This is a genomic window from Burkholderia sp. RF7-non_BP4 (assembly GCF_001521935.1).
Lineage (GTDB): Bacteria > Pseudomonadota > Gammaproteobacteria > Burkholderiales > Burkholderiaceae > Burkholderia > Burkholderia diffusa.
Genome location: NZ_LOTA01000078.1, coordinates 114,380 through 171,199, shown reverse-complemented (window position 1 = coordinate 171,199; position 56,820 = coordinate 114,380). Strand labels below are relative to the sequence as shown.

Sequence of the window (56,820 nt, the reverse complement as noted above, 5' to 3'; positions counted from 1 at the left end):
ATACAGATCGTCGATGATGAACGCGCCCGGCGCAACGGTCGTTTCGTACAGCTTCACGCCGTTCTGCATGACGGTCACCTTCGCGTTGGTGTTGGCGACACCCCGCACGACCGGTGCATAACCGCGCTGCGACTCCGGCAGCATACGGTCGTCCGTATAGACGCGCACGCCGCGAAACGACGTCGAATCGAACAGATCGCCCGACGTGTACGATTCGCCGATCACCAGTTGCGACATCCATGACGTCAGGTCGCGCTGCGCATAGGTCGAGACCGCTTCGTAACGCGTCCGACCGCGGTTGTCCACGTTCATCGAGCCGCTGTGACGAAAATGCCAGCGCTGGAAATTGAAGCCGCCGTCAAGACCCACGTAGCCCTGCGTGTTGCTTGCTGCGCCCTTGACGTGCGAATTGTAGACGTTGACGTTGTACCCCAGCATCGCGACCGGCGCGCCGGCGCTCCACTGGTCCGGATTCACCGCGTCACGCGCGTGCCGCCGCAGCGACGCTTGCGGGATACTCAGATCGACGCGCTGGTTGCCGAAGTCGAATTCAACCGATGCCTCCGGAAGCGCTTCGCCGACGCGCATGCATGCGCCGGGCCGGCCGAGCGTCGTCCGGACCTCCTCGGACAGTTGCTCGACGTCGATGCCGATCGTCTCGAGCATCGACTGATCGAAGCACGGTTGCGCATCGGCGACGCCGGGCGCCGACTTGAACGTCAATTCGAACCGCCCGATCCAACGGCCGTCGACATACACGTCCGGAATGTACTTTCCGGCACGCACGACGTTGCCGCGCGCGTAGCGCGATACATCGATCCCGCCGCTCGCGTTGTTCAGGAATCCCCCCTGAAACTCAACCTGGGCAAATTCCGTTTGCGCGAGTTGTTGCGTCGTCGCATATGCAGACTCTGCCTGCCATCCCGCCATCGCAATCAGGCACGCCGCGCAAATCGATTTCAGCTTGGGCCGATTCTCTTGCGGCAAACTGGTACGCCGACGCACTATGATTTCCCTCTCTGAAGAGCATCGCTTTTCTTTTTTCACGCCGACATCGTCGGTGCGGCGCCTGCGGTCCTTCTTCTCCCGACGTCAGTGCGCGACAGCCGCCTCATGCGCACGACCGCTTCCCCAGTCGTCGACACTGCTGTACGTCACGGTCGCATCGCCAACGTCACGGGTGCCGAGCCCCTTGACCGGGAACGTTGCCGTCTCGCCCGGAAGGATGTGGCCGATTCCTGCCGTGAACGGCTTGCCGCGCACATTCAGCGTGACGCTGCCCAGATTGACGACGTAGGACGTCGGGTTTTCCGCCTTCAGAACGATCTGTTGCTTGTCGTCGCGGACGAGGCTCCATCTGAGGGCCTTCGGCGCCTCGGCAGAATCCCCGGACAGACCGGCCGGCCGGTACATCAGCTTGATGCGCGACCGAAAGGCGACCTGCAATACGTTTCGGTCTTCAGTAGCCGCCGCCTTCGGCGGCACGTCGAGCACGTTCAGCCAGAACAACGACTCCTTGTCGGCCGGCAAGGGTTCACCGCTGTAAATGATCCGCAGCGCCTGGCCCTTCCCGGGCTCCACGCGGAACACGGTCGGTGTCACCACAAACGGAACGTCGATTTCATCGACCGACGCACGCATGTCGCCATCGTCGATCCATGCCTGCACGAGCGACGGGTGTTTCCCTTCGTTCACCAGTTGAATCGTGGCTTCCTTGTCCTTGGCCTCGAAGACAATCCGCGTAGCGGAGAGCACCACGCTGGCGGACGCTTCGGTCAACGGCAACATCAGCGTCAGAATCGCCAGCGTGCCGAATACCATCATCGAAAACGCTTTTTTGTATGGATTCCTCAATTTCACTCTGCCTATCCTCTGGGAATTGTTCCGATGCGCGGCCAAACTGACAGCCTGTCGATCCGAACCTCGGCTGGCCACTGCGGAGGATGGCCAGCCGCCAATTCAGCTCATTTCCGAATCAGGGGTACACGAGCGAATACGTGACATAGGTGCTCGCGTCACCGGCCGTCGCCACGCCAGTCGCCACGTACTCCGCTGCGTATTGCAGCGTCGCGCCGCCGTCGACGATCTTCACTACCTGCGAGCTCTGATCCTCGAAAGCCGCACCGACCTTGATCGGCTGATACGTGTCGTTCAGCAGCCCAATTTCGACATTGGCCGCCGGATTCGCCATACCGGTCGGCTTCAGCCGGCCCGTTGCCAGGTTCACGGCAGGACCGGGCTCGAACGCAACCGCGACTTGCGTCGGCGCATAAGCCGCCGTGCTGCACCCCGTCAACTGGAAGCTGAACGGTGTGCGGCCTGCGGTCTTGCCCGCCGCGGAAAGCTGCGCGGTGCCGACATTGGGCAGCATGACCGTGACATTGCCGTTGGCTGCGACGTTGCTGATCTTGCACGTCGAGGCAATGACCGCGCCCTGGAAAAGGACCGAGCCGTCCGATGCGTGTGCGACATTCGCGCCGAACGCGGCTGCCAGGCCGACAGCGGACATCAACATGGTGATTTTTTTCATTTGAGATTCCCTCAGGTTACACAAACAAACGAATAAAAAATCCAGACTTACCTCCCACAGCGCCGATAAAGTCCAATCGATTTATTTATCCGGATAAGCGCCCACATTTACAAAAATCTTTTTTATCAATGGAGCGCGACGCCTATGCCACTACACAATCCTGGCCGGCCGGCCATTCCAGAGCGAATCGCGCCGATATACATCTTTCGGGTTTCGTTACAAGTCAATAACTAAGTCAACGACTTACCGATACACCCGCAAGACAACAGCATCCGCCCCAAACCCGCGTCGATCTCGGCGCCTGCAGGAAAGCGCCCCGGGCCCACCGCCCGGAAAACCGGCAAAAGATGTGTTGAGCCGATGCCCGAACTGCGCGCTTGATCAGTTCGAGATCGCGCTTCACGCCGGTTTTTATCGGCCCGGCCTTCTGCGCATTGCACGCTTGCCTTTGCTCGGATACCCGGCGGCCTCTGTTGACAGACGAGCCGAACGGGTGTGGAAGCGCAACCGCGTTCTCTCTCGACGCTCATCCCAGCCGGCATCTGCCCTTATTATTTTTCTTGACGGCCGCGCTGCCGGCAGCGGCTTGACCGTGGGCGACAGGTATTCGCCATTGCAATACGCGGATTGCATTGCGATGACGATCTGGTTATCGGCGCTTGGCACACCTCGCGTAAATTCGATCAAACGCCGGCGAATTCAGAATTACCCCATCGCAAACAACCGACCAAGGCAACCCTTCATACTTCCATTTTCTTGCAGTGCGCAGCAGTAAAATTTCCCGTCGGCAACTAAACTATTTAAATGATACTTTTCTGGAATCCGCACACGATATAAGAATCATCCTAATTTCATCCCATAAAATTTGGGATAAGCGCGGTTTGACAATGATTAACGGTTGGGGAGAGCGGATCGCTCCCAGAGCTGGCGGGGATGTTGAGCACGCATAATCCGAAGGGGAAACGCGCTCACTGATATGAATGGCCCGGCGGCACGCGATCGGGCCGCAAATGACCGGCCGGGCGATGGATTGCGACTGTTCCTGACGTCGGTGTCGCGCGGACAGTACCGAGTACCGCCGGCTCGTTGCAGGCCGGCGGCATCCAGCATCAACCGCCGAGATACGCCTGCTTGATCCGGTCGTTCGCGAGCAGGTTCGCGCCCGTATCGGCGAGCACCACGCGCCCCGTTTCGAGCACGTAGCCGCGATCGGCCACGCCGAGTGCCTTGTTCGCGTTCTGCTCGACGAGAAACACCGTGACGCCCTCGTCACGAATCGTCCGGATGATGTCGAAGATCTGCGCGATCACGAGCGGCGCGAGACCGAGCGTCGGCTCATCGAGCAGCAGCAGGCGCGGCTTGCTCATCAGCGCGCGGCCGATCGCGAGCATCTGCTGCTCGCCGCCCGACATCGTGCCGGCCCGCTGCGCCGCGCGCTCCTTCAGGCGCGGAAACAGCTTGAAGACGTGCTCGATGCCGTCGTCGATCTCGTGACGGCTCGCGAAGAACCCGCCGATCTTAAGGTTTTCGAGCACCGTCAGGCTCGGGAACACGCGCCGTCCTTCCGGCGAGATCGCCATCCCCTGCCGCATGATCTGGTGCGTCGACATCGCGGTGATGTCGTTGCCCTCGAACAGCACGCGGCCCGACGATGCGCGCGGCGTGCCGCACACGGTCATCATCAGCGTCGTCTTGCCGGCGCCGTTGCTGCCGATCAGCGTGACGATCTCGCCCTTGTTCACCTCGATCGACACGCCCGCGAGCGCCTCGACCGCGCCGTAGTGCGTATGGACCTGTTCCAGCTTCAGCATCACTCTTCCCCCAGATACGCCTTGATCACGCGCGGGTCGTTGCGAACCGCTTCCGGCGTGCCGATCACGATCGGCCGGCCGTGCTCCATCACGAGGATGCGGTCGGACACGCCCATCACGAGGCTCATGTCGTGTTCGATCAGCAGCACCGATACGCCGAACTCGCGGCGCAGCTTGTCGATCAGGTGCTGCAGTTCGATCTTCTCCTGCGGGTTGAGACCGGCCGCCGGCTCGTCCAGCATCAACAGGCGCGGCTCGGTGATCATGCAGCGCGCGATCTCCAGGCGCCGCTGGTGCCCGTACGACAGCGTGCCGGCCTGCCGGTTGGCGACCGCCGTCAGCCCCATCCGGTCGAGCCATACGGCCGCGCGTTCGAGCGCTTCCTTCTCCGCGCGCCGATACGCGGGCGTCGCGAACAGGCCGTGCAGCATCCCCGACTTCACCTTGCGATGCTGCGCGACGAGCAGGTTCTCGACGACCGTCAACGACTTGAACAGGCGGATGTTCTGGAACGTGCGCACGAGACCCTTCAGCGCGATCTTGTGGCTCGGCAGCCCGGCGATCGCGTGGCCGTCGAGCACGACGTCGCCGCCGGTCGGCTTGTAGAAGCCGCCGACGCAGTTGAACACCGTGGTCTTGCCCGCGCCGTTCGGCCCGATGATCGCGAACACCTCGTTGCGGCGCACGTCGAAATCGATGCCGTCCACCGCGAGCAACCCGCCGAAGCGCATCTGCAGCCCGGCGACCTTCAACAGTTCCGTATTCGCGCTCATTGCGGCAGCTCCACGTGGGGACGGCTCGCGGGCAGCAGGCCCTGCGGACGCCACATCATCATCAACACCATCACCAGACCGAAGATCAGCATCCGGTACTCGGCGAAGCCGCGCGCGACTTCCGGCAGCACTGTCAGCAGGATCGCCGCGAGAATCACGCCGAGCTGCGAACCCATCCCGCCGAGCACGACGATCGCGAGGATCAGCGCCGATTCGATGAAGGTGAACGATTCAGGATTCACGAGGCCCTGACGCGCGGCGAAGAACGCGCCGCCGATGCCCGCGAACGCCGCGCCGAGCGTGAACGCCGACAGCTTGATGCGCGTCGGGTTCAGGCCCAGCGAACGGCAGGCGATCTCGTCGTCGCGCAGCGCTTCCCACGCACGGCCCATCGGCATGCGGATCAGGCGGCTCGTCACGAACAGCGTGAAGCCGACCAGCACCAGCGCGATCAGGTACAGGAAGATCACCATGTGCTCGCCGCTGTATTCCAGCCCGATCAGTTCATGGAAGGTCTTCGCGCCCTCGACGCTCGCCGAGCGCGCCATCTCGAAGCCGAACACCGTCGGCTTCGGAATGCTCGAGATGCCGTCCGGTCCCCCCGTCAGGCTCGTCAGGTTGTTGGCGAGCAGGCGGATGATTTCGCCGAAGCCGAGCGTGACGATCGCGAGATAGTCGCCGCGCAGACGCAACACCGGGAAGCCGAGCAGGAAGCCGAACGTCGCCGAGGCGATCGCCGCGATCGGCAGGCACTCCCAGAACGACAGCCCGAAATACTGGTTCAGCATCGCGTACGTATAGCCGCCGACCGCGTAGAACCCGACATAGCCGAGATCGAGCAGCCCCGCGAAACCGACCACGATGTTTAGCCCGAGGCCGAGGATCACGTAGATCAGCGCGAGCGTCGCGACGTCCACGGCGCCGCGCGAACCGAAGAACGGCCACACGAGGCCGACCGCGAGCAGCACCCAGATGATCGCGCGCTGCTGCTGCGCGCCCATCGCGGGCATCGCCGGCAGCTTCACTGCGGATTTCGCGCGCACGAGCCACGGCTTGAACAACTGGAACAGGAACACGGCCGCGACCGCGATCCACACCGGGCGCCAGTGCGGCGTCAGCACGACCTGATAGCCGTCGAGCTTCAACTGCAGGCCGAGCACCGGAATCGTGAGGATCGCCGTCAGCAGCGCGGCGGCCGCGGCATTCTTCAGCGCCTGGCCGACCGAAGCGTCGGCGGCCGGGCGGCGAACGGAAATGACTTGACTCATCTGCGTCTCCCTCAAACCTTTTCGATGTCCGACTTGCCGAGCAGGCCGGTCGGGCGGAAGAGCAGGATCAGCACGAGCAGGCCGAACGCGACGACGTCCTTGTACTCGGCCGGCATGTAGCCTGCGGCGAAGGTTTCGGCGAGGCCCAGCAGCACGCCGCCGAGCATCGCGCCCGGGATGCTGCCGATCCCGCCCAGCACCGCGGCGGTGAACGCCTTGATGCCCGCGACGAAGCCGATGTACGGATTCAGCTTGCCGATCGTCAGCCCGATCAGCACGCCGCCGACGGCCGCCAGCATCGCGCCGAGCACGAACGTGAACGAGATCACGCGGTTCGTGTCGATGCCGAGCAGGTTCGCCATCTTCATGTCTTCAGCGCATGCGCGGCAGGCACGGCCCATCCGCGAATGCGAGATGAACAGCGTCAGCGCGATCATCAGCACGATCGTCACGCAGACGATCAACAGACGCGCATACGGAATCGTCACGTCGTAGTCGCCGCCGAGGTGGATGTCGAATGCGCCGGAGATCAGCACCGGCACGGACACGTCGCGCGCGCCCTGGCCAATCTGCACGTAGTTCTGCAGGAAGATCGACATGCCGATCGCGGAGATCAGCGGCACGAGGCGCGGGCCGCCGCGCAGCGGGCGATACGCGACGTGCTCGACCGCGAAGCCGTACAGGCCGGTGACGATCACCGACACGATCAGCGCGGCACCGAGCACGAGCGGCAGCGGATAGCCGGCGGAGATGCCGATGGCGGTGAGGGTCACGAGGCCCACGTACGCGCCGATCATGTAGATCTCGCCGTGGGCGAAGTTGATCATGCCGATGATGCCGTAGACCATCGAATAGCCGATGGCGATCAGCGCATAGATCGCACCCAGCGTCAGGCCGTTGACCAGCTGCTGGGCGAATTGAGGAAAGAAGTCAGTCATGTGCGGGAAGCTCCCGTTGGCGCTGGGTCGCATGCCGTCGCCGGATCACGGCGTTCGGCCGTGCGCAACGCACGGTGTCGTCTCGGGCCACCCGTCGGCCGCGGAACGGCCAAATGCGCACGCGCTCCGCCCGGGTTACGGGCAGAGCGGGCGCGCGGGCGGATACTCCGTTGTTACTTGGCGGCGGTCTTCGTCGCGTCCTTGTGCCACGTGTAGACGACGAACTTGAACGCCTTCAGGTCGCCCTGGGCGTCATACGCGACCTTGCCGATCGGCGTGTCGAACGTCGTCTTGTGCATGTACGCGGCGACCTTCGTCGGGTCGGTCGTCTTCGCGCCGGCGATCGCGTCGGCGATGATCTTCACCGCTGCGTACGACGGCATCTGGAACGGGCCGTTCGGGTCGCGCTTCTTGTCCGCGAACGCCTTCACGAGCGCCGCGTTGGCCGGGTCGGCCGAGAAGTCGGCCGGCAGCGTGACCAGCATGCCTTCCGAAGCCGGGCCGGCGATTGCCGTCACGTCCTTGTTGCCCACGCCTTCAGGCCCCATGAACGTGGCCTTCACGCCCTGCTCGCGCGCCTGGCGCATCAGCAGACCCATTTCCGGGTGGTAGCCGCCGAAGTAGACGAAATCGACGCCTTGCGACTTCAGCTTCGTGATGATCGCGGAGTAGTCCGAATCGCCGGCGTTGATGCCTTCGAACAGCACGACCGGGATCTTCGCGGCTTCGAGGTCCTTCTTCACCGACGACGCGATGCCCTGGCCGTACGACTGCTTGTCGTGCAGGACCGCGACCTTCTTCGGCTTCACGTTGTTGATGATGTAGTGCGCGGCGGCCGGGCCTTGCTGGTCGTCGCGGCCGATCGTGCGGAAGATGAAGTGGCGCTTCTTGCCTTCCGTCAGCTGCGGCGCGGTGGCCGACGGCGTGACCATCACGATGCCTTCGTTTTCGTAGATGTCGGATGCGGGGATCGTCGAACCCGAGCACACGTGGCCGATCACGTACTTGATCTTCTGGCTGACGATCTTGTTGGCGACGGCGACGGCCTGCTTCGGTTCGCATGCGTCGTCCATCTGCACGACTTCGAACTTGTTGCCGCCCGCACCGCCGGCCGCGTTGATCTGTTCGATCGCGGTCAGCGCGCCGGCCTTCACCATGTCGCCGTATTGGGCGACCGAGCCGCTCATCGGACCAGCGATGGCGATCTTCACGGTTTCCGCTTGCGCGGCGGCGGCGCCGGCGGCGAACAGCACGGCGGCGGCGGAAATGGACGTAAGACGGGACAGCGTCATCTGGGAGCTCCTCGATGTTGTTTAGTCATACGGGCAAAGGCGGCATGACTTGCGCAATCGAACAGCACCCGGGGCGAGGACATGGGACACGCCCGAGACACATGAAGACGGACCTGCGGATGGATGTTGCGTAGCGGGGCCCGGCTCTTGCAGTCCCCCAAAGGGGACGTCTGGTTCGGAAAGACATCGTGATGCGTCTTGCATTGCGCAAGCGTTTCGCCTGCCCCGCTTGCCAACTGCTCGTCCGGAGGGATGGTCCGACAGCCGTTGGCAAGGCAGTCGAAATTATATGGGGGTTTTCAAATCGTCTGTCAAAAATGCCGCCTCCATGAGGGAAAACACGGAGAAACTTGACTCGCGCAAGGTGGCGATGCGGGAGCAACTGAGGCGGGCGGCGAACGTTTGCGGCGGGTGCAATTGGGTTGCGATTTTGGGTGGGCTTGTCGATGAATTCCTTGCCGGGTTTAGGTTTCGGCGATTTGTCGTCGTGCGTCGTGTGCACTTTTGGATGCTTAGGGTCCGATCGCCGACGATCAATCAACTGATGATTGTGTCGGCGTGCACCGTGTCGGAGCGATGCGACTGCGCCGCCAATCCTTCTGTTTGCCGACATTTACCCGTCGCGCGAAAGCTGTTTGTGATTTTTATGAAATAATGCGGCCTCGCTTCTGCAATCCAGCCAGCCTTCCTGTGAGTCGCCCCTTCCGCGATTCGCAGTCGCTTCAGGGCCGCTTCGACGCCCATACGTCGCCGAGCCGCCAGCCAGTGATCTGCCGTTTTTTCTCATTGCACATCACCTGGTTCGGATCCCGATGAATCATCCTCTCCGTTTTTCTTCCGCCGCCGCGCTCGCTTGTGCGCTTTCTGTTTCGACCGCCGACGCCTCGGGCCGCGATTCGCTGGTCGATCGTTCCGGCGGGGCCAATATGTTTCGCTCGGAACGCCGGGCTGTCGCCAGGGATGACGCGCGTGCCGCGCTAACGACGCGGCGCGCGAAGTACGCGGCGCGGGCTGAACGTAGTCCGTTCGATACGCCTGATACGCGGCCGTTGCGGGTTTCGGGCGATACGCTCGAGCCGCAGCCTTCGGTTGAACACAGGGCCGGCGATTCTGCATGGCCTTCGAATCGCGTTGCGCTCGGCGCGGGCGGCAGCGATAGCTTCGGTCGCGCGTTACCCCAATACGAACAGCGCGCGCAGAACTGGACTGATTATCTGAGGGCCAACGGGTCGCAAGCGCCTGGCGGCAGGATTTCGTATCCGCCCACGCGACCTTTCAATGCCGCGCGCGGTCCGCACGGTGCGCCGAATCCGTACGACCCATCGATGCCGCAGCCGGTGACGCGGACGTTCTACGACAACGGCGCGGGTTCGCATTGCACGGCTACCGGCGGTGCGGGAGCGTCGCGGTCGTCTTGCAATATCGCTTGGTGATGTCCCGTCGTGGCCGGTGACGATCGCCCTACCCGGCTGGCGCCCCCGCGCGGCGTAGTCACTTGCCGTGTTGGACTGCTTCGCGTTTTGCCGCGCCAACAGCACGGCCTAGCGAACCGCATCGTTGATGCAGCGTCGATCCGCTCGCTCTGCCGACGAGCGACTTCAGCGCACAGACGCGTCCGTCCGCGTCCAGCGCGCTCGAGAAGATCGCACTCAAGCCCAGCGCGGTCAATTATTCGAGCGCGCCCGTTGCGCCAGAAAAGTACCCAAACCCGACCTCGTCCAGCCCGACACGCTTCTGCAGAAACAGCATGCGGGCCCGCGATCCGGCTGTTCGGATCGGTTCGCGCGATGCTGCCGCTCTGGTCGAACGCAAGGAAATGCGATCCCGACCGCTGGATCGCCAATACCACAAGCGACCTTGGTTTCCACAATCCGAGCAAATCACGCTCGCGCTCACCAGCCGTGCTGGCATATCTCACCTGAACGATGGTATGCGCCGAAGCATCGACATCCGCCCCCGCGCACACCTTACATCTCCAGCTATGCAGAGCTGGCTGGCTGGCTGATGCCATCGATGTCGGGCGGATTAACACCCGAACCGTCCGGTGAGATAGTCAGCGTATTGGCGCTCCCCTTCACGAATCTGCCCGTTACCGTCACGCTCGCAATCTGCCCCCAGCCGCCTGTCGGCGGAAACGTCACCACCACGGGTGATGCGCCATCGATGCTTACCCGCGCAGTCAGCGGGGTCGTGCGCGCATTGCCGTAGCCGATCTGCAACGTGTACATGCCGTCGGCCGCCACTGCAATTCCATTGAACGTCAAACTGCCCATGTAACCGACACGCGTGCCGTTCGTGCAGTTCACGCAACCGGCCGTCTGGGAAATCGCGCCACCCGACAGCGAGTTGCCCGGCGCATTTGCAACATACGCAGCCTTGTACGCCACCGACGGATTTTTCAGAGCACCGCTCAACTGAATCGCGCCCGGCCCGAAGCCCAACGTCGCGAGGTTCGCGCCGACGGTCGAATACGGCACGACCGTGCCGCTCGCGTCGCGTTGCTGCCCGCTCCAATACACTTGGCCGGCCGCCGGCACCGCGTCTCTCAGCAACGCATGCACGTCGGTCTCATAGGTGTACGTCTTCGACGCACCGTTGTCGTTCCACACACACAGCTGCCCCCCGATCGACGGATACTGCGTCGAGTTCGTCTGCGGCTTCGTGAACCACTTGTCGTACACCGTTGTACCGGACAGGCCATTCGGATTGAAGTAGCTCGGTCCGAACGGCACGATGTACCAGTCGCCGTACGAATCAGTCCAGTCGTAACCCGCTTGCTTGTAGTTGATCGACGCTTCCGGCCCCCAGTTGATCCAGCGTTGAATCCACACCGACTTATCGAGCCCGGTTGTCAGTTGCGTGTTGTACGCGGTCAGATAGTTTTGATCGCCCCAAGTCTGCACGCTCTTGCCCTGGCGTTGCAGGAACGCACTCAGATTGTTGAGGTATGGCACGATCTGCGACGCGGAGAAGTCCGAGACCTCGTCGCCGCCGATGTGAATTCGGTTCGACTTGAACCACGGCAGGAACTGGTTGAAGACCGATTGGACGAACGTGAGCGTGCCCGGATTGGTCGGATCGAGAAAACCGGCCGCGTCGGCGAGATCCGGGCGAATCTTGCCGAACGCCTGCGAATGCCCCGGCGTGTCAAACTCGGGCACGATCGTGATGCCGTCCGCCGCCGCCTCTGCCTCCAGGTCAGCCCAGTCCTGCTGCGTGTAGTACAACCCATCGTCCGAGAGTGGCCCCTTGAAGGACGGGTCGCTGCTCTTGAGGCGGAACGACACCACCGTGTTGCCGCTCGCGTCTTTCGCAAAATCGTTCAGATGCAGGTGCAGCGTGTTGAGCTTGTACCAGCTCATAAATTTCATGTACTGAATCAGAAAATCCTTGGTCGCGAACTTGCGCGCAACGTCAAACATGATCGATCGTTCGCGGTAGGCGGGATAGTCGATCGCATAGCCTTCCGCGATGCTGACATGCTGGCCGGCGGGTCTTCCGTCGAGCATCAGCATCTGCAACAGCGTGCGTGTCGCATAGAACATGCCGTTCGCGGTCATCGCTCGCAACACGATGGACTGGTTCGCATAGAACGTGTTGCCTTCGGAGCCGATCGTGGTCGCGCTGGACGCATCGCACGACGACAAACTCAACACGATATCGCCGGCGTTCGCGGTATTTCCCGCAACGACTGGCAGACGCAATCCGGATACGCCAAGTAGATCTACGGCTAGTTTGTTGGCGACCGGCGTCAGCGTCGTGCTGTCAATCACGATCCTGCTGTTCGACGTGAGCGTCAGTACGCCCGTGCCGCCCTTCCACATGCGCAGTGTTGGCACCACCGCCGGCGCGGCATTCGTACCCACAATCGCGCCCGCCTGCTCAGTGGCCGAACACGCGAGAGCGCCTGCTGTGTCATTACCGGTTGACGGCTGCCCTGCTGGCGACGCCGGCGTAACGGGGGGCGACACCGTTGACGATCCGCTTGTTTCTCCAGGTGCCACGCCAGTACTGTTTGCCGGCGCGCTGCCGCCTACCGGCGCATCGTCGCCTCCGCACGCAGTCAGTACAACGGCCGTGCACACCCCTGCCAACAAACCTCGATTCAAGCTCCATCCGTTCATCGGTTTCCCTCACTTAAACAAACGCACGATCTACCCGTCGAGTCATTCGATGGGCCAGTCTTCCGGCAACGCATGGCTTTTCATCCACGCCTGGCCCGGAAAATACATTGATCTGGAATGCGAAGCATCCAGCATGCGCGAGAGGTGAATTGAGCAATGTGATGCGCTCAATTGAAGCTGATTTATTGATGATCCGGTCTTCGCCGGCGGATTATATATAGAACCAATCTAATACCTGCGTGGAACCACTTTAATGCCAATGTGCCAGGCTTGGATATCTGGGGTAAACGATGGGGCTCAGGTGAATGGGGCTGCCGACGAGCGAATATTCCGCAAATTCGGACGGCATTGTTACGTAGCTGTTTTTGAGAGGAATATCTCGATGACGAGATAGTTTTGACTGGATAATTTAATCAGCAAAACGAATCAATATGGAATCTCGCCCTGTAAACGCAATGCGATATTTCGGCCTCGTTTGGCATCAATCTCCGCGCGCAAGTGCGCGACGCCCCCCTCACCTCGGCGAAACCACGATCGCCGCCCGCCGATTCTGCATTCTCCCGGCCGGTGTCCGGTTATCGCCCACCGGATCGCTCTTCCCCTTCGGGACAACCGCAATCCGCTTCCCGTCGAGCCCCACGTCCACCAGCTCGATCGCCACCACCTCCGCCCGCCGCCGGGACAACTCGAGATCGTAGGCGGCCTCCCCTTCCTCATCGGAGTATCCATAAACCCGCACGCCGTTGATCCCCGCCGACCTCAACGTCCTGCCAATCCGCTCGACGATCCGTCTGACATCCGGCTTGAGGTTGTACCGATCGAAATCGAACAGAATCGGCCCCGTCGACCCGAACTCGAACCCCTGCTCGGTCTCCTGGAAGCCGGCCGACTTCAGCGCCGTGACCTGCGTCTGCGTGAGCCCCCGATGAAGCGGCGGCGTCTTGCATCCGCCGAGCAGCAGGCACAGAAGCACCGCGCTCGCGACGCACATCCTCCCAATGCTCACAGGCAACGAGTCATCCATGATCGACCCCTTCGTACGCGCCCGCTTCGCGCGCGCTTATTATCCCGCCGCCGCGGCCTCGCCCGCGGCGCGAAACGATAGACATCAAACCCGTCCCGCCATGCCCTCCGCCAGTTGCCACGACCCCGGCCGCGCACGCTTGGCGCGGTACATCGCGGCATCCGACGCGCGCAGCAAGCCGCTCGCGTCGGACGCATGATCGGGATACAGCGCAATACCGGCACTCATCATGGTGGCCACCATGCGTCCGTCGGGCAGTTCGATCGACGGCACCATGCCGGACAAGATCTCATCGGCGATCCGGCACACGCTGTCCGTATCGCGCACAGCCGTCAGCATCACCGCGAATTCATCGCCGCCCAGCCGGGCGACGAGATCGGTCTCGCGCACCTGCGCGCGCAACCGCGCCGCCACGCCGATCAGCACCGCGTCGCCGGCATCGTGGCCGAGGCCGTCGTTGATTTCCTTGAAGCGGTCGCAGTCGAGATACAGGATGGCGACCCGCTGCCCCGTCACGACGGCGTCGCAGAGTGCAAGCGACAGACGCGACTCGAACTGCACGCGGTTGGGCAGCCCCGTGAGCGCATCGTGCGTGGCCTTGTGTTCGAGCGACGCGTTTTCGTCGCGCAGCGTGTTCTGCCAGTCTTCGAATTCGTCGAGCAATGCATTGAAGTCGTCGCCGAGCTGATTCAGTTCGGCGATCGCCACGGGCTCGACGCGACGCGCGAACGCACGCTCGCGCCGCACGGCGTGCGCGACGCCGGCCAGCGCGCGAAGCGGGGCAACGATGTTGCGCAGCAAACGCTTCGAGCTGACATACGCGCCGAGCACGCTGACGGCCAGGCCGCCGAGAATGCCGCCGATGCCGCCGAGCAGGAATCCGAAGAACTGATGCCCGCGACCGCGCACGATGACCTGGCCGACGACGATGCCGTCGTGCGTCACCGGGGCGCTCACGGGCCCGGGCAGCGCCAGCGCGGCGACACCGCGCTCGAGCCGCGCGATCCGGCCTTCGGCGGGTAGCTTCCACGTCGCGAACAACTGGCCTTTGCCATCGGTGACCACCACCTGCGCGACGTCCTCGTCGGTGGCGATCATCGCGATCGCCTCGTTCGCCGCGACGCGGTCGCCGAACACGAGCGCCGCTTCGACCGTGTAACCGAGCGAGCGCGCCAGCAGGTTCAGGTTGTTGCCGGCGTACGCGCGCAGCGCGATCACGGCGACGACGATCAGCGACACGGCGGCCATCGCGACTGCGACGAACGCGAGGCGCAAATGCGCGCGGCGCAACACGCTTTGCAGCGTCGGGCGCGACACACGCGAAGGCGAAACGGAGGGTGCGGAACGTGTCATGGCGTCAGCGTCCGCCGCGCGAGATTGAGCACGTTCGGATGCACGCGCACGCCACTGCGCGCGACGGCGTCGAGATTGATGTCGAACGTGACGTGTTCGCCTTCGACCGCGAGACAGAACATGCTGCCCGCGGTGCATGACGGATCGTGTTCGGCGATGGTCAGCACCGGACGGCCGACCAGCGCGGTTCGCACCCGCTTTCGCTCGTCGCTTCCGAGCGCGCCGAGATACACCACGTCGCATGCGACACCGAGCGCGGGGTCGTCGAAGCGGACCCGCTGCACGTCGAGCACGGTCGAGCCGGCCTGCATCGAGTCGGTGAGGTCGCCCGCGTAGTCGGGCCTGCCCGTCACGCACAGATGCAGGCGAACGGGCGTCGTCGGCCAGCGCGTGAAACTGACGATGCCGAGCACGACCTGGCGTACGGCGGAGTCGTGTGACGAAAAGGCGGGACTCGTGGGATTGACGGGTGTCGTGGTGCCGACGAGCCGCACCGTGTCGTTCGGCTCGTCGGCATCGCCAGGCGCCCCGGCAAGAACGGCCGGGGCAACGCTCAGAACGCAAACGATTGCGATGAACGCGTGGCGCAATCCGGCGACTCGGCCCGACCGGCCGGACGCCGTCCGCGCGGCGATTGCCGCCGCGCCCGCTGGCGTCGATGCGGCCGCATGACCCGCGGCCGTCGCGCACACACTCGCATCCATGATGGAAACATCTGCTGCAGTCGTTCCCGGCCCTGCCTCCTGCCTGCCGTGCGCGCGCAGGCACCGTGTCGCGCGCACGAGTGCTTCCATCTTAGGTAAAAATCTGCATCCCGAACCAGTGGGAAACACCCGACAGTAACGTCATAAGGTACGCGGAAACGATGCCGTGCGCGACGATGCGCGTGGACCTGCATGCGGCAATCTCGTGCTCCGCGCGTGTCGGATCACCGCTTGTCGGCTTCCTCGACGAATATCTCGAACCACGCATTCATGACGGCCCAGAAATCCACCGGCTCGAGCTCGGTCGGATTCTCGTGCCACCAGAGCCGTCCTGCCGCGCTGCCGTCGCCGGCACTGTCGCGCAGATCCAGGCACAGATAGTCGCCGCTGCCGTTCTGAAATATCGTCCACACGAGATCGGGATTCACGCCGAGCTTGCGCGTCTCGTCGGGTGTCAGGTCGAGCTTGGCCGTCAGCGCGGTCTGGTCGCCGATCGGCATCGGTCCCATCGAGTTGGCGGGAAAGAAGGTCCAGCCGTTGTGCGTGAACTGATAGAAGCTGCGCAGATCGTCAGGCAGCGCACGCCACAGCGACATGTCGTCCGACACGAGATCACCGAGCGGCGGATGGCCGATGAAGAAGTTCAGGTCGTCGCCTTCGACCGTGTAGGGATAGAGCAGGCACAGGTCGCCGTTTTCCTTCTGGAACACGGCAGGTCGCCGCAGCTTCTCGGCGAAGAACGTCTCGACCGCGGGCAGGCGACCGATGACACCTGCCCACATCTTCGCGAGCCAGTTGCCGAGCGCGGCGTCGGACGTATCGAGCAGCGCGCGCCACGCGGTCGGCACCTGGACGTCGGCGGGAATCTCGTTCGACGCGAGCCAGACATGCCCTCGCAACCGGAAGCGTTGCAGTTCGGCGGTGTAAGTCTTCGCGGATAGCTCAATCATTGCCAGTCACCATTGAATTCGTCATCGGGAATTCTACTTCGGCTGATCGCCGAGCAACTCGTTGATCTGCTGCTGCAGCAGCGTCCGGTTGTCGGCTTCGCGCTGCATCATCTTCTGTCGGAACCCTTCGTCCACCTTGATGCCGCCCTTCTTGTATTCAGTCCACTCGGCATAGGACTTCGATCCCTTCGACGTATTGGCGGTCTCGCTGAGACCCACGAAATTGTCCGGGTTGTTGAGCACCTTGACCTGGTTATCGAAGGACAGATCCTTGAACCCGGGCATCTCGGTAATCTCCTTCATCGACACGATGTGATCCGCATGCAACGGCTTGTCGATCGTGAGGCCCGGCAGCGCGGGATCGTCCATGCCCGGCTCGAAATTCTCGTTGACCATCTTCTGGATCTTCGAACTCGGCGTCTTGGACCGCAACTGCTCGTAGAGCGTTCGCGGCACGCCCTTGGTCGTGACCCGAATGTTGCCGCCGTTCGAGCCGAGCGTGTTCGGCTCGATTTCCACCTTGGTCCGGTTCAACACGTCGACGGCGTTCTTCGCGGCTTCGGTGTCGGCACCCTTCGCCCCCAGCCCGAGCAACGCGAATCCCGCCACGCCGACCATGATGTCGCCGTAGCCGGGACCCAGCGATTCGCCCCACGAATGCAGCGCATTCAGGCCGACGTTGGCGCCGATCACGGTCCCCGCGAACAGCGCGGTGGCACCGGCGCCTGCCGCGAGTGCGCCCAGGCCGGCCGCGCCAAGCGCAACGAAGCCGAGCACCTCGAGGGCCGTCTCGACCATCGCCTCGGTATCGTGGATAGCCACGACGGTGACGGTCTCTCCGCCGACCGTCACGTTGTCGCTCGCGGTCTTGATGACGGCACCGCACTCCATCTTCATCGACAGACGTGCCATCGGCTTGCCGTTGACGGTCACGGTCCGCGAGCCCTGCGCCACGAGCAGTTTCGGCTTGGGGAAGTGATTGAACGGCAGGCCGTTGCATTCGTCGGCAAAATCGACGCCGGCACGCAGCGCGGTACGACTGTTGACCGTGACGTTCGACGATCCCGGATGAAGCATGCCGGTGGTTGGACCGGATATGTTGGCCGCCTTCTGTATGCCGCGCACGAGCGCGCCGCCGGCGAGGCCGCCGCCCGCCACGCAGCCCCCGACGATCGCGACGAGCGCGAGACCGCCCGTGGCCGCGGTCGCCGTCACGATGGCGGCGGCGACGACCGCGCCGACCACGGCGCCGGCGATCATCCCGAGCAGGCCGAAGCCATGCGCGATCTCGTCGCCCATGCGGGCGGCGCGCAGTGCCGCCTCGGCACCGCTCATGACGACGCGCCGTCCGCGCGCTGCAGCCGCAGATGCGCTTCGATGTCCCGCATCGTGAGCAGCGGCGGCACGCCTTCCACGACAGTCACCGCGTTGAGACGGCGCCGCAATTCGAGCCCCGAATAGCCGGGATCGGGACGCAGCTCGTAGCGCCCTTCCGCCTTGAACAGCCCGTGACGGCTACGCTGCACGATCGTCGGCGCAAGCGGCGAACCATCGCTCGCGAAAAACACCCAGTCGTGACTTTCGACTTCGCGCGCGCTGATGCGCTCGCATGCCGCGCGAAGATCCGGATAGACGCGCAGCACGCGCGTCTTCGCCGACAGCGCGAACACGTGCGGCAGGACTTCGCGCGGCGCGGCCTGCGCATCGCCGTCGTCCGGCGCGGGCGGCATAACGACGAACGACGACAGGATCGCCGTCCATGCGGGAATGTGCCGCTCGAAATCCTCGACACGCGCATTGAGCGTGAACACCAGCATCGCATCGTCGAGCCTGACCATTGCCTGCCGCTGCCGCAGCATCGTCTTGTCGCTGCGCCATTGATAGTCGAGCATGAGGCCAGGACGCCCGTCGATCGCGACGGTCTCGCGCGCGAGCGGCTTGTATGCGGGAAACTGACGCTTGAATGCCGTCTGCTGGGCATCCGCGTATGCGCCCACATCGTCGAGCGGCGTGTCGTAGTCGCGCGTGACCACGAACGCCACGTCCTTGCGGCCGGACGCGTCGGGCAAGTGGAACACGTTCATGGTCTGGTCTCGCCAGCCATCGGGCAAGACCATGCACCCCTCGTGCAATCGATAAACCGCCATTCCGTTCTTCCTTTCGTTGATCCGGACGCATGCGTCCCGGCGGCGCGTTACTTCGTCTTCTCGCCGAAGCCGACGCTCGACAGGCAATCGGGGTTGCGCTCCGCGAACCCGAACACGAGTTCGCCCCATGCGGTCTCCGAGCGGAATGTCGTTTCCTCGTTCGGCGAGCGCCCCGACGGCGCGCCGGCGATGCGCATCCCGGCAAAACGCCCCTTCACGTCGTCGCGGCGGATGCAACGGCCGGACAGCGTCAACGTGAGCGCCCCGCGCGCGTCGCCTTCGTTGCTCGTCCGCAGCACGATTCGCTCGATCCGCGTGCCGTCGTCGAGCGCGATCGGGACCCCGTCGCCGTTGCTCCAGAACGTGAAGTATTCGTTGCTCGATTCGGTACGGGCGAGCGTCGTGTGAAGCAGGTGCTCGACGGGCTCACGCCGGATCGGCTGATGGGCACCGAGCTGGTCGATCAATTGCCAGAGACTGAGTTGAACGGTTGTGTGCATCTTCTTCGATCCCTCCGAACAGGCCGGCGTCACGCCCAGCGACAGTGCGAGCAACAGCGGTGCGACGATCGCAGCGCCACGGCCGCGCTTAGTGGGACGGGTAGTTACGGTCATACCAGCTTCCGTAGTAGGTTTGATAATTGACATACTGGCCATTGACCGGCACGGACGCATATTCTCCGGTGCCGTAGACATGGCCGATCGCGGCGCGCGCCGCGCTTGCGTCGCCGTCATGCAGGAACCGGTTGTACGCTGCGTTGTAGGCCGGCGCATTGTCCGGATTGCCGGCGATACTGATGTTCGGGCCGCCGTGCGCAAGAATTTCGCGCTGCACCTTGATGTTGTTCATGGTGGCCGCGCCTTCATCCGCCAGTTCGCTATTGACGTAGCTGGTTCTGGATGAATAGTCCGGCGTGCCCTGATACAGCGCATGGCCGGTCTCATGCGCCAGCCCCTGGACCACGGCCTTCGGATTCTCGCGGTCGGCGCCGTCGATCACGATCGTCGGCGGATGTCCGCTCTTGTTCGTGGACGAGCCCTGATTCGCGGGGCCATACTCGATGTGCCAGCCGTCCTTCTGCAGTTTCGCGATGTCATGTTCGAGCGTAGGCGATTTCGCGGCGAGCTGGTCGACACCGGGGCCCAGCCCGGTCGTCACGGCCTTCTTCCCCGCGGCCTTTCCGTGCTTCTTCCCATGACGGGGCGCAGCCGCCGCGGCGCCACCACCGCCACCACCGCCGCCGCCTCCTCCGCCGGCCGCCGGCGCCGCGAGATCGGGCGTCGGCGCGCTCGGGTCGGTGACGGGCACGAGCGGCGGCGATGCCGGCCCGGTCGCACCGTCGGGATTCAGGTCGACGCTTTGCGAACCGAGCACGACGACGCGCGTGCCGTCGATCACGATCTGTCCGTCTGCCGACAGCGTGATCTTCGCCTTTCCGCATTCGAGGATGATCGATTGCGAGCCCTTCACATGCACGTGCTCGGTATCGGATTCGATCTGCACGGGGCCCTTCGCCTTGAGCGCCATGTGCTGTTCCTGCGCATGCAGGATCACGGCCGTCTTTGCGGTGTGCTGAATGTGCTCGTCCTGCGACTGCACGGAAATCGCCTTGCGCACGATGTTCGCGTGCTGGCCCTGCGAGACGATATTCGTCTGGTTCGGGCCGTTTACGACCGTCACGTGATTGTTCTGGACGGTCGTGGCCATATCCTTCTGACTATGGATATTGACCAGTTCGTCGCCCTTCCTGTCGTGGATCACGATCTCGCAGAACCCGCCTCCACCCGGCGTGGAATTGCTGTGGAAGCCCATCTGGTGCGCACCGTCGGGTAACGCATACGGCGGCGTCTGCTCGGCGTTGAACATGCGGCCGACGATGATCGGCCGATCCGGGTCGCCGTTCAGGAAGTCGACGATGACTTCCTGGTTCACGCGCGGAATCGCGACGGTTCCCCAGCCGCGTCCCGCCCACGGCTGCGACACGCGGATCCAGCAGGAACTCTCGTGGTCGTTCTTGCCGTAGCGGTCCCACGGAAACTGGACCTTGATGCGGCCCATCCCGTCGGTATGGATTTCCTGCCCCTTCGGGCCGACCACGATCGCGCTCTGCGGTCCGGGCATGATCGGCTTCTCATGCTGCCGCACCGGACGATACGGAATCTTGCTGCGGATCAGCGTGAGCGTGCTGCGGAAACTGCCCGGTTGCGTCGACGCATCGTCGAAATTGTTCTTGGCGTCGATCTCGATGCCGACGACGAGGAATTCGTTGTCGTCCTGCTTGGCCGGATCGAACCAGAAGTGCCCGTCGATCCTGAACTTGCGGCCGACGGTGAGCCCGCGGCATCCCGATTCGCCCCGGAACACCTTGGCCTGCCACTCGTATACCTCGAGCCGGCGCTTGGCTTCCGCCTCGCCCTCGCTGGCGTCCTTGTACGCGAATGCAGAATTCCCGTCGTATACCTCGAGCTTCGGCGCGTTGCCTTGGTCGGCCAGCGTCGGCAACTCGACGTATGGCCGACTCTTCGGGTGCTTGTAGTCGAAGGTATGCAGCGCGACCACGCCCGGCTGGGTTTCCCGGCTGGCCGACAGCGCGGTCAACCGGTCGGCCTGCTGCACGCCGCTCGCCGCGTTGTAGGTGACGACGGGATCGTGCGCCTGATCGGGGCACGACGTCGAGTCGTCGGCGATCACGAGCGTGTGACCGTCCTGCCGATATTCGAAGTAGTAGAACAGCCCGTGCCGCTCGAGCAGCCGGCTGACGAAATTCAGGTCGCTTTCCTGGAACTGGACGACGTAATCCTCGGACTTCAGTTCCTGCTTGATGTGCGTCTGGTAATCGACCAGCGCGCCGTAATCGGCGAAAACCTTGCGCAACACGTCGAGCACCGTGACCTGCTGATAGATGCGACTGTTGACCCGCTTGCCGAGATACCACAGCCACGGCACCAGCTCGCCGCGGTAATGCGCGATGCCGCCGTCGTTGCGTTCGAACCCGAAGCGCACCAGATAGCCGTGAATCTGCCGCTCCGATCCGTCCCGCAGCATGATATTGACGGCGACCGCCCGATTCAGCACCTCCTTCAGATCGATCGACGGATTTTGCGTGATCAGGTCCAGCGTGTAGCTTGGCATCTGCGACAGCGCTTCGCCCCCCTTGATCGCCGCGATCGAGAGCGCGCGGGAGCCGGTCAGCGACGACTGGAATCGAAGCAGACGGGTCGTCTCGCTGAACGGCAACGCCGATGCCGCGGCGGCGGACGGGCCGGGCGCCTGGCCCGGCATGAAGAATTGCGGCTCGGACGCGAGGTCGGAAAGCGGTTGCCCGGACAGCGGGTGATCGTCGGGCGGCGCGGCGGCGGCCATCGGCGACGGCGAGGCAAGCGCCGCCCCCATGCCGGACATCACGCCGGAAGCGAGTTGTCCCGCGAGCGGATTCAGCATGCCTGCCGCCGGGGCGGCCATCGACGCCGCAATCTGGGCCGGATTGCCGCCGGCGGCCAGCGCCTGCATGACGGCCGACGCGGTCGGCGCAATCTTGCCGACCACGGGATTCGCCGCCGACGCCATTTGCATCGCGCCGGATGTCAGCGCGCCCGCAAGCGGAGACGATCCCGCGGATTCGGCTACCCCGACGCTTCCTGGCATCTCTTTCATGGGCCCTCTCGCTTTCTTATTTCTGGTTACCGCGACGCATGCGGCGCGGCTTTACTGCATGTCGATCCGAAATAATCATTTCGAAACGGACGTTCGCCGGGATATGCTTCTTCGATTTTTCCGCGATCTCCGAAACAGCATTCGCCAATACAACGGCATCGGAGCAAACCGATATTTCCCGCTCGATATATGTCTCTTTTATGGCGGAGATTATCTATCTCTCCAGACAAGCGGCGCCATCATAACGGCACGACTCACACCCGTCCATACTTTCAATTAAGCTTCCCACTCGAATATTTCCGTGTTTTCTCGACGCGTAATTTTGACGTTTCCGCAATGCAGCACGGCACAATTTTCCGAACGCTGAAATGATCGCGCGCCAGCGATTCAGAAAACTCGCGACCCGCGAGAATCGCGCCAGCGCATCCGGGATTTCCGAAATCACGAGAAATCCAAAATCGCGGCACATGGCATCGACTGCATGAGCCGGCGATGAATTCGTCTCTCTGTAAACACACGATGCGATTTTCGCCGCCGAATATGTCGGGTAATCCAGCGATGCCCGGAAATTCAATTCGCCCGCACCGACGGCCATCACGCTCCGCGCCAGCGCGCACCACACGCGTCGTGTGCAACTGACGATCGTTGCGTCGCCCGCGCCCGCCGGAGGTATCCTTGGGTTCCGAACCGCATTCGCGTCAAAACGAAACGCGGCCCCCTTCGCCCAACCATTGCATCTCGGCATCCTCCATGGACTTCGACGTCATCGTTCTAGGCGCGGGCATCATCGGCGTCTCCGCCGCGCTGCACCTGCAGGATCGCGGCCGCAAGGTCGCCCTCGTCGACCGCGGCGCGCCCGGCGAAGGCACGAGCTTCGGCAACGCGGGGCTGATCGAGCGCTCGTCGATCGAACCGTATCCGTTCCCGCGCAGCCCGTTCACGCTGATGCGCTATGCGCTCAACCGCTCCACCGATCTCTATTGGCACAGCGCGTCGCTGCCCGCGTTCGCGCCGTGGCTCGCGCGCTTCTGGTGGGAATCGGCGCCGCTGCGTCACGCGGCAGCCTCGCGCGACATGCTGCCGCTGATCGAGCGCTGCATCGTCGAGCACGACGCGCTGATCGCGCGCGCCGGCGCCGGCGAACTGGTGCGCGCCAGCGGCTGGATGGAAGCGTTCCGCACGCCGGCCGCGTTCGAGCGCGCGGTCGCCGATGCGGGACTCACCGCGCGCCGCCACGGGCTCGGCATCACGCCGCTCGATGCCGCGGCGCTTCGCGCACAAGAACCGAGCCTCGCCGCGGGCTTCTGCGGCGCGCTGCACTGGCTCGATCCGAAAAGCGTCGTCGATCCGTCTGCGCTCGTCAAAACCTACGCGCAACTCTTCGTGCAAGGCGGCGGCACGCTGCTCACCGGCGATGCCGCGAGCCTCGACGCGCTGTCGCCCGGCTGGCAGGTCACGACGGACGACGGCAGGATCGCCGCGCCGGCCGTCGTCGTCGCGCTCGGCCCGTGGTCCGACACGGTGTTCGGCAAGTTCGGCTACAAGATTCCGCTGCGCGAGAAGCGCGGCTATCACATGCACTACGCGCCGTCCGAACGCGGCGCGCCGTCGGCGCCGATCGTCGATCGCGAATACGGCTACGTGATCGCGCCGATGCGGCGCGGATTGCGGTTGACCACCGGCGTCGAGATCGCCCGGCGCGGCCTGCCGCCGACGGGCGTGCAGCTCGATCGCGCGGAACGCGTCGCGCGCCCGGTGTTCGGCTTCGGCGAGCGGCTCGACCCGCACCCGTGGCTCGGCTTCCGGCCGTGCACGCCCGACATGCGGCCGGTGATCGGCCCCGCGCCCGCGCATCGCGGGTTGTGGTTCTCGTTCGGGCACAACCATCACGGGTTGACGCTCGGCCCCGTCTCCGGCCGCCTGCTGGCCGAGATGATGACCGGCGAGACGCCGTTCACCGATCCGACGCCCTACCGCGCCGACCGCTTCTGATGCCGATCGCCCGCGCTCAGTCGAGCGCGCGGCCGAAGATCCGGATCACTTCGTCGAGATGCTCGGCCATCGCGCGGCGCGCGGCCTCCGGGTCGCGCGCGCGGATCGCGTCGAGGATCGCGCGGTGTTCGAGCTCCGACCGATGCGGCATGTCGTTCGGCATGTACAGCGACTGCAGCCGCTGGAACATCAGGTCGTACTTGTGCGCGAGCAGCTGCTTGATCATCAGCGCATACGCGGGGTTGTCGCTCGCTTCCGCGATACGGATATGGAACAGCCGGTCGCCCGGATGCGTGAGCGAGCCGCTGCGGTTGTCTTCCTGGTTGCGCAGGAACGCCTCGTGAATCCCCTCGATCTGCGCGTCCGAGCCATGTTTCGCGGCGAGCGACGCGGCTTCCGGCTCGATCAGCCGGCGCGCCTGCAGCAGCGCGAACGGCGGGATTTCGGTATCGAGGTCGATCGCGATGCCGAGCTCCGGATCGATTTCGACGATCGAGAACGGCGCGACCGTCGTGTCGATCTGCGGTTGCGGTGCGGTGGCCGCCTCGGGCTGGCGCACCTTCACGCCGTCGCCGACCCGCACGCTGACGAGACCGTTCACCTCGAGCGCGATCAGCGCCTCGCGCACCGACGTGCGCGACACGCCGAACTGCTCGGCCAGTTCGCGCTCGGGCGGCAGGTAGCTGCCCGGCGGGAAGTCGCCTGACTCGATCATCGCGCTGAGCTTGTCGGCGATCTGCTGGTAGAGGCGGCGGTTCTGAATCGGCTGGATGGACATACGTTGATACAGGTAAGCGGTTGCGTGGCGGACGGTCTGACGAATGCGGGAGCGTCAGGCCGTTCGCGCCTATTCTATATGCCGGGCTTCGTATCGCCCGGCACCGCATAGCACCGCGCGGCCGTACCGCCCCACAACGCGTCGCGCTCGGCCGCCGACAACCGCGCTTCGGCCCAGCGCTCGACCAGCGACGCCACTTCGTCGTACGACGCCGCGAGCAGGCACACGGGCCAGTCCGAACCGAACATCAGCCGCTGCGGGCCGAACGCGTCGAGCGCCGCATCGAGGCATTGCTCGATGTGGCGGATGTCCTGCCCGCGCAGGCCGCGCCGCCAGTCCGTCTCGGTCACGAGCCCCGACAGCTTGCACACGACGTGCGGCAGCGCGCCCAGCTCGCGCAGCCCGGCGCGCCAGCGGGCGAGCGCGGTGTCGTCGCGGTCGAACTCGGCGAGCGCGGGCTTGCCCGCGTGATCGAGCACGAGCCAGTGCGCATCGTGCCGCGCGCAGAACGCGCGCACGTCGCGCAACTGACGTTCGAACACGAGCACGTCGTACACGTAGCCGTTCGCCTGCAGCCAGGCGACGCCGCGATTGAACGCGGGATCCGCGACGAATGCGCCGACGTCGGCTTCGTCCTGCAGCAGGTGACGAAAGCCGCGCAGCTTCGGGCTGCGCCATTCAGCGATACGGTCGGCGAGCGCCGGCGCACCGAGGTCCTCCCAGCCGACCACGGCCGCGATGCGCGCTTCGTCGCGGGCGAGATCGAGCAGGAACGCCGTCTCGTCGCGTCCGACGCGCGCCTGCACCGCGATCGACGCGCCGAGCGCCTGCGCATGCATCTGCGGCCACAACGCGTCGGGCATGTAATCGCGGGCGAGCACGCCCATGCCGGCGCCGATCCACGGGAAGTCGGCCGCGCGATAACGCCAGAAGTGCTGATGAGAATCGATGCGCACTGCGCCCATGGTGTCCTCGCGTTTCGCCGTCGTTCGCCGTTTCACGTCACGTTCAGTCGTACAACACCGCCGTGATTTTCGGGTCGTCGATGTTGGTCTTGTCGTACCAGTAGAAACCGGTATCGATGACCTTCGGCAACTTCTCGCCCTTGATCGCCTTCACGGCCGCCTCGACGGTCTTGTAGCCGATCCCGACCGGATTCTGCGTGATCGCGCCGGCCATCATCCCGCTGCGGATCGCGTCCTTCTGCTGCTTGCCGGAATCGTAACCGATGATCACGACCTTGCGCTTCATCTCGCGCACGCCGTTCACCACGCCGATCGCCGAGCCTTCGTTGGTGCCGAACAAGCCCTTGAGTTTCGGGTATGCCTGCAGGATCGACTTCGTCACTTCGGTCGACTTCAGCTGGTCGCCTTCGCCGTACTGCACGGTCACGATCCGCACCTTCGGGTGCGCCGATTTCATCCGTTCGAGAAAGCCGTCGCGGCGATCGATGCCGGTGCGGCTCGTCTGGTCGTGCGCGACCACGGCCACCTCGCCCTCGTCGCCGATCAGCGCGGCGAGCTTGTCGGCGGCGAGCGCGGCGGCGGCCTTGTTGTTGGTCGCGGCGGTCGTCACCGGGATGTCGCTGTCGACGCCGGAGTCGAACGCGATGACCGGGATCTTCTCGGCCTGCGCCTTCTTCAGGAGCGGCAGCGCAGCCTTGCTGTCGAGCGCAGCGAAGCCCAGCGCCGCCGGCTTCTTCGCGATCGCGGCGGACAGCATGTCGATCTGCTTGTCGACCATCGCCTCGGTTTCGGGGCCTTCGAACGTCACCTTCACCTTGTAGTCCTTCGCGGCCTGCATCGCGCCCGCCTTCACGGCCTGCCAGAACTGATGCTGGAAGCCCTTCGAAATCAGCGGAATGTAGGTTTCCTGCGCCTGCGCGCCGGCCGTCACGCCCACGGCGAACGTCAGTCCGACGATCGCGTTCAACACCTTGCTCCTGATCACTTCGCGTCTCCTTGGTTGGTATCGACTGAAATGCCGGACGGGCCGGCGGTGAAGCACATGTGCGTTCGTGCGTGCGTCAGCGGCGGCGCCGGCGCAGGATGTCCACGTAGACGGCGAGGATGATGATCACGCCCGTGACGACCGTCTGCCATTCCTGCGCGACCGACATGATGCGCAGGCCGTTGGTCAGCACGCTCATGATGAACGCGCCGATGATGGTGCCGACGATGCTGCCCGCGCCGCCCGACAGCGACGTGCCGCCGATCACGACGGCCGCGATCGCATCGAGCTCGTAGCCCTGCCCGAGCGCGGGCTGCGCGGAATTCAGCCGCGACGCGATCAGGAGCCCGGCGATCCCGCACACCGCGCCGCTGAACGTGTAGACGGCGATCTTCCACGCGTCGACGTTCACGCCGGACAGCCGCAGCGCTTCCTCGTTGCTGCCGAGCGCGAACGTGTAGCGGCCGAAGATGGTCCGGTTCAGCACGATCGACGCGCCGACCGCGACGAGGAACAGGATCAGCACGGCGTTCGGAATCGGCAACGCGGGAATCAGGCTGCCGATCAGCGAATCCTGCGCGATCGACGTGAAGCCCGGCGTGTCGTTGAAGTAGATCGGCCGCGTGCCCGAAATCACGAGCGACAGCCCCTTGAGCAGCATCATCATCCCGAGCGTCGCGATGAACGGCGGCACCTTCATCTTCGCGATCACGAAGCCCGACACGCTGCCCGACAGCGCGCCGAAGCACAGCGCGGCCAGGATGCCGAGCGGCAGCGGCATGCCCCAATTCGTCAGCACGACGCCGGCCATCACCGCGCAGAACGTCATCAGCGTGCCGACCGACAGGTCGATGCCCGACGTGATGATCACGTAGGTACACGCGACGGCCAGCACGCCGTTTACGGCGGTGGCCTGCAGGATCGCCACGAGGTTGTCGACTTCGAGGAAGTTCGACGACGCGAAGCTGAAGAACACGATCAGCAGCACGAGGCTCGCGAACGCGAGCAGCTTCTGCCGCGCGGCCGGGTTGAAGAAGCGCGACTTCAGGCTCGATGCGGCGGCCGGCGTGTCGCCGGAAGCAAGGGGCGGGACGGGATGCGTATCGTTGGACATGGTCGGTATGCCTAAGGATCGGCGTCTGAATCAGGACAATACGGTCGACTCGCGCTGCGTCGCGAGCTGCATGATCTTTTCCTGCGTGGCGTCGGCCGCGCGCAATTCGCCGGTCACGCGCCCTTCGCACATCACGAGAATCCGGTGGCTCATGCGCAGCACCTCGGGCAACTCCGACGAGATCATCACGATCGCCTTGCCGTCGGCGGCGAGCGCGTCGAGCAGCTTGTAGATCTCGCTTTTCGCGCCGACGTCGATGCCGCGCGTCGGCTCGTCGAAGAACAGGATGTCGCAGTCGCGCAGCAGCCACTTCGCGATCACGATCTTCTGCTGGTTGCCGCCCGACAGGAGGCGCGCCGGCTGCGCGACCGACGGCGTGCGGATCGCGAGCTGCCGCACGTACGACTGCGCGGTGTCGCGCATCCCGCGCGCATCGAGGAACATGCCGCGGCGCACGAAGCGCTGCATGCTCGACAGCGCGATGTTGTTCTGCACGTCCATCCCGACCGCGAGCCCGAAGTGCTTGCGGTCCTCCGACAGATAACCGATCCCGTGCGCGACCGCGTCGGCCGGCGTGCGGATCGTCACGGTCTTGCCGTGCACGCGAATCTCGCCCGCGTCGACCGGGTCCGCGCCGAACACCGCGCGCGCGACCTCGGTGCGGCCCGCGCCCATCAACCCCGCGAAGCCGAGAATCTCGCCGCGCCGCACCGTGAAGCCGACGTCGCGGATCGCGCGGCCGCGCGACAGCCCGCGCACTTCGAGCGCGACCTCGTTGGCCGACGTATCGGGCGGCGTGCGGAACGTCGTATCGAGCTGGCGGCCGACCATCATCGCGATGATCGCGTCCATCGACGTGTCCGCCATCGGCACGGTCGCGACGTACTTGCCGTCGCGCATCACCGTCACGCGGTCGGCAATCTGGCGCAGTTCGTCCATCTTGTGCGAGATGTAGACGATGCCGACGCCGTGCGCGCGCAGGTCGCCGATGATGCGGAACAGCTCGGCGATCTCCGCGTTGTTCAGCGCGGCGGTCGGCTCGTCCATGATCAGCACGCGCGAGTCGAACGACAGCGCCTTCGCGATCTCGACCATCTGCTGCTTCGCGACCGTCAGCCGGCCGACCGGCGTGCGCGGATCGAGATCGAGCCGCATCCGCGCGAAGATCGCGGCCGCGTCGCGGTTCAGCTGGTCCTCGTCGACGAACACGCCGAAGCGGCCGCGCGGCTCGCGCCCGATGAAGATGTTCTGCGCGACGCTCAGGTGGTTCATCAGGTTCAGTTCCTGATGGATGATGCCGATGCCGAGCGCCTGCGCGGCGCGCGGATCGTCGATCTCCACCGCGCGGCCGTCCATCCGGATCTCGCCTTCGTCCTTCTGATAAACGCCGGCGAGAATCTTCATCAGCGTCGACTTGCCGGCGCCGTTCTCGCCCATCAGCGCGTGGACTTCGCCGGCATGCAGGTCGAACCGGCAATCGTCGAGCGCCTGCACGCCCGGAAAACGCTTGCCGATGCCGGTCAGCGCAATCAGCGCGGCGGGTGCGGCGGTCGGGTTCAGATCGGGTTGCATGGCTCGATGCCCTCAGCCGATCGCGCGATCGAGATGCGTATAGCCGCCGTCGACGAACAGCCACTGGCCCGTCGTGTGCGACGCGCGGTCCGACAGCAGGAACACGGCCGTGTCGGCGATCTCGTCGGCGGTCGTGAAGCGCTTGCCGAGCGGCACCTTGCCGGCGATTTCCGCGAGCTTCGCTTCGGGATCGTCGAAACCGGCGATCCAGGTCTGGTAGAGCGGCGTCATCACCTCGGCCGGAATCACGGCGTTCACGCGCACGCCGTCGTCGCGCAATGCGACGGCCCATTCGCGCGTCAGCGCGAGTTGCGCCCCCTTCGATGCGCAATAGCCGCTCGTGTTGCCCTGCCCGGTGACGGCCGTCTTGGACGAGATGTTGACGATCGCGCCGCGCGTCGCCTTCAGGTACGGCACGCAGTAATGCGCCATCACGTAGTAGTGGACCAGGTTGCGTTCGAGCGATGCGACGAACGCGTCGCGCCCGGCATCGAGCCCGACGCCGTCGTTGATGCCCGCGTTGTTGACGAGGCCGTCGATGCGGCCAAAGCACGCGATGGTTTGCGCAACCGCGTCGCGGCACTGCGCGTCGTCCTGAAGTTCGACGGACATGCACGCGGCGCGCGGCTGCTTGCGCGTGAGTTCGCGCCAGAAGCCGTCGTCCGGTGTGTGGCGCGCGAATACCACCGGAATCGCGCCTTCGCCGGCCAGCCGCATCGAGATCGCGGCGCCGATGCCCGACGCGCCGCCCGTCACGATCACGATCTTGTCTTGCAGATTCAAATCCACTTCGCGTCTCCGTCGTTCATGTTGTCGCCGCGCGGGCCGCGCGCGGTGCATCGTGCGTTCTCGTGCCGCATGCCGCGTGCCACGCGCTTCAGCCGCGGAATCGATACCGTTCCAGCGATTCGGGCTTCATCTCGATCGAAAAGCCGGGCGCCGTCGGCGGCATGTACGCCGCGCCGCGCACGACGCACGGTTCGACGAAATGCTCGTGCAGATGATCGACGTATTCGGTCACGCGCCCTTCCTTCGTGCCGGAAATGCACACGTAGTCGATCATCGACAGATGCTGCACGTATTCGCACAGCCCGACGCCGCCCGCATGCGGACACACCGCCAGCCCGTACTTCGCGGCCAGCAGCATCACCGCGAGAATCTCGTTCACGCCGCCGAGCCGGCATGCGTCGATCTGCACGACGTCGATCGCGCCGCGCGCGATGAACTGCTTGAACAGCACGCGGTTCTGGCACATCTCGCCGGTCGCGACCTGCACCGGCGCGATCGCCTCGCGGATCTTGCGATGCCCTTCGACGTCGTCGGGGCTCGTCGGCTCCTCGATGAACCACGGTTTCGCGAAGGCCAGCTCGCGCACCCAGTCGATCGCCTCGTCGACTTCCCACACCTGGTTCGCGTCGATCATCAGCTTGCGGTCCGGACCGATCACCTCGCGCGCGATCGTCACGCGACGGATGTCGTCCTCCAGGTTCGCGCCCACCTTCAGCTTCACGTAGTCGAAACCGGCGTCGACCGCCTCGCGGCACAACCGGCGCAGCTTGTCGTCGCTGTAGCCGAGCCAGCCCGCCGACGTCGTGTAGCACGGGTAGCCTTCACGCTCGAGCGTCGCGATCCGCGCGGCCTTGCCGGGCGCCTGCCGACGCAGCAGATCGAGCGCCTCGTCCTGCGTCAGGCAGTCGGTCAGGTAGCGGAAATCGATCGCACGCACGATTTCCTCGGGGCTCATGTCCGCGACGAGCCGCCAGAGCGGTTTGCCGACTGCCTTCGCCCACAGGTCCCACACCGCGTTGACGACGGCGCCCGTCGCCAGATGGATCGCGCCCTTGTCGGGGCCGATCCAGCGCAACTGGCTGTCCGACGTCACGTGCCGCCAGAAGCGGCCCATGTCCTCGCGGATCCAGTCGAGGTCGAGGCCGACGACGAGGTGGCGCATCGCGTCGATCGCCGCGCAGCAGATTTCGTTGCCGCGCCCGATGGTGAACGTGAGCCCGTGGCCTTCGAGCCCGCCGTGGTCGGTTTCCAGCACGACGTACGCGGCCGAATAGTCGGGGTCCGGATTCATCGCATCGGAGCCGTCGAGCTGCTGCGAGGTCGGGAAGCGCACGTCGAGGACGCGCATCGATCGAATGATAGGCATGACGAACGGTCCGTAAAAGGAAATCAGGCCTGCACGGTGCGCTGGCGCTGCTCGCCGAGCCCGTCGATGCCGAGCGTGATCACCTGCCCGGCGCGCAGATAGACCGGCGGCTTCTGCCCGAGGCCGACGCCCGGCGGCGTGCCGGTCGAGATCACGTCGCCCGGCTGCAGGCTCATGAAGCGGCTCAGATAGCTGATCAGATGCGGCACGCGGAACACCATCGTCGCGGTCGTGCCGTTCTGGTAGCGGTGGCCGTCCACCTCGAGCCACAGCCGCAGCGCGTGCGGATCGGGCACTTCGTCGGCCGTCACGAGCCAGGGCCCAAGCGGGCCGAACGTGTCGTTGCCTTTGCCCTTGTCCCACGTGCCGCCGCGCTCGAGCTGGTATTCGCGCTCCGACACGTCGTTCACCACGCAGTAGCCGGCGACGTGCGACAGCGCGTCGGCCTCGTCGATGTAGCGGCCGCCCTGGCCGATCACCACGCCGAGTTCGACTTCCCAGTCGGTCTTCTCCGAGCCGCGCGGAATCTCGACGTCGTCGTTCGGACCCGAGATCGCGCTCGTCCATTTGCCGAACACGACCGGCTCCTTCGGGACTTCCATGCCCGATTCGGCCGCGTGGTCGGAATAGTTGAGCCCGATGCAGATGAACTTGCCGACGCGGCCGACGCACGCGCCGAGTCGCGGCGTGCCTTCGACGAGCGGCAGCGACGACGGGTCGATGTCACGCAGCCGCGCGAGCGACGCGGGTGTGAGCGCATCGCCGGCGATGTCGTCGATCACGCCCGACAGGTCGCGAATCTTTCCCTGCGCATCGAGCAGGCCGGGCTTTTCGTGGTGTTTGTCGCCAAATCTCAGCAGTTTCATGTCGTGTGAGGAAACGGAAAGTGAATGGAACGGCGCGGTCGGCCAGACGCGGTCGGCCAGACGCGGTCAGTTCGACCAGCCGCCGTCGATCAGGTGAATCGCCCCGGTCGTGAACGACGCTTCGTCCGACGCGAGATACAGCGCGAGCGCGGCCACTTCGTCCGCGGTGCCGATGCGGCCCATCGGCTGGCGCGCGACGAACGCCTCGCGCACGGTGTCGGTCGACACCTGGCGCGTGCGCGCCTGCTCGGCGATCCGCTGTTCCAGCGACGGCGACTCGATCGTGCCCGGGCAGATCGCGTTGCAGCGGATGCGCTGCTCGACGAAATCGGCGGCGACGGACTTGGTCAGGCCGATCACGGCCGCCTTGGTGGTGCCGTAGACGAAGCGGTTCGGCACGCCCTTCACGCTCGACGCAGCCGACGCCATGTTGATGATCGACGCGCCGCCCGCTGCCAGCATCGCCGGCAGCAGCGCGCGGATCAGCCGGTACATCGACGTGACGTTGAGGTTCAGCGAGAACGCCCACGCGGCATCGTCGCAATCGAGGATCGAGCCGTGGTGCACGAACCCCGCGCAGTTGAACAGCACGTCGAACGCACGCTCCTGCGCGGCGAGTGCCGACACGTCGCCCGCATCGGTCACGTCGAGCCGCCGCGTGGCCAGCCTGCCGCCCGCGCGTTCGGCGTCGGCCGCGAGTTGCGCGAGCGCGGCTTCGTTGATGTCGGTCGCCAGCACGTCGGCGCCCTCGCTTGCGAACCGCAGCGCGGTCGCGCGGCCGATACCCTGCCCGGCCGCCGTCACCAGCGCGCGCTTGCCCTGCAATCTCATGAGCACCACTCCTGTAGAAGCCGGCCGAGCCGACCAATTGGCACAAAGGACCAAAGGTCCAACCAATCATAGGAACAGATTCCGGATTTGTCACGATCGCGTGATTCAGTATTTTCCCGAACGGCAAAATCGGGCCGGCAGGCGGTGCGAGCTACTTCGGTTACCGTCTTTTTCCGATTCCGGAGAGCGATCACTTGCCCCGCAAAGCCAATGCCGGCGCGGGTTTGCGCCGGTCTCGGGCGCCTGTGTCGCGCCTCCGTCGCGGCGAAACTGACAAAAACGTCATGTTCCCGTCAGGGTGTCAACGGGGGACGCGCGCGATCATGGCGTTGCCGGACCGCGCTGCCCGGACCACCGCACCCCGCCCGTCGCAGATCCCTGACGGGCACCTCCGTCCCCCGCGGTGTCCACGTGACTGAGCGAGCAGACATGGTGGCGCGGGCCGATTTTCCGCCCCGGGCGTTCGCGTCCGGGGCGCTTTTGTCGTTGGTTTTTCAAGAAAATGCGCGTCGATTGTTTCTAAATCGGCAAAAGGTAATTTGAGCCAGACAGGATGTTTTTTCCGGTCACAGACGCTTACATTTAGCGCACCACTCATGGAAACCGCTACGGAATCGCCGTTGGGTAGTGACATCCACTGCCACGGCCGAAACCGCACGAGCTTTAGGAAACGGCAAATGAAGGCCTCCAAATCCCTGCCTGTGCTCGATCCCGCCGACGTCCACGTCGAAATTCTGGAACGCTCCGATACGCTGCTCGTCGTCCGCTGGGTCGAACCCGGCCGCTGTCACTACGGCGAACAGCGCTGGCGCCGCCGCTTCGCGCAGCGCACCGGCACCTGCGCGCTGTCGCGCCAGGTCATCCAGCGCGGCGACGAAGTCTTCCGCCCGGCCGAGCGCCCGGCACCGGCAAACGCGGCCGCGATGATCTCCGCCGCCGAAGTGCTCGCCCTGGCCGGCAGCCGGTAACGCCCGTCGCGCGACGCGCAAGCCGGCCTAGAACCGCCGGTCTAGTTCCTCCGCTTGTCTGCCCCGCCCGCGCGGACTATCGTTACAGCATTCAATGTAACGATTACACGTCGTGGCGCACCGGCCACGCCGATGGAGGCAGACATGCATGCATGGAGCGCGCGCCACGTCCCGGCGCAAGGTGGCAAAGTCGCGGTCGTGACCGGCGCCAACAGCGGGCTCGGCTGGCAGATCGCGGAAACGCTGGCCGCCAAGGGCGCGACGGTCGTGATGGGCTGCCGCGATGCCACGCGCGGCGCGCAGGCCGCCGATGCGATCCGCCGATTCCATCCCGCCGCCCGGGTCGAAGTCGATCCGCTCGACCTCGCCGATCTCGCGTCGATCCAGCGCTTCGCCGCCGACGTCTCCGACCGCCACGGCCGCGTCGACATCCTCTGCAACAACGCCGGCGTGATGTTCCTGCCGCTGCGACACACGCAAGACGGCTTCGAGATGCAGTTCGGCACCAATCACCTCGGCCATTTCGCGTTGACCGGGCATCTGCTGCCCGCGCTGCGCGCCGCGCGGCGCGCGCGGGTCGTGACGATGTCGAGCGGCTTCAACCGCGGCGGCCGGATCCGCGTCGACGACCTGCGGGCCGAGCGCGGTTACAACCGTTATCTCGCCTACTGCGACAGCAAGCTCGCGAACCTCGTGTTCGCGATCGAACTGCAGCGCCGCTTCCAGCGCGCGGCGTTCGCGGGCATCAGCGTCGCCGCGCATCCCGGCTATGCGGCGACCAATCTGCAGTTCGCGGGCCCTGCGATGGACAGTTCGCCCACGCGCGCCGCGTTGATGCGCGCGGCGAACCGTTATCTCGCGCAACCGGCCGACCAGGGCGCACTTCCCGCGATTCACGCGGCGACGTCGCCCGACCTCACCGGCGGCTCGTACATCGGACCGTCCGGCTGGTTCGAGTCGCGCGGCCTGCCGGCACCCGCGAGCGTGCCGCGCGCGGCGCGCGATGTGGCGACCGCCGCGCTGCTGTGGGAGGCCTCCGAAGCCGCGACGGGCGTGCATTTCCTGAGCTCGGGCATGGCCGCGGGTCGCCCGCCCGCCACGCCGTTCGACACGGCGACCGAGGTGCGTTGAATCACGCGCAGTTCTCCTCAATATTTGCCATGCTTATTACACTCGCAGAAATGAAAGCTTGGTGAAAGCCCGGTTGAACAGCTGACTGTTACCAGTCCGGAAACAATCTATCGTCAAAATCAGCGTTTACCCTGCACGACCCGGTGACTAAGATTTAGTCAATCGCTGCAGACATGGTGTCGAAAGCGAACCCAATAAAACACCGGAGGTCATCATGAAATCGCTCGTTTCCGCAGTCGTTGCCGCTGTCGCCCTGTCCGCTTCGTTCGGCGCTTTCGCACAAAGCACCGTGACCCGCGCGCAAGTCCGCAACGAACTGGTCCAGCTCGAACAAGCCGGCTACAAGCCGGGCGTGTCGAGCCCGTACTACCCGAACGACATCCAGTCGGCGGAAGCGCGTGTTCATGGTGCCGACGCCAGCGGCTACGGCGCGCAACCGGTTCCGGTCGTCCACTCGGGCGCCCCGGTCGCCGCAGCGTCGTCGAACGCGCGCGACTCGATCTTCTTCGGCCAGTAAGCCGACGCGCCCCTGGCGGGCGCATCGCGCATCGCGCGACGAAGCTGTACCCGGACGAGCCCCTGATGCGGGCTCGTCTTGTTTTGTGAAACGCATACCTCCGCCGCCCGGCAGCGGGTGGCTTCGCCCGGGCGCGCTGCGTCCGGGCGCTTTTTCCACGGCGAGGTATGCGTGGCTTTGCGGTATGCGCCGGTCAACGCCCCGCGGCGGCGGCAGGCGCCGCACGCGACAGCACACGCCAGCGCGACAGCAGTTCGTCGCGATCGACGTAGCAGCCCTGCAGATGCCGGCGACCCGTCGACGGATCGAACTCGGTGCGCGCATGCAGCACGCGCCGGTTGTCGAACGCCCACATGTCGCCCGCCCGCAGGCGGCGCTGCACCCGGAAACGCGGCTCGCGCGCGAGCGCGAGAAACCGCCGGTATGCGCGATAGACGGCCGCGACCGATTCGGCCGGCGCATCGAGCGGCCCGCGCAGGAAGTTCGCGACGCGCACTTCCGTCACGTTGCCGCGTGCATCGAGGCCGATCACCGGCGCCGAGCAGCGGTAGTCGCTGTTCGCACTCTTGTTCCAGAACTCGAACGGCGTCGAGGCAAGGTATTCGAAATCGGCCGGATAGTCGCGCCGCAGCGCTTGCGCGAGCGCAAAGCCGTCGAGGAAGATGCTGTCTCCGCCCGTTGCGTCGTTCGCGAGGCAATGCAGGAACTGCACGCCCGGCTGCAATTCGCGCGTCGGCAGGTCGGTGTGCGGCGGCAGGTTGAGCGACGTATAGGCATTGCTGTCCGGCCGCGGCTTCGATTCGACATCGAACAGCACGCCGAAATTGCTTTCGCGGATCAGGCCGACACGACGCGCGATCTGGTCGACCCGGCCGCGTTCGGCCGGCACGCCCTCGACGAGCGTCAACCCCGTGCGCTGCAACGCGGCGAGCCACGCGCGCAACGCGCCGTCGTCCTCCATCACGTCACGCCACGCGAACACGCCGATCGCCGTCGCATCGTCGCCGGCCCATACGTGCCGCCCGTGCGCGGCCTGGCGTTCCGCGCGCGACGCATCGTCGTATGCATGCGCGCGCAACCATCCCGGCGACCAGGTGCTGCGATGCCCGTCGTTCCACTCGACGTGCAGCGCGCCGTCGGTTTCGACATGCACGGCGAGCGCCGACAGATCCTCGCGCGCGTCGGCGATCTCGAACACCTGTTCGCGCGTGAGCGCGTGCACGCACGCCGAACACGCGCAGTTGTCGCGCAGCCAGTCGAAGTGAAACGGCGATCGTCGCGTGTCGCTCCACTCGACGTCCACCGTTCCATCGCCGATCGTCGCCGCCGCAATGGCCGCGTCGGCGGAAAAGGTCCGCCAGTCCTCGATACGGTGTTGCGCTGCCTGCATCGTTGCCTCCCGGAAACGCCCGCTACGCGTGTGGTGCGAGCAGAAACCCGCCGATGATCCGGTGCATCCGCGCCGCCTGCGGGCTCGTTCCGAGCGCGCGCCAGCAGCCGTGCACCAGCCCCTCTCCCCTCCAGTAACGCGCGGCGCCGCCGGCCGCAAGGATCCGTTCGACGTAGACGCGCGCATCGTCGCGCAGCGGATCGTGTTCCGCGCCGATCGCGAGCACGGGCGGCAGCCCGTCGAAGCGCGACGCCGCGAGCGGCGCCGATGCGCGCAGCAGCGGATCGTCGTTCAGCGCGGTTTCATCCGCATCGCCCCAGTACAGCGCGCGATAGCGATGAACGTCGTCGAGCGTCAGCATCGGCGCGTGCGCTTCCGTCTCGCGCGCCGGCGATTGCGGTTCGATGCCGAGCATCGGATACACGAGTGCGATCCCGTCGATGCCGCCTTCGCCCGCGTCGCGCAGCGCGGTCGCGACGGCCGCCGCGAGATTGCCGCCCGCACTGTCGCCCGCGAGCGTCAGCGGTCGTGCGCGCGAGCCGAACGGCCAGCGGGTTGCATCGCGTGCGGCGCGCGTGACGGCCAGGCAATCCTCGAGCGCGGCCGGCGCACGATGCTCGGGCGCGAGCCGGTAGTCGACCGCGATCACGGCCAGCCCCGTGTCGGCCGCTAGTTGCGCGGTGATCAACGCGTGACTGTCGAGCGAGCCGACGACGAAGCCGCCGCCATGAAAGAACAGCACGGTACCGCGCGGCTCGCCGTGCGCAGGCGCGTAGCGCCGGAGTGCGATGGCGCGTCCGTCCGGCGCTTGCCACGCGGCGTCCTGCTGCACGATGCCGGGCGGCAGTTCGGCGGGCGTCCATGCGGCCGCGAAGCGGTCGTAGACGCGGCGTTGCTCGACGGGCGAGCGCGCCGCCGCGTCGGCCGGATACCACGCGTCGACGGCTGCAACGAACGCCGCGATTTCCGGTTCGAGCATCGTGTGCGCTCCGCGGTCGAAGATTGAACGTTGAAACCTGAACGTTGAACGTCGACGCTAGCGACGTGGCGGCAGTCCGATCACGCGCCCCGCATACGCGGGCGCCGCACAATCGCGCTGCAATGCATGCAGTTCGGCCACGCGCGCGGCGACGTCGTCGTCGAACGGCGCCGATTTCGCGCCGTCGCGCGTATCGACATGCAGCAGCATCTGCTCGCTCGCCGACACCGCGCCGTCATGGCCGTCCGCGAACAGCTCGAGATACAGGTGCAGCCGCTTCGCGTCATGCGCGAACACCCGCGCATCGACGCGCACGCGCGTGCCTTCCTTGATCTCCTGCAGATAGTTCACGTGCGCTTCGAGCGTATAGACCGAGCGGCACCGCTCGCGACGCGCGGCGTCGTCGAGACCGATGCGGTCGAGCAGCGCATCGGTCGCGAAGCTGAAGATCAGCAGATAGAACGCGTCGCGCAAATGGCCGTTGTAGTCGACCCACTCGGGCCGCACGACATCGTGGTAAATCGTCAGCGGGGTATCGCCGGTCATGTTCGTTCAGTCCTCGAATCGCATCCCGTGCCGCGCCTTCACCGCGGCGATCGCCTTCAGCACCTCGGTGATGCACTCGTCGCGATAGCGTTCGAGTTCCTTGATGCTGCGCGTGCCCTGCTGCTCGCTCGTGCCTTCGACGACGCTGTCGATCAGTTCGTCGGTCAGTTTCGGCGCGACCAGCTTCGTCCATGGCAGTTCGAGCGCGGGGCCGAACTGCTGCATGAAGTGTCGCATGCCGGCATCGCCGCCGGCCAGCGTGTAGGTCAGGAACGTGCCCATGAACGACCAGCGGATGCCCGCGCCGAAGCGGATCGCATCGTCGATCTCGCCGGTCGTCGCGACGCCTTCGTTGACGAGATGCAACGCCTCGCGCCACAGCGCTTCGAGCAGCCGGTCCGCGATGAAGCCCGGCACCTCCTTGCGCACGTGCAGCGGCCGCATGCCAAGCTTGCGATAGATCGCCATCGCGGCCTCGACCGCTTCCGGCGACGTGCGCGCGCCGCCGAGCACCTCGACGAGCGGCAGCAGGTAGACCGGATTGAACGGATGGCCGACCACGCAGCGCTCCGGGTGCGTCGCACGCGCGTAGAAGTCGGTCGGCAGCAGCCCCGACGTCGACGACGCGATGATCGCGTCGGGCTTCGCCGCGCGGCTGATCTGTTCGTGCAGTTCGAGCTTCAGCGTCTCGCGCTCGGGCGCGCTTTCCTGGATGAAGTCCGCGTCGGCGACGCAGGCCTCGATCGTCGACTCGAAGCGCAGCCGCGCGGGATCGGCGCCCGGCGCGAGGCCGACGCGTTCGAGCGCGGGCCACGCATTCGCGACGTTCGCGCGCAACCGCTCCTCGGCGCCCGGCGCGGGGTCCCACACGACCACGTCGAGACCGTGCGCGAGCGCACGGCAAATCCATCCGCTGCCGATCACGCCGGTGCCGATCGCGGCGAACGTCTTGATGTCGGTCTTCACTGCCATGTCACGCATCCTTCAAATCGAGTGAAATCGGACGGCGACCGCGCCCGTGCGCGCCGCCGCATTGAATCGGAATCAGCCTTGCAAACTCACGCGAATTCGGTCACCGCGCGGCGTTCGAGCGGACGCTCGCCGCGCGCCGGCAGGCCGAGCTTGCGACGCCCTTCGGCCGGCGTCAGCACGCGGCCGCCGAGGCGTTCGACGATTTCCCGCGCACGCTCGACGAGCGTGCCGTTGGTCGCGTGCACGCCGCGATCGAGCCAGATGTTGTCTTCGAGGCCGACACGCACGTGACCGCCGAGCAGCATCGCCTGCGCGACCATCGGCATCTGCATGCGGCCGATCCCGAAGCCGGCCCAGTGCGCGCCCGGCGGCAGGTTGTCGACCATCGCCTTCATCGTGCCGGTGTCGGCCGGCGCGCCCCACGGAATGCCCAGACACAGCTGGAACAGCGGCGGATCGTCGAGCAGCCCTTCCTTCAGCAACTGCTTCGCGAACCACAGATGGCCCGTATCGAAGATTTCCAGCTCCGGCTTCACGCCGAGTTCCTGGATGCGTTTCGCGCCGGCGCGCAGTTGCGCGGGCGTCGATACGTAGATGTAGTCGCCGTCGCCGAAATTCAGCGTGCCGCAGTCGAGCGTGCAGATTTCCGGCAGCAGTTCCTCGACGTGCGCGAGGCGCGTGAGGCCGCCGACGAGATCGGTGCCCTTGCCGAAGCGCATCGGGTCCTCGCCCGGGCCGATCTCCAGATCGCCGCCCATGCCGGCCGTCAGGTTGATGATGACGTCGACGTCCGCCGAGCGGATCCGGTCGACCACTTCGCGGTACAGGTTCGGGTCGCGGCTGCCGCGGCCCGTCTGCGGGTCGCGCACGTGGCAGTGCGCAACCGTCGCGCCGGCCTTCGCCGCTTCGATCGCGGCGGCCGCGATTTCCTTCGGCGTGACCGGAATCGCCGGATGCTTGCCGACCGTGTCGCCCGCGCCGGTGACCGCGCAGGTGATGATGACTTCGTGGTTCATGCTGAATGCCCTCGCTTGATGCTGTTCGTGTCGCTCGTTTTCCGTCGTACTGCAGATTATTTGTCGCTGCGCGCCGCCCGCTCGCGGCGCGCGCGGGCCGTTACAGGCCGAGATACGCCTTCACGGCAGGCAGGCCGTCCTTGCCGTCGAACGTCTTGACGCCGGCGAGCCAGGCATCGAGCACCTGCGGATTCTTCTTCAGGTATGCCTTCGCGGCGTCGGCCGGCTTCGTCTTGTTCATCACCGACTGCATCAGCTGGTTCTCGAGCTGCGTCGTGAAGCGCAGGTTCTCGACGAGCTTGCCCGCGTTCGGGCAGCGCGAGATGAAGTCGGGCGCCGTCAGCGTGTACACGCGGGCTTCGCCGTAGTTCGGGCCGAAACTCGCATCGCCGCCGGACAGGTAGTTCATGCTGATCTGGATGTTCATCGGATGCGGTTCCCAGCCGAGGAACACGACCCACTTCTTCTCGCGGATCGCGCGCTCGACCGTCACGAGCATCCCGGCCTCGCTCGATTCGACCAGCTTGAAGCCGCCCAGACCGTACTGGTTCGTGTCGATCATCTTCTGGATCGTCGCGTTCGCGCTGCTGCCCGGCTCGATCCCGTAGATCTTGCCGTCGAGTTCCGCGCGGTGTTTCGCGATGTCATCGAAGGTCTTCAGGCCGGCCTGGTATTCATAGCTCGGCACCGCGAGCGTCGCCTTCGCGCCCGACAAATTCGGTGTCTCGACCACGTTGATCGACTTGCTGTCGAGGAACGGCTGGAGCTGCTTTTGCTGCACCGGCCACCAATAGCCGAGCGAGATGTCGAGCTGCTTGCTCTTCAGGCCGGCGAACGAGATCGGCACCGATGCGATCGTCGTCGTCGGCTTGTAGCCGAGCCCTTCGAACACCGTCGACGCGAGCGCCGTGGTGGACGTGATGTCGGTCCAGCCGATGTCCGCGAAGCGTACGTTGCGGCAGGTCGCTGCTTCCGTTTCGGCGTGCGCCGCGGTCGCGAATGCGCCGGTCGCCAGCACGGCCGCGACGAACGCGGCGATCTTTGTCGACTTCATGGTTTCTCTCCCGATTGGACCGATGTCCGACGGGTTCGCGGAGTGCGTCCCGGCCTGCATCGTGGGAGTAAAAGTAACGAGCCATATTGGTCGAAAGACGACCGGCGGCGACCTTTTCTTGACTATTTGCGACTATGAGTGGAAACCACTATGCGCGAGCAATGGCTTGTACGGCGGGGGTTTGAGGCGAATTTCGGCGAAGCGGGGGTTGCCCGGATGCGGCGTGATGGATGCCGACGGAGCGTGCTTCGGCGGTGGCGCCGGAACGCGCGTGATGTCGATTCCGGCCGGGCCGGTGCGGGCCGGCGCCCGACACGTTATCGCGGTACCTCGACGTAGGTTTCCCGGCAGATCTCGCGCAGCGCCTGGACCAGCAGATCCCGCGTCGGCGCATGCGATTCGGCGGCGCGCGTAAACAGCGCGATGGGCGGCAGCGTCCAGACCAGCGAGTAAGGCACGATCGCCACGCCGGCGATGCGCACCATTTCTTCGGCGATATCGGCCGGCACGATCGATACGGCGTCGTCGCTCGACGCGATCATTTCGCCGATCAGCTTCGACGAGTAGCTTTCGACGATCGGCACGGGCGGCGCGATGCCGGCCGACAGGAACAGGTCCGTCACCTGCTCCCGCATCGGCGTATGCGGCGCGCCGAGAATCCAGTCCAGTTCGCGCAGCTTCTCCCAGTCGAGCTTCATGCGCGCCAGTTTCGCGGCGAGGCGCCGGCTCGCGATCATCCGCGGCTGCTGCTGGTACAGAACTTCGAAGGAAACCTGGCCCAGATCGACCGCCGACGACGCCCGCCCGATCACGAGGTCGACGCTGTGGTCCTTGAGCTGGAGCAGCAACTGGTCGCTGGTGCCTTCATGGATCGTCACGGTCAGGCGCCGCTCCATCCGGGATTGCAGCCGCTTGAGCGCCGCCGACAACATCTGGCCCGAAATAAACGGAATCACGCCGATATGCAGGTGGGCCGCGTGGCCGGCGGCGACCGCCTCCATCTCGCGGGCGAGATGGTCGAGGTCCTTCAGCATCGCCCGGGCGCGCTCGAGCACGACCGAGCCGAGCGCGGTCGGCCGCATCCCGCGCGACGAGCGCTCGAACAGCGGCGTGCCGAACATGCTTTCCAGCTCGGACAGCGCGTTCGTGACGGCAGGCTGGCTGCTGGCCATGTGCTCCGCGACGCGCGTCAGCGACCCGTGCTGCTGGATCTGCAGCAACAGCATCAGGTGCCGCATCTTCAGGCGCGCACCGAGCCGCCGGACCACGTCGTTCGCGTCGAATGTCATTGCCGAACCGCCATACCATCATGAAAAAGTGATGGACCGATATTAAAACAGAATCATCTCCTTATGGCCGATCCCTAGAATCACCTCATGGATCGCGTCGGGACTGGCCTGGCGCGCACGCCCGGACCCAAAAACATGAAACAGACAGAGACTCAGCAGCAGGCCGCGTACGACTATCACGAGTTTCCGACCCCGGGGAAGATCTCCGTCGTCGCCAGCAAGCCGCTCGTGACGCAGCGCGATCTCGCGCTCGCCTACACGCCGGGCGTCGCCAGCGTGTGCGAGTCGATCGCCGCCGAGCCGCTGAACGCGCATCGCTTCACGAGCCGCGGGAATCTGGTGGGCGTCATCACCAACGGCACCGCCGTGCTGGGTCTGGGCAACATCGGCGCGCTCGCGTCGAAGCCGGTCATGGAAGGCAAGGCCGTGCTGTTCAAGAAGTTCGCGGGGATCGACGTGTTCGACATCGAGATCAACGAGACCGATCCGGACAAGCTCGTCGACATCATCGCCGGCCTCGAGCCCACCTTCGGCGGGATCAACCTCGAGGACATCAAGGCGCCCGAGTGCTTCACCGTCGAGCGCAAGCTGCGCGAGCGCATGAAGATTCCGGTCTTCCACGACGACCAGCACGGCACCGCCATTACCGTGGCCGCCGCATTCATCAACGGGCTGAAGGTGGTCGGGAAGTCGATTTCCGAGGTGAAGGTCGTGACCTCGGGCGCCGGTGCCGCAGCGCTGGCCTGCCTGGACCTGCTCGTCGACCTCGGGCTGCCGGTCGCGAACATCTGGGCGACGGATATCGAAGGCGTCGTCTACCGCGGCCGCACCACGCTGATGGACCCCGCCAAGGAACGCTTCGCGCAGGAAACCGACGCGCGCACGCTGTCCGAAGTGATCGGCGACGCCGACGTGTTCCTCGGGCTGTCGGTCGGCGGCATTCTGAAACCGGAGATGCTGAAGGCGATGGCCGCGCGCCCGCTGATTCTCGCGCTCGCCAATCCGACGCCGGAAATCTTCCCGGAACTCGCGCATGCGACGCGCGACGACGTCGTGATCGCGACGGGCCGCTCGGATTTCCCGAACCAGGTCAACAACGTTCTCTGCTTCCCGTACATTTTCCGCGGCGCACTGGATGTGGGCGCAACGACGATCACCCGCGAAATGGAAATCGCCGCGGTTCACGCGATTGCCGGCCTCGCGCAGGAAGAGCAGAACGACATCGTCGCGGCGGCCTATGGCGGCGATGAAGTGTCCTTCGGTCCGCAATATCTGATTCCGAAGCCGTTCGATCCGCGCCTGATCGTTCGCATCGCGCCGGCCGTGGCCAAGGCCGCGATCGAGGGCGGCGTGGCGACGCGCCCGCTCGCGGATCTCGACGCGTATGTCGAGCAGCTGCAGCAGTTCGTCTACCACTCGGGCGCGTTCATGAAGCCGCTGTTCGCGACCGCGCGTCAGCTCGTGCGTGATGGCGGCAAGGCACGCATCGTGTTCACCGAGGGCGAGGACGAGCGTGTGCTGCGCGCGGTGCAGGTCATCGTCGACGAGAAGCTCGCGCGTCCGATCCTGGTCGGGCGTCCGGAGGTGCTGCTCGCGCGTATCGAGCGGTTCGGCCTGCGCCTGCGTCTCGGTCAGGATGTCGAAGTGACCAATCCGGAATATGACGAACGTTTCCCGCAATACTGGACGACGTATTGGGAATTGCGCTGCCGCGACGGCATCTCGAAGGAAATGGCGCGCGTCGAAATGCGGCGCCGCCTGACGCTGATCGGCGCGATGATGGTGCGGCTCGGCGATGCGGACGGGATGATCTGCGGGACGGTCGGCGAGTATCACAATCACCTGCGGTTCGTGGACGAAGTGATCGGCAGGAAGCCCGATGCGTCGACCTACGCCGCGATGAACATCCTGCTGCTGAATCAGCGGACGGTCGCGCTGGTCGATACGCACGTCAACGACAACCCGGATGCGGAGCAGATCGCGGAATTCACGATCGCGGCCGCGCGGCAGATGGAGTGGCTGAATCTCTCGCCGAAGGTTGCGCTGCTGTCGCGGTCGAACTTCGGGTCGGGGAGCGCGGCTTCGGGCGTGAAGATGCGCCGGGCGCTGGAAATCATTCGCGCGCAAGCGCCGGATATCGAGGCGGATGGCGAGATGCACGGCGACTGCGCGCTCGACGAGGCGCTGCGTGCGCGGCTGCTGCCGATGTCGCCGCTGAAGGGTGCGGCGAACCTGCTCGTGTGTCCGAACGTCGATGCGGGGAATATCGCCTATAACCTGCTCAAGACCGAGGCCGGCAGTAACGTTGCGGTCGGGCCGTTCCTGCTGGGCGTCAACGGGCCGGTGAACATCCTCACGTCCAGTGCGACCGTGCGACGGATCGTGAACATGACGGCGTTGACGGTGATCGAGGCGAATCGCAACGCGGCCGTGTAATTGCGGTCGATGCGGGGTCGGCTACGGCCGACCCCGTCGGTCAGCGGATTGCGGCCTGCACCGCAACCGGTGCGGATATCGCGCTGGCCGACGAAATTACCGCGCATGACGGCTGCCGGAACGAAGCGGCCATCACGGATTCGATGCCCGCGTTTCGCAAGATCTCCATCAGAAGCACAAGATTCACGGATGGAAGGTTTCACCGCGGTTCAGCATTTCGACGAATTCCGCGATTTTACGCGCCCGTGTTTCCGGCTTTTTCGCATTCTGTATCCGGTACAGGATGGCGTAGCGGTTGCGGCTATTCAGCGTTGCAAAGAACGCCTTGGCTTTCGAATTTGCGTCCAACGCCACCTGCAGGTCGTCCGGCACGGTCGAGTTGCTGGCCGACGTATAAGCAGCCTGCCAGCGGCCGTCCTGCCGCGCCTTCTCGATCTCGCGCATGCCGGACGCGCGCATTCTGCCTGCGGCGATCAGCGCTTCGGCCCGGTCCTTGTTGAGTTTGGACCAGATGCTTTTTGCTGAGCGCGGCGTGAAGCGTTGTAACCAGTACGTCTCGCTCTCAGCCCGTTTTTGGCCGTCGATCCAGCCATGACAGAGCGCGCTTTCCAACGCCTGGTCGTAGGTGACGGTTCGGTGCGTGGCGCCCTTTTTCGCCAGACGCAGCCATACTCCGCTCGAAGTGCCGCCGTTTTGCGCCAACCAGCTTTCCCATTCGGTTTGACTGGCAAATGTCAGAGCGCATTCGGTCATGTCACTTTCCAAAATGGTCGAGTACGGGCGCGGGAAACCGTCCGCAGTCCAACAGTGCTTACACGAACGGCAACGTCCGGCTTGTTTGGGTCGGAAGCCGCCGCCAGGTTTGGCGGCTTCCGACCTCGGCCGATCGAAAACGCGCGCTACAGAACGCGTTCCAACGCGTCAGCAAATCGTCCGACCGCCGCATCGACATCATGCAGCTTGTCGAGCCCGAACAAGCCGATCCGGAACGTCTTGAAATCCGCCGGCTCATCGCATTGCAACGGCACGCCGGCCGCGATCTGCATGCCGACGTCGACGAATTTCTTGCCGGACCGGATGTCGTCATCGTCCGTGTAGCTCACGACGACGCCCGGCGCCTCGAAGCCTTCCGCCGCCACGCTCCGGAACCCCTTCTCGGCCAGCAACGCGCGAATCCGCGTGCCGAGCTCGAGCTGTTCCGCCCTCACCTTGTCGAAGCCGTACGCTTCCGTTTCCTTGATGACGTCGCGCAGCGTCGCGAGGCTGTCCGTCGGCATCGTCGCGTGGTACGCGAACCCGCCGTTCTCGTACGCTTCCATGATCTGCAGCCACTTGCGCAGATCGCACGCAAAACTGGTGCTGGTCGTCGCGTCGATTCGCTCGCGCGCAAGCGGACTCATCATCACCAGCGCACAGCCAGGCGACGCGCTCCAGCCCTTTTGCGGCGCACTGATCAGCACGTCGACGCCGCTCGCCTCCATGTCGACCCAGATCGTCCCGGACGCAATGCAATCGAGCACGAACATGCCGCCGACCGCATGCACGGCGTCGGCCACCGCGCGCAGATACGCGTCGGGCAACATCATCCCGGAGGCGGTTTCGACATGCGGAGCAAAGACCAGATCCGGCTTGTGTTCGCGAATCGCGGCGACGACTTCCTCGATCGGAGCCGGCGCGAACGCCGCCTGCCTGCCCGGCTCGACCGGACGCGCCTTCAACACGATCGACTCGGACGGAATACGGCCCATGTCGAAAATCTGCGACCAGCGGAAGCTGAACCAGCCGTTGCGGATCACCAGACACTTCTTGTCCGTCGCGAACTGGCGCGCAACGGCTTCCATGCCGAACGTCCCGCTGCCCGGAACGATCGCCACCGCCTTCGCGTTGTAGACCTTCTTCAGCGCCGCGGAAATATCGCGCATGACGCCCTGAAAGCGCTGCGACATGTGATTGATCGACCGGTCGGTGTACACCACCGAATATTCGAGAAGCCCGTCACGGTCGACATCGGGAAGTAAGCCTGGCACGTTCGCCTCCGGTAAAGGATGAACCATGGGATGAGCGCGAGCGGCATTCGCGTAGTGGATACCGTCGCACCGATGCATTTCTGCGCTTGTACGTGAACGATGATCGATTCTAGCGAAAGCCGTCTGACGTCAGGGGATTTTGGCGTGTCGTATGGCGCACTGCGGCAATCGATCACTTCGGCCATCGCCAGGACGGATCCGACAGATGTTCGGCGAAGTAGTCGGACAGCGCGGCAACCTTCGCGGGCCGTGCGCGCGCGGACGGCGTGACGAAGTAGAGGCCGCCCCGCGTCAACGACCACTCGGTCAGGATCGCTTCGAGGCGGCCATCGGCCAGATATTCGCCGGCGATGAATTCGGGCAGCTCCGCAATCGCGAGACCGGCGAGCAGCGTCGGCAACAGCGCATCGGCATTCGTCACGCGCAGCGGACCATTCGGCATGACCGCGTCCTCGTCACCCGCGTCGTTCGTGAAACGCCACACATCGCTATGCGCCCGATACGCGTACGAGAGACATGGCCGCCCCGCCAGTTCGCGCGGATGCGCGGGCCGTCCTTCGCGCTTCAGGTATGCAGGCGACGCCACCACGTATTGCGTCACCGCACACAACCGCCGGGCCACCAGCGACGAATCCGGCAGCGCGGCGATGCGCAATGCGGCATCGAACCCGTCGGCGATCAGGTCGACCGACGCATCCGACAGATGCAGGTCGATCGACACGTCCGGATAGGCACGAAAGAAACCGGGCAGCAGCGGCGCGACCCAGCGCAACCCGAACGACATCGGCACCGCGAGGCGCACCAGCCCGCGCGGCTGCACGGCCATCTCGCGCGCGGCACTTTCCGCTTCTTCGGCATGGCGATACACCTCGCCGGCCTTTTCGCAGATCGTCCGGCCGAACTCGGTGAGCGCCAGTTGACGGGACGTCCGGTTGAAAAGTCGTCCGCCCAAACGGTCTTCCAGACGGGCGACGCCGCGCGAAACGGTCGCCACGGATACGCCCATCGCGCGCGCCGCCGCCGCGAACGATCCTTCCTCGGCGACCTTGGCGAACATCGCGAGCCCTTCGAAGTCAGGCAGCCTGGCCATTTCCCCTCATCTTTTCATTTCTGCAACGTTGACTTGCGATCAATTCTATTTCGAAACGAATGGCGCGTCGATATTCTCCTTACATCGCAGCACGCAACACCGAAACGCAGTCACCCACTCACTGAACGAAAGGAGAAACACCATGGCACGCAAGCTCGACAACAAGATCGCACTCGTCACCGGCGGCACCAGCGGCATCGGCCTCGCCACCGCGCAGCGCTTCGCGGCGGAAGGCGCGCACGTCTACCTGACCGGCCGCCGCCAGGCCGAACTCGATGCCGCGGTCAACGCGATCCGCGAAGGCGGCGGCAACGCGACGGGCGTACGCGTCGACTCCATGAAGCTCGACGAACTCGACGCGCTCTATGCGCAAATCAACGAAGAACACGGGCGCCTCGACGTGCTGTTCGCGAACGCCGGCGGCGGTTCGATGCTGCCGTTCGGCAGCATCACGGAAGAACACTTCGACGACACCTTCAATCGCAACGTGAAAGGCGTGCTGTTCACGGTGCAAAAGGCGCTGCCGCTGCTCGCCGACGGCGCATCGGTGATCCTTACCGGCTCGACGGCCGGCAGCGCGGGCACCGCTGCATTCAGCGTGTATTCGGCTTCGAAGGCAGCGGTGCGCGCGTTTGCTCGCAGCTGGATTCTCGATCTGAAGGAGCGCCGCATCCGCGTGAACACGATCAGCCCGGGCGCAACCCGCACGCCGGGCCTGCTCGACCTCGCCGGCCAGGACGCCGCGCAACGGCAAGGTCTCGCCGATTACCTGGCCGCGCAGATTCCGATGGGGCGCCTGGGCGAGCCGGAAGAGATCGCGGGCGCCGCACTGTTCCTCGCGTCGGACGACGCGAGCTTCGTGAACGGCATCGAATTGTTCGTCGATGGCGGCCAGCAGCAGATCTGAGCGTGGTGCAGGGTGCACGGGGCGCGGTGCGATCGTCTACGATCGCACCGCACCGATGTGCCTGCGCGTCCGCCCGACGCAGATCATGATCGAACATCGTGCCTTTCCGTCGCTTGGCGCAATCAGACGCGCGTGGCTCGACACACGGCTGCATTTCCGTTTCGGCGAGTTCGGATGCGCCGACCATGCACCACTCGACGCGCTTTATCTGTGGAACGACGATGCGCCCGCGCCGCATTCCGGCTTCTGCCTGCATGCTCACCGGGACGTCGAGATCGTGACATGGGTGCGCTCAGGTGCCATCACCTGCGAAGACGGTGCCGGCAACCGCTACACCGGCGCCCAAGCGCCATCGGCAAAGCCGATCAGTACCGCTCGGACACACCCTCGATTCCGCGCTCGTGCAGTGCGCGAACCAGCCCGGCGCGTACCGTCGCGACGTCCGAAAACGCCGGACGCCGATGCGCGGCGACTTCGGCGGCGGTATAAGGCTTGAAGTCGTGCGGCAGCGCATCGCGATTCATCGTCGTGAGCACCCAATTCAGCACGTCGGCGAGATCCTCGTCCGACAGCGCCGAATTCGACGCGCCGGGCACGCGCATCACGTACTCGCGTCCTGCCGGCAGGTGTGTGAAATAACCGAGCGAATTCGCGAGCGGCGGCACCTTGCCCGGAATGCCGCCGCCCGCCGCCGTGTGGCAGCCCATGCAGTTGAGCACCCAGTGCAGTCGCGCGAGCGTCGCGTCGATCACGCCATCGGCATGCGCGGGTACGGCAATCGCGAATGCGGCAGTGACAAGCATCGAAGACAGGCAACGTGCCATGAACGAACCGTTCGGGCACGCCGCCGCGCGCCGGCCGCCACGCAAGCCCATACGCACGGCATTCAAAGCCCCAGCCCCTTCGTCACGACCGCACGCTGCGCATGAACGGCCGTGCCGTCCATCTCGTTCGCGCGCGCCGCGCGAATGTCGGCCGCCGTGAACGGCTTCGCGTCGCCGTGCTTGTCGTTGAGATCGAACACGACATAGTTCAGCACGTTCGCGATATCGTCATCGCTCGCACTCGCGAACGACGGCATCTTGAAGTTGTAGCGCTTGTCGTGCACCGTGATCTCGCCGAACATCCCGTGCAGCAACGTCGCGACGAGCTGCACGCGGCCCGCGTCGGCCGTTGCATACCTGCCCGGATACTCGGTCAGCGGCGGCGCGAGGCCGTCCTGCCCCTTGCCGCCCGCCTGGTGACACACCGCGCACTGCGCATCGAACAGGCTCTTGCCCGCCGGGTAGTGGACGGCTTGCTGCGCATCGGCGAAACCCGGCAACGCAAAACCCGCGACAGCCGCCATACACGCGACAACGAACTTTCCACCATGCTTCGTTTTCATTGCTTCGCCGCTCCTAGCAGGACCGAAACCGAACAGTGGTAGTTCGAGTTTCCGTTCGCCATGCACCAGTTGATGTCGTTGTTCAGCGACAGCTTGTACAGCGGCTTCTCGCGCTCGTTGCGGTTGCAGAAGCACTTTCCGCACGATGTCTTGCCGCAGCAATCGTTGTACGACACGATGTAGTCCGACCCGTCGTGCGGGTTGCGGCACGTGCCGATCCACGTGATCGGCGATGGCGTCGTGCCCGGCGGGCAACTGCTCGACGTACCGCCGCAGCAACTGCACAGCCAGCCGTCGATCGCGCAGTATTTCCAGTAATCGCAGCTCATCGGGTCGTCGCTCGCACCCGGCGCGGCAGCACCCGAAGCCGCCGATGCGCCCGACGCCGCATCCGCTGCATACGCGGTGCGATCGACGGGCAAGAGCGGCAGCATCGCCGATCCGACCAGCACCTTGCCGAGCTTCGCCATCGCGCTACGCCGCGAACTATGCTGCGCGACGCCGCGCGCCGACCGCTCGAACCATGAATCAAACAGGCCCATGTGGTTGTTCTCCGTTGACGTTGAAAGAGGGTCGGCCGGTCACGCGTGCTGCGCGCGCCCTTCGTGACCGCCATGGTCGTGATCGCCGTGCACGAACTGCTGCAGCGATGCAACGCCACGCTCCTTCGCTTCGAACAGGCTCTCGAGATGCTCGCGGGTGTTGACGAGCCCCTTTGCGCGCACGGCACCGGTGTCGTCGAGCAGCACCGCGTACGGCAGCTTGCCGATCTGATACGCAAGGCCCAGCTCCTGCGACAGCACGTACGGGAAACGTGCGAGGTCGTGCTTCCGTGCGAAGCGCGCGTGTTCGTCGAGATCGCCGTCGCTCGCGAGCACGATGTTCACCGGCGTCGATTCACTCGCCTGCAACGACGGCAACAGCGGTAGCAGCTTCTTGCAGACCGGGCACGTCGGCGACAGGAAGAACAGCAGCGTCGCCTTGCCCGATGCATCAATGCCACCGACCTTCACCTGCGAGCCGTGAATGTCGGTCAGTTCGAACGTCGGCGCGATCGCGCCGACCGCCGGCCCCTTGTCGATCATCAATGCGCCGGCCGGCATGATGCGTTCGTACAGGATGCCGATCTGGCGCACGAGCGCGAGGCAGATTGCGCCGAGCGCGAGAACGGCGACCCACAGCAAGGCTGTGGAAACGGTGAGAGCGGTTTGCATCATGAATTCCTCAGGTGGGAAAGGCGTGGTACGTTGGCGAGCAGCACGTCGACGGTGAGCAGCGCGCAGACGATCAGCAGCACGGAAGAGAACAGCGTCAGGTAGTCGAACCACACGACCACGCGGCTGCCCGGTTCGACGAACGCGGTCGCAGTCAGCACGATGAGCAGCAGCACGCGCGCGACATGCAGCCAGCCGATGCCGCGCGGCGCGTCCGCGCGCGCCGCGGCGAAACCGGAGCAGCCGCAGTCGATATCGGTATGGCCGCGCAGGATGTTGACCGCGATGCCGGCCGCGAATACGAGCAGCAATGCGATCAAGCCGAGCGCGCCGGTCGTGCGCGTATCGGGAAACAGCAGCGCCGTGGCGCAGACGGCTTCCGCAAGCGGAATCGCGAATGCGACGGGCGCGGTGAGCGCGTCGGGCAGCAGGCGATAGCCGGCGAGCGCCTGCCGGAACGTCGCAGGCCGGCGCATCTTGGCGAAGGCGCCGAGCAGCACGACGACTGCCGCGCCTGCCTGTGCGCTGGTGGCGAGTACGGGATCGAGCATCATTGCGGCCTCACGGGTTCACGAGCAGCGTCGACGTGCTGCCGATCTGCTTCTCGACGTGCCGCGGCTTGCCCGTTTGCGCGTCCATCACGACGAGATCGGACGTGCCCGTCAGTCCGTAGAACAGCGGCTTCTCGTCCTCGCTGACCTGGATCGACACGAGCGGATCGACATTCAGCTGCGCGAGGTCCCAGCGCGCGACACGCTGTTTCGACTTCAGGTCGTACACCCAGACCTGCGTGCCGGGATCCTTGTGCGTGCCGTCGCCGCCCTTGTGCATCAGCACGTAGTAGCGGTTCTGCCCGACCTGCACGGCCGTCTGCTGCATGCCGCCCGGGCGCCAGCCTTCGGCGCGCTCGGCGTCGCTCAGCAACGACCACGACTTGCCGAACGTCGGCTTGTCGCCGCTGAAGTCGGCGCTGCGCACGTTGCCGTGGTACGTCGTGAATAGATAACCGCCGTGGTAGCGCGAAGCGTTGATGAAGGCCGGATCATTTTCGACGTCGATGAATGCGTCGGACATCGTGCGCTTCACCTCCTTGCCGTTGGCGTCGAGTGTGACGGTGAGCGCCTTGCCGCTCTCGCACAGCGCGGTGAAGCGATCGTTCCCCGACGGATAGGCGAGCACGCATGCCGCGGTGTCGATCTCCGACAGCACCTTCCTCGATACCGCATCGATCACCGTCACCGACGCGGCCGGCGTGATGTTCGCGACGTACAGCAGCTTGCCGTCCACGCTGAACGCCGTGTTGTACGGTGACGGCACGTGCTGCCCGTGCTTCGCCGGAATCACGATCTCGCCTGCGTGGTCGAGCGTCGTGTTGTCGGTTATCTCGACGACGTCGGTGCGCGTGCCGTGCGAGCCGCGCGAGAAATAGGTCGTCGCAACGAAGCTCGTCTTGCGGTCGGGCGAGATCGCGAAGCCGGGCGCGAAACCGCCGTCAATCTGGCCGAGCAGCTTCTTCGCATCGGCGTCGTACACGAGGATGCGTCCGTCGGTCATCGTCGGCATTGCGATATCGACGACGTACACCTCGTGCGGATGCCACGGCGGCATCTTCTGCACGACCAGTTCCTCGGGCTTTTCCGTCGCGTATGCGCTGCCGGCCCACGCCGCCGCGAACGCCAGCGTCGCCGCGAAAGCCGCGGTGCGTCGCCTTGTTCTCATGTCGCCTCCAGTTGGGATTCACGTTATGTGGGGCGACTGTAGTTCGACAATAAATCCGCTCAGCACCCGTACCGGCAACGCGTGCGTGCCGATTCGGGATATTGGAAAACCGCCTGAAAGGCACCCGAGGTCGACATCTTCCCCCCCCCCTCCAAAACCCCACGGAAATAGCGCTCATCCGTATTGCACCGACCGTGCGGTCGGTTTAATCTTGCGCGGTCCGAACGACCGCCGGAGGCGCCATGCTCGTGTTTCATCAGATGTTCGACGACGCGGACCGGCATGCCGAGGCGCTGCGTGGTTGGGACCAACGCTACGACCAGATCGGCTCCGGCTCGTATCGCAGCGCGGTCAAGCAAGTGGAGTTCGACGGCGTGCAACTGTTCCAGGAAGCGGCGAACGTGCGGGTCATCCAGCGCGGGCGCCTGCCGCACGGCCATACGGTGTTCGGCATGCCGCTCACCGGCTCGGGCACCTTCGCATTCGGCGATGCGCGCATCGAGGGTGGCACGATCGTATTGGCGCGCGGGGGCTCGCCGTTCGAACTCCATTCGCCCGACGACATGTCGCTGATCGGCGTGGTCGTCGATTCCGAGCTGATGCAGCAAATCGAGGATGCTGCCGATCTCCGGCTCGACGAGCGCGCGCTGCGGCGCGGCGTCGCCGACGTGCCGGTCGCCGCGCGCGAACGCGCGAGCGTGCAGCTCGCGACGCTGCTCGAACGCGTGCTGTCGGCGCCCGATACGTTCGACACGGCGCGTGCGCAGTCCGTGCTGCGCAGCGATGTCGCGAACGTGCTCGTTGATCTGCTCACGTATCGAATGCCCGAGCCTTTGAATCGTCTGACGCATGCGTGCCATGCCGACATCGTGCGGCGCGTGCACGACTACGTGATCGAGCACCCGGAGGCGCCCGTCGACATCCTGAGCCTGTGCACGCAGTTGCGCGTGAGCCGGCGCACGATGCAGAACAGCTTCCAGTCGGTCGCGCAGACCGGTCCGCTGAACTACACGCGCTCGCTGCGCCTCGCGCAAGTGCGGCGCCTGCTGCTCGACACACGGCAATCCGACCTGCCGATCAGCGAAGCGGCCGCGCGCTGGGGGTTCATCCACCTCGGGCATTTCGCGAGCGCGTACAAGGCCCAGTTCGGCGAGCTGCCTTCGACGACGGCACGCCGGACCGTGCGCGGCGCAAAAACGCGCTGAGCACCCGCAAAACCGCGATAATCGTGCGTTGAACGTTCGGCTTGCGCGAGCCGGGCGCGGTGTGCGTATATCCGGTCGCACGCCGCACCGCGTTGCGCCCGTCCGTGACGACCACCCGATTCCACCCCACGCCCCGATGCCCGAGGATTTCCACTTCCTGTTGCTGCCCGGCTTCTCCGCGCTCGGCTTCATGTCGGCGGTCGAACCGCTGCGCGTCGCGAACCGTTTTCGCACCGAGCTGTACCGCTGGCACGTGATCAGCGCGGACGGCGCGCCCGTCGCCGCGAGCAACGGCATCCCGGTCGCCGCCGAAGCCGCGTACGCGGACGTCGCGCAGGTCGAGACGGTGTTCGTCGTCGCCGGCTTCGATCCGCTCGTGTGCTACGACCGCGCGCTCGGCGACTGGCTGCGCCGCCAGAACCGGCACGGCGCGACGCTCGGCGGCATCGACACCGGCAGCTTCGTGCTGGCGGAAGCCGGGCTGTTCGACGCATCGCAAACGCTCACGCTGCACTGGGAAGCGCTCGCCGCGTTCCGCGAACGCTACCCGGGCCTGAACGCGACGCAGGAACTGTTCGAGATCGACGACCGGCGCATCACCTGCGCGGGCGGCACCGCGTCGATCGACATGATGCTCGACCTGATCGGCAGGCGGCACGGCGCCGACCTCGCGGCGGCGATCTCCGAGCAGTTCGTCGTCAGCCGCATCCGGCAACGCTCGGACAGCCAGCGGCTCGAGATCGCCGCGCGCTACGGCGTGCACAACCGCAAGCTGATCCAGGTGATCGACACGATGCAGCGGCACATGGAGAGCCCGCTCGGCTCGGACGCGCTCGCGCAGGACGTGTCGATCACGCGGCGCCAGCTCGAACGGCTGTTCAGCGCGACGCTGAACGACACGCCGACGCGCTTCTACCTGAACCTGCGCCTCGATCGCGCCCGCGAGCTGCTGCAGCAGACCGACATGAGCATCACGTCGGTGTGCGTCGCATGCGGCTTCGAATCGCCGTCTCATTTCTCGCGCACGTATCGCGCGCGTTTCGGCGTGAGCCCGCGCAGCGACCGCCGCGCGACGCGCTGAGCGGAGCCGTTTTTTCGTACAATCCGGCGCGCTATTGCGCGCTTCGGCAGCGTTTCGCGTCAATCG

At 65.3% G+C, this 56,820-nt stretch carries 53 protein-coding genes and 1 pseudogene (1 of these 54 running past the window's edge); 12 read left to right on the top strand and 42 right to left on the bottom strand.

Annotated elements, in window-relative coordinates; translation table 11 throughout:
- The 8 genes from WS49_RS24925 to WS49_RS24890 form a co-directional block, all read right to left on the bottom strand.
- On the bottom strand, window positions 1–930 hold the beginning of the coding sequence (locus WS49_RS24925; RefSeq protein WP_082725571.1) for a fimbria/pilus outer membrane usher protein. The gene continues 1,632 nt to the left of window position 1, outside the view; the window shows 930 of its 2,562 coding nt (coding positions 1–930); the start codon lies at window positions 928–930; the stop codon falls past the left edge of the window.
- A 162-nt stretch (window positions 931–1,092) separates the two neighbouring features.
- On the bottom strand, window positions 1,093–1,824 hold the full coding sequence (locus WS49_RS24920; RefSeq protein WP_059534297.1) for a fimbrial biogenesis chaperone: 732 nt from the start codon (window positions 1,822–1,824) through the stop codon (window positions 1,093–1,095).
- A gap of 151 nt (window positions 1,825–1,975) precedes the next feature.
- Window positions 1,976–2,530: a fimbrial protein gene (locus tag WS49_RS24915; protein WP_059534295.1), complete on the bottom strand. Its 555-nt coding sequence runs from the start codon at window positions 2,528–2,530 to the stop codon at window positions 1,976–1,978.
- Between the two features lie 1,109 nt (window positions 2,531–3,639).
- On the bottom strand, window positions 3,640–4,341 hold the full coding sequence (locus WS49_RS24910; protein ID WP_059534293.1) for an ABC transporter ATP-binding protein: 702 nt from the start codon (window positions 4,339–4,341) through the stop codon (window positions 3,640–3,642).
- A complete protein-coding gene (livG, locus tag WS49_RS24905) occupies window positions 4,341–5,114 on the bottom strand; it encodes a high-affinity branched-chain amino acid ABC transporter ATP-binding protein LivG (protein WP_059534291.1) in 774 nt (257 codons plus the stop codon). Before livG ends, WS49_RS24910 begins: the two co-directional genes overlap by 1 nt.
- Entirely contained in the window at window positions 5,111–6,382 is a 1,272-nt protein-coding gene (locus WS49_RS24900; RefSeq protein WP_059534289.1) for a high-affinity branched-chain amino acid ABC transporter permease LivM, read from the bottom strand. Before WS49_RS24900 ends, livG begins: the two co-directional genes overlap by 4 nt.
- 11 nt (window positions 6,383–6,393) lie before the next feature.
- Window positions 6,394–7,320, bottom strand: a complete 927-nt coding sequence (livH, locus tag WS49_RS24895) for a high-affinity branched-chain amino acid ABC transporter permease LivH (RefSeq protein WP_059534287.1) — start codon at window positions 7,318–7,320, stop codon at window positions 6,394–6,396.
- Window positions 7,321–7,493: 173 nt separating this feature from the next.
- Window positions 7,494–8,612 (bottom strand): branched-chain amino acid ABC transporter substrate-binding protein, encoded by a 1,119-nt coding sequence (locus WS49_RS24890; RefSeq protein WP_059534285.1) that lies wholly within the window; start codon window positions 8,610–8,612, stop codon window positions 7,494–7,496.
- A gap of 812 nt (window positions 8,613–9,424) precedes the next feature.
- On the opposite strand from WS49_RS24890, the gene WS49_RS34115 reads away from it, so the two are divergent.
- Window positions 9,425–10,045, top strand: a complete 621-nt coding sequence (locus tag WS49_RS34115; protein ID WP_082725570.1) for a hypothetical protein — start codon at window positions 9,425–9,427, stop codon at window positions 10,043–10,045.
- 546 nt (window positions 10,046–10,591) lie between these two features.
- Here the strand turns inward: WS49_RS34115 and WS49_RS24880 are convergent.
- Complete coding sequence (locus tag WS49_RS24880) at window positions 10,592–12,436, bottom strand: family 20 glycosylhydrolase (RefSeq protein WP_257127790.1); 1,845 nt, start codon at window positions 12,434–12,436, stop codon at window positions 10,592–10,594.
- On the opposite strand from WS49_RS24880, the gene WS49_RS35725 reads away from it, so the two are divergent.
- A complete protein-coding gene (locus WS49_RS35725; RefSeq protein ID WP_179949289.1) occupies window positions 12,372–12,884 on the top strand; it encodes a hypothetical protein in 513 nt (170 codons plus the stop codon). The two genes, WS49_RS24880 and WS49_RS35725, sit on opposite strands and share 65 nt — an antisense overlap.
- 366 nt (window positions 12,885–13,250) lie before the next feature.
- On the opposite strand, the gene WS49_RS24875 is transcribed toward WS49_RS35725, so the two are convergent.
- The 8 genes from WS49_RS24875 to WS49_RS24840 form a co-directional block, all read right to left on the bottom strand.
- Window positions 13,251–13,760, bottom strand: coding sequence for an OmpA family protein (locus tag WS49_RS24875; protein ID WP_059534279.1), 510 nt, complete (start codon window positions 13,758–13,760; stop codon window positions 13,251–13,253).
- Between the two features lie 84 nt (window positions 13,761–13,844).
- The gene (locus WS49_RS24870; protein WP_059534277.1) at window positions 13,845–15,113 is read right to left on the bottom strand and encodes a diguanylate cyclase domain-containing protein; all 1,269 of its coding nucleotides are present in this window, start codon (window positions 15,111–15,113) and stop codon (window positions 13,845–13,847) included.
- On the bottom strand, window positions 15,110–15,817 hold the full coding sequence (locus WS49_RS24865; RefSeq protein WP_059534275.1) for a YfiR family protein: 708 nt from the start codon (window positions 15,815–15,817) through the stop codon (window positions 15,110–15,112). The genes WS49_RS24870 and WS49_RS24865 overlap by 4 nt, the downstream gene beginning before the upstream one ends.
- Window positions 15,818–16,041: 224 nt before the next feature.
- Window positions 16,042–16,767 (bottom strand): SMI1/KNR4 family protein, encoded by a 726-nt coding sequence (locus tag WS49_RS24860; protein ID WP_059534273.1) that lies wholly within the window; start codon window positions 16,765–16,767, stop codon window positions 16,042–16,044.
- Between the two features lie 33 nt (window positions 16,768–16,800).
- Window positions 16,801–18,102 carry a PAAR domain-containing protein gene (locus WS49_RS24855; RefSeq protein WP_059534271.1) on the bottom strand — a complete coding sequence of 434 codons (1,302 nt, stop codon included), beginning with the start codon at window positions 18,100–18,102 and terminating at the stop codon, window positions 16,801–16,803.
- Entirely contained in the window at window positions 18,099–18,884 is a 786-nt protein-coding gene (locus tag WS49_RS24850; RefSeq protein WP_059534269.1) for a DUF1795 domain-containing protein, read from the bottom strand. The genes WS49_RS24855 and WS49_RS24850 overlap by 4 nt, the downstream gene beginning before the upstream one ends.
- 77 nt (window positions 18,885–18,961) lie before the next feature.
- Window positions 18,962–19,528: a hypothetical protein gene (locus WS49_RS24845; protein WP_156437274.1), complete on the bottom strand. Its 567-nt coding sequence runs from the start codon at window positions 19,526–19,528 to the stop codon at window positions 18,962–18,964.
- Entirely contained in the window at window positions 19,503–22,355 is a 2,853-nt protein-coding gene (locus WS49_RS24840; protein WP_156441442.1) for a type VI secretion system Vgr family protein, read from the bottom strand. The genes WS49_RS24845 and WS49_RS24840 overlap by 26 nt, the downstream gene beginning before the upstream one ends.
- Here WS49_RS24840 and WS49_RS35290 point away from each other — a divergent pair.
- Both WS49_RS35290 and WS49_RS24835 read left to right on the top strand, forming a co-directional pair.
- Window positions 22,354–22,848, top strand: coding sequence for a hypothetical protein (locus WS49_RS35290; protein ID WP_156441441.1), 495 nt, complete (start codon window positions 22,354–22,356; stop codon window positions 22,846–22,848). The genes WS49_RS24840 and WS49_RS35290 overlap by 2 nt on opposite strands.
- A gap of 470 nt (window positions 22,849–23,318) precedes the next feature.
- Entirely contained in the window at window positions 23,319–24,560 is a 1,242-nt protein-coding gene (locus WS49_RS24835) for an NAD(P)/FAD-dependent oxidoreductase (protein ID WP_059534263.1), read from the top strand.
- 16 nt (window positions 24,561–24,576) lie between these two features.
- On the opposite strand, the gene WS49_RS24830 is transcribed toward WS49_RS24835, so the two are convergent.
- The 9 genes from WS49_RS24830 to WS49_RS24790 form a co-directional block, all read right to left on the bottom strand.
- Window positions 24,577–25,338, bottom strand: a complete 762-nt coding sequence (locus tag WS49_RS24830) for a FadR/GntR family transcriptional regulator (protein ID WP_059534261.1) — start codon at window positions 25,336–25,338, stop codon at window positions 24,577–24,579.
- A gap of 74 nt (window positions 25,339–25,412) precedes the next feature.
- Window positions 25,413–26,303: an amidohydrolase family protein gene (locus tag WS49_RS24825; RefSeq protein WP_059534358.1), complete on the bottom strand. Its 891-nt coding sequence runs from the start codon at window positions 26,301–26,303 to the stop codon at window positions 25,413–25,415.
- Window positions 26,304–26,346: 43 nt separating this feature from the next.
- Window positions 26,347–27,288, bottom strand: a complete 942-nt coding sequence (locus WS49_RS24820; RefSeq protein ID WP_059534259.1) for an ABC transporter substrate-binding protein — start codon at window positions 27,286–27,288, stop codon at window positions 26,347–26,349.
- Window positions 27,289–27,364: 76 nt separating this feature from the next.
- Window positions 27,365–28,402 carry an ABC transporter permease gene (locus WS49_RS24815; RefSeq protein WP_059534257.1) on the bottom strand — a complete coding sequence of 346 codons (1,038 nt, stop codon included), beginning with the start codon at window positions 28,400–28,402 and terminating at the stop codon, window positions 27,365–27,367.
- Window positions 28,403–28,432: 30 nt separating this feature from the next.
- A complete protein-coding gene (locus WS49_RS24810; protein ID WP_059534255.1) occupies window positions 28,433–29,974 on the bottom strand; it encodes a sugar ABC transporter ATP-binding protein in 1,542 nt (513 codons plus the stop codon).
- Window positions 29,975–29,986: 12 nt separating this feature from the next.
- On the bottom strand, window positions 29,987–30,763 hold the full coding sequence (locus WS49_RS24805) for an SDR family oxidoreductase (protein WP_059534253.1): 777 nt from the start codon (window positions 30,761–30,763) through the stop codon (window positions 29,987–29,989).
- An 88-nt stretch (window positions 30,764–30,851) separates the two neighbouring features.
- Entirely contained in the window at window positions 30,852–32,129 is a 1,278-nt protein-coding gene (locus tag WS49_RS24800; RefSeq protein ID WP_059534251.1) for an L-fuconate dehydratase, read from the bottom strand.
- Window positions 32,130–32,152: 23 nt separating this feature from the next.
- On the bottom strand, window positions 32,153–32,995 hold the full coding sequence (locus tag WS49_RS24795; protein WP_059534249.1) for an ureidoglycolate lyase: 843 nt from the start codon (window positions 32,993–32,995) through the stop codon (window positions 32,153–32,155).
- A gap of 66 nt (window positions 32,996–33,061) precedes the next feature.
- Window positions 33,062–33,826, bottom strand: coding sequence for an SDR family oxidoreductase (locus WS49_RS24790; protein ID WP_059534356.1), 765 nt, complete (start codon window positions 33,824–33,826; stop codon window positions 33,062–33,064).
- Between the two features lie 677 nt (window positions 33,827–34,503).
- On the opposite strand from WS49_RS24790, the gene WS49_RS24785 reads away from it, so the two are divergent.
- The 3 genes from WS49_RS24785 (at window position 34,504) to WS49_RS24775 (ending at window position 36,442) form a co-directional block, all read left to right on the top strand.
- Entirely contained in the window at window positions 34,504–34,794 is a 291-nt protein-coding gene (locus WS49_RS24785) for a DUF3331 domain-containing protein (RefSeq protein ID WP_044847789.1), read from the top strand.
- Window positions 34,795–34,938: 144 nt separating this feature from the next.
- Window positions 34,939–35,925: an oxidoreductase gene (locus tag WS49_RS24780; RefSeq protein WP_059534355.1), complete on the top strand. Its 987-nt coding sequence runs from the start codon at window positions 34,939–34,941 to the stop codon at window positions 35,923–35,925.
- Window positions 35,926–36,139: 214 nt separating this feature from the next.
- Window positions 36,140–36,442, top strand: coding sequence for a DUF4148 domain-containing protein (locus tag WS49_RS24775; protein ID WP_059534248.1), 303 nt, complete (start codon window positions 36,140–36,142; stop codon window positions 36,440–36,442).
- 193 nt (window positions 36,443–36,635) lie between these two features.
- Here the strand turns inward: WS49_RS24775 and WS49_RS24770 are convergent, their stop codons facing one another.
- The 7 genes from WS49_RS24770 to WS49_RS24740 form a co-directional block, all read right to left on the bottom strand.
- The gene (locus WS49_RS24770; RefSeq protein WP_059534246.1) at window positions 36,636–37,832 is read right to left on the bottom strand and encodes a TauD/TfdA family dioxygenase; all 1,197 of its coding nucleotides are present in this window, start codon (window positions 37,830–37,832) and stop codon (window positions 36,636–36,638) included.
- A 22-nt stretch (window positions 37,833–37,854) separates the two neighbouring features.
- Entirely contained in the window at window positions 37,855–38,811 is a 957-nt protein-coding gene (locus tag WS49_RS24765) for an alpha/beta hydrolase (protein WP_059534244.1), read from the bottom strand.
- 57 nt (window positions 38,812–38,868) lie between these two features.
- Complete coding sequence (locus WS49_RS24760) at window positions 38,869–39,357, bottom strand: thioesterase family protein (protein WP_059534242.1); 489 nt, start codon at window positions 39,355–39,357, stop codon at window positions 38,869–38,871.
- A 6-nt stretch (window positions 39,358–39,363) separates the two neighbouring features.
- A complete protein-coding gene (locus tag WS49_RS24755; RefSeq protein WP_059447726.1) occupies window positions 39,364–40,329 on the bottom strand; it encodes an L-carnitine dehydrogenase in 966 nt (321 codons plus the stop codon).
- An 86-nt stretch (window positions 40,330–40,415) separates the two neighbouring features.
- Window positions 40,416–41,345 (bottom strand): 3-keto-5-aminohexanoate cleavage protein, encoded by a 930-nt coding sequence (locus tag WS49_RS24750; protein WP_059534240.1) that lies wholly within the window; start codon window positions 41,343–41,345, stop codon window positions 40,416–40,418.
- Window positions 41,346–41,445: 100 nt separating this feature from the next.
- Window positions 41,446–42,399: a choline ABC transporter substrate-binding protein gene (locus tag WS49_RS24745; RefSeq protein WP_059534238.1), complete on the bottom strand. Its 954-nt coding sequence runs from the start codon at window positions 42,397–42,399 to the stop codon at window positions 41,446–41,448.
- 317 nt (window positions 42,400–42,716) lie between these two features.
- Window positions 42,717–43,688: a LysR substrate-binding domain-containing protein gene (locus WS49_RS24740; RefSeq protein WP_059534236.1), complete on the bottom strand. Its 972-nt coding sequence runs from the start codon at window positions 43,686–43,688 to the stop codon at window positions 42,717–42,719.
- Between the two features lie 135 nt (window positions 43,689–43,823).
- On the opposite strand from WS49_RS24740, the gene WS49_RS24735 reads away from it, so the two are divergent.
- Complete coding sequence (locus WS49_RS24735) at window positions 43,824–46,124, top strand: NADP-dependent malic enzyme (RefSeq protein WP_059534353.1); 2,301 nt, start codon at window positions 43,824–43,826, stop codon at window positions 46,122–46,124.
- A 183-nt stretch (window positions 46,125–46,307) separates the two neighbouring features.
- Here the strand turns inward: WS49_RS24735 and WS49_RS24730 are convergent, their stop codons facing one another.
- The 3 genes from WS49_RS24730 to WS49_RS24720 form a co-directional block, all read right to left on the bottom strand.
- Window positions 46,308–46,877 carry a YdeI/OmpD-associated family protein gene (locus WS49_RS24730; protein ID WP_059534234.1) on the bottom strand — a complete coding sequence of 190 codons (570 nt, stop codon included), beginning with the start codon at window positions 46,875–46,877 and terminating at the stop codon, window positions 46,308–46,310.
- Between the two features lie 146 nt (window positions 46,878–47,023).
- Entirely contained in the window at window positions 47,024–48,151 is a 1,128-nt protein-coding gene (locus WS49_RS24725; RefSeq protein WP_059534351.1) for an aminotransferase class V-fold PLP-dependent enzyme, read from the bottom strand.
- Between the two features lie 172 nt (window positions 48,152–48,323).
- On the bottom strand, window positions 48,324–49,241 hold the full coding sequence (locus tag WS49_RS24720) for a LysR family transcriptional regulator (protein WP_059534232.1): 918 nt from the start codon (window positions 49,239–49,241) through the stop codon (window positions 48,324–48,326).
- Between the two features lie 142 nt (window positions 49,242–49,383).
- Here WS49_RS24720 and WS49_RS24715 point away from each other — a divergent pair, with 142 nt between their 5' ends.
- Window positions 49,384–50,148 (top strand): SDR family NAD(P)-dependent oxidoreductase, encoded by a 765-nt coding sequence (locus WS49_RS24715; protein ID WP_059534230.1) that lies wholly within the window; start codon window positions 49,384–49,386, stop codon window positions 50,146–50,148.
- Window positions 50,126–50,419, top strand: a pseudogene (locus WS49_RS36435) (hypothetical protein); the annotation flags it as partial. The gene WS49_RS24715 and the pseudogene WS49_RS36435, both read left to right, overlap by 23 nt.
- A gap of 94 nt (window positions 50,420–50,513) precedes the next feature.
- Here the strand turns inward: WS49_RS36435 and WS49_RS24710 are convergent.
- From WS49_RS24710 to WS49_RS24685, 6 genes are read right to left on the bottom strand one after another with little or no spacing between them, the layout of a single operon-like run.
- Window positions 50,514–51,023 (bottom strand): c-type cytochrome, encoded by a 510-nt coding sequence (locus WS49_RS24710; RefSeq protein ID WP_082725566.1) that lies wholly within the window; start codon window positions 51,021–51,023, stop codon window positions 50,514–50,516.
- A gap of 11 nt (window positions 51,024–51,034) precedes the next feature.
- Window positions 51,035–51,535, bottom strand: a complete 501-nt coding sequence (locus WS49_RS24705; RefSeq protein ID WP_059534226.1) for a c-type cytochrome — start codon at window positions 51,533–51,535, stop codon at window positions 51,035–51,037.
- Window positions 51,532–52,077, bottom strand: a complete 546-nt coding sequence (locus WS49_RS24700) for a methylamine dehydrogenase light chain (protein ID WP_059534225.1) — start codon at window positions 52,075–52,077, stop codon at window positions 51,532–51,534. The genes WS49_RS24705 and WS49_RS24700 overlap by 4 nt, the downstream gene beginning before the upstream one ends.
- A gap of 39 nt (window positions 52,078–52,116) precedes the next feature.
- Window positions 52,117–52,752 carry a methylamine dehydrogenase accessory protein MauD gene (gene mauD / locus WS49_RS24695; RefSeq protein WP_059534223.1) on the bottom strand — a complete coding sequence of 212 codons (636 nt, stop codon included), beginning with the start codon at window positions 52,750–52,752 and terminating at the stop codon, window positions 52,117–52,119.
- The gene (locus tag WS49_RS24690; protein WP_059534221.1) at window positions 52,749–53,303 is read right to left on the bottom strand and encodes a MauE/DoxX family redox-associated membrane protein; all 555 of its coding nucleotides are present in this window, start codon (window positions 53,301–53,303) and stop codon (window positions 52,749–52,751) included. The genes mauD and WS49_RS24690 overlap by 4 nt, the downstream gene beginning before the upstream one ends.
- 7 nt (window positions 53,304–53,310) lie before the next feature.
- Entirely contained in the window at window positions 53,311–54,468 is a 1,158-nt protein-coding gene (locus WS49_RS24685; RefSeq protein WP_059534219.1) for an amine dehydrogenase large subunit, read from the bottom strand.
- Window positions 54,469–54,710: 242 nt separating this feature from the next.
- Here WS49_RS24685 and WS49_RS24680 point away from each other — a divergent pair, with 242 nt between their 5' ends.
- Together WS49_RS24680 and WS49_RS24675 are read left to right on the top strand one after the other, a co-directional pair.
- On the top strand, window positions 54,711–55,673 hold the full coding sequence (locus tag WS49_RS24680; RefSeq protein WP_059534217.1) for a helix-turn-helix domain-containing protein: 963 nt from the start codon (window positions 54,711–54,713) through the stop codon (window positions 55,671–55,673).
- 136 nt (window positions 55,674–55,809) lie between these two features.
- Window positions 55,810–56,754 carry a GlxA family transcriptional regulator gene (locus WS49_RS24675; RefSeq protein WP_059534215.1) on the top strand — a complete coding sequence of 315 codons (945 nt, stop codon included), beginning with the start codon at window positions 55,810–55,812 and terminating at the stop codon, window positions 56,752–56,754.
- Window positions 56,755–56,820 lie beyond the last annotated feature (66 nt).

Coding starts and splice junctions, on each gene's coding strand:
- WS49_RS24835 (WP_059534263.1), top strand. CDS start 23,319: ATGGACTTCGACGTCATCGTTCTAGGCGCGGGCATCATCGGCGTCTCC.
- WS49_RS24700 (WP_059534225.1), bottom strand. CDS start 52,077: ATGGGCCTGTTTGATTCATGGTTCGAGCGGTCGGCGCGCGGCGTCGCG.
- WS49_RS24770 (WP_059534246.1), bottom strand. CDS start 37,832: ATGCAGGCAGCGCAACACCGTATCGAGGACTGGCGGACCTTTTCCGCC.
- WS49_RS24825 (WP_059534358.1), bottom strand. CDS start 26,303: ATGGGCGCAGTGCGCATCGATTCTCATCAGCACTTCTGGCGTTATCGC.
- WS49_RS24880 (WP_257127790.1), bottom strand. CDS start 12,436: ATGTGGAAGGGCGGCACGGGCGTACTGACGCTCACGTCGAACAGCAGG.
- WS49_RS24760 (WP_059534242.1), bottom strand. CDS start 39,357: ATGACCGGCGATACCCCGCTGACGATTTACCACGATGTCGTGCGGCCC.
- WS49_RS35290 (WP_156441441.1), top strand. CDS start 22,354: ATGCCTGCCGCCGGGGCGGCCATCGACGCCGCAATCTGGGCCGGATTG.
- WS49_RS34115 (WP_082725570.1), top strand. CDS start 9,425: ATGAATCATCCTCTCCGTTTTTCTTCCGCCGCCGCGCTCGCTTGTGCG.
- WS49_RS24675 (WP_059534215.1), top strand. CDS start 55,810: ATGCCCGAGGATTTCCACTTCCTGTTGCTGCCCGGCTTCTCCGCGCTC.
- WS49_RS24890 (WP_059534285.1), bottom strand. CDS start 8,612: ATGACGCTGTCCCGTCTTACGTCCATTTCCGCCGCCGCCGTGCTGTTC.
- WS49_RS24775 (WP_059534248.1), top strand. CDS start 36,140: ATGAAATCGCTCGTTTCCGCAGTCGTTGCCGCTGTCGCCCTGTCCGCT.
- WS49_RS24720 (WP_059534232.1), bottom strand. CDS start 49,241: ATGGCCAGGCTGCCTGACTTCGAAGGGCTCGCGATGTTCGCCAAGGTC.
- WS49_RS24875 (WP_059534279.1), bottom strand. CDS start 13,760: ATGGATGACTCGTTGCCTGTGAGCATTGGGAGGATGTGCGTCGCGAGC.
- WS49_RS24780 (WP_059534355.1), top strand. CDS start 34,939: ATGCATGCATGGAGCGCGCGCCACGTCCCGGCGCAAGGTGGCAAAGTC.
- WS49_RS24795 (WP_059534249.1), bottom strand. CDS start 32,995: ATGAAACTGCTGAGATTTGGCGACAAACACCACGAAAAGCCCGGCCTG.
- WS49_RS24755 (WP_059447726.1), bottom strand. CDS start 40,329: ATGGCAGTGAAGACCGACATCAAGACGTTCGCCGCGATCGGCACCGGC.
- WS49_RS24690 (WP_059534221.1), bottom strand. CDS start 53,303: ATGATGCTCGATCCCGTACTCGCCACCAGCGCACAGGCAGGCGCGGCA.
- WS49_RS24915 (WP_059534295.1), bottom strand. CDS start 2,530: ATGAAAAAAATCACCATGTTGATGTCCGCTGTCGGCCTGGCAGCCGCG.
- livH (WP_059534287.1), bottom strand. CDS start 7,320: ATGACTGACTTCTTTCCTCAATTCGCCCAGCAGCTGGTCAACGGCCTG.
- WS49_RS24845 (WP_156437274.1), bottom strand. CDS start 19,528: ATGACCGTAACTACCCGTCCCACTAAGCGCGGCCGTGGCGCTGCGATC.
- WS49_RS24740 (WP_059534236.1), bottom strand. CDS start 43,688: ATGACATTCGACGCGAACGACGTGGTCCGGCGGCTCGGTGCGCGCCTG.
- WS49_RS24735 (WP_059534353.1), top strand. CDS start 43,824: ATGAAACAGACAGAGACTCAGCAGCAGGCCGCGTACGACTATCACGAG.
- WS49_RS24815 (WP_059534257.1), bottom strand. CDS start 28,402: ATGTCCAACGATACGCATCCCGTCCCGCCCCTTGCTTCCGGCGACACG.
- WS49_RS24855 (WP_059534271.1), bottom strand. CDS start 18,102: ATGAGCGGTGCCGAGGCGGCACTGCGCGCCGCCCGCATGGGCGACGAG.
- WS49_RS24765 (WP_059534244.1), bottom strand. CDS start 38,811: ATGCTCGAACCGGAAATCGCGGCGTTCGTTGCAGCCGTCGACGCGTGG.
- WS49_RS24870 (WP_059534277.1), bottom strand. CDS start 15,113: ATGACACGTTCCGCACCCTCCGTTTCGCCTTCGCGTGTGTCGCGCCCG.
- livG (WP_059534291.1), bottom strand. CDS start 5,114: ATGAGCGCGAATACGGAACTGTTGAAGGTCGCCGGGCTGCAGATGCGC.
- WS49_RS24800 (WP_059534251.1), bottom strand. CDS start 32,129: ATGCCTATCATTCGATCGATGCGCGTCCTCGACGTGCGCTTCCCGACC.
- WS49_RS24850 (WP_059534269.1), bottom strand. CDS start 18,884: ATGGTCTTGCCCGATGGCTGGCGAGACCAGACCATGAACGTGTTCCAC.
- WS49_RS24785 (WP_044847789.1), top strand. CDS start 34,504: ATGAAGGCCTCCAAATCCCTGCCTGTGCTCGATCCCGCCGACGTCCAC.
- mauD (WP_059534223.1), bottom strand. CDS start 52,752: ATGATGCAAACCGCTCTCACCGTTTCCACAGCCTTGCTGTGGGTCGCC.
- WS49_RS24860 (WP_059534273.1), bottom strand. CDS start 16,767: ATGATTGAGCTATCCGCGAAGACTTACACCGCCGAACTGCAACGCTTC.
- WS49_RS24710 (WP_082725566.1), bottom strand. CDS start 51,023: ATGGGCTTGCGTGGCGGCCGGCGCGCGGCGGCGTGCCCGAACGGTTCG.
- WS49_RS24680 (WP_059534217.1), top strand. CDS start 54,711: ATGCTCGTGTTTCATCAGATGTTCGACGACGCGGACCGGCATGCCGAG.
- WS49_RS24750 (WP_059534240.1), bottom strand. CDS start 41,345: ATGAACCACGAAGTCATCATCACCTGCGCGGTCACCGGCGCGGGCGAC.
- WS49_RS24715 (WP_059534230.1), top strand. CDS start 49,384: ATGGCACGCAAGCTCGACAACAAGATCGCACTCGTCACCGGCGGCACC.
- WS49_RS24685 (WP_059534219.1), bottom strand. CDS start 54,468: ATGAGAACAAGGCGACGCACCGCGGCTTTCGCGGCGACGCTGGCGTTC.
- WS49_RS24790 (WP_059534356.1), bottom strand. CDS start 33,826: ATGAGATTGCAGGGCAAGCGCGCGCTGGTGACGGCGGCCGGGCAGGGT.
- WS49_RS24840 (WP_156441442.1), bottom strand. CDS start 22,355: ATGCTGAATCCGCTCGCGGGACAACTCGCTTCCGGCGTGATGTCCGGC.
- WS49_RS24730 (WP_059534234.1), bottom strand. CDS start 46,877: ATGACCGAATGCGCTCTGACATTTGCCAGTCAAACCGAATGGGAAAGC.
- WS49_RS24865 (WP_059534275.1), bottom strand. CDS start 15,817: ATGGATGCGAGTGTGTGCGCGACGGCCGCGGGTCATGCGGCCGCATCG.
- WS49_RS24910 (WP_059534293.1), bottom strand. CDS start 4,341: ATGCTGAAGCTGGAACAGGTCCATACGCACTACGGCGCGGTCGAGGCG.
- WS49_RS24830 (WP_059534261.1), bottom strand. CDS start 25,338: ATGTCCATCCAGCCGATTCAGAACCGCCGCCTCTACCAGCAGATCGCC.
- WS49_RS24705 (WP_059534226.1), bottom strand. CDS start 51,535: ATGAAAACGAAGCATGGTGGAAAGTTCGTTGTCGCGTGTATGGCGGCT.
- WS49_RS24920 (WP_059534297.1), bottom strand. CDS start 1,824: ATGATGGTATTCGGCACGCTGGCGATTCTGACGCTGATGTTGCCGTTG.
- WS49_RS24745 (WP_059534238.1), bottom strand. CDS start 42,399: ATGAAGTCGACAAAGATCGCCGCGTTCGTCGCGGCCGTGCTGGCGACC.
- WS49_RS24810 (WP_059534255.1), bottom strand. CDS start 29,974: ATGCAACCCGATCTGAACCCGACCGCCGCACCCGCCGCGCTGATTGCG.
- WS49_RS24900 (WP_059534289.1), bottom strand. CDS start 6,382: ATGAGTCAAGTCATTTCCGTTCGCCGCCCGGCCGCCGACGCTTCGGTC.